We start from the raw sequence: 57,128 nt of genomic DNA, 5'->3' as shown, positions 1-57,128 counted from the left end.
CGCCGGGATGATCCCGACGAGACGCCCTAGTCGTCCGTCTCCTTGCGCAGGCGGGTGACGCCCGCGATGCGGTACGCGTCCGGTTCCTCCAGTGTCTCGCGTTCCAGGAGCGCCGCGGCCAGGTCGTCCAACTGGTCCCGGTGGTCGCGGAGTTTGCGGCGGGCTTCGTCGTAGCACTCGTCCACGATGCGTCGCATCTCGCCGTCGATGGCGTCGAGGGTCTGCGGCGCGGCGGCGAGGCCGTACGCCTGCTGGCCGTCGTTGGGGAGGGCGGAGAGGCGGCCGACCTCGGGGCTCATGCCCCAGCGGGCGACCATGCCGCGCGCGATGTTGGTGACCTGCTCCAGGTCGCTCTCCGAACCGGTGGTGATGACGCCGTAGACGACGTGTTCGGCGGCCATCCCGCCCAGGGCGCCGATGATCCGGCCGCGGAGATATTCCTCGGTGTACGCGTACTTGTCCGCGTCCGGTGTGGACAGGGTGACCCCCAGCGCCCGCCCGCGCGGGACGATGGTGATCTTGCGGACCGGGTCGGCACCCGGCTGGAGCATGCCGAGCAGGGCGTGTCCGCTCTCGTGGTAGGCGGTGCGCCGCCGCTCCTCCTCGGGCATCACCAGCGGGCGTTCCGCGCCGAGTTGGACCTTCTCCAGGGCGTCGGAGAGGTCGGACTGGGTGACCTGCGACTGGTGGCGCTTGACGGCGAGGAGGGCGGCCTCGTTGGCGAGGTTGGCGAGTTCGGCGCCGGTCATGCCGGGGGTGGTCCGCGCGAGCCGGGCGAGGTCGACGTCGTCGGCGAGCGGGATCTCCCTGGTGTGGATCCGCAGGATCGCCTCCCGGCCGCCCCGGTCCGGTGGGGAGACGGTGACGACCCGGTCGAAGCGGCCGGGCCGGGTCAGCGCCGGGTCGAGCACGTCGGCGCGGTTGGTCGCGGCGATCACGACCACGCCCTCGGAGCCCGAGAAGCCGTCCATCTCGGTCAGGATCTGGTTGAGGGTCTGCTCCCGCTCGTCATGGCCGCCCATCCCGGCCCCGCCGCCGCGGGCCCGCCCGATGGTGTCGATCTCGTCGATGAAGATGATCGACGGCGCCACCTTGCGGGCCTCCGCGAACAGCTCACGTACCCGTGACGCGCCGACGCCCACGATCATCTCGATGAACCCCGAGGCCGACGCCGAGAAGAACGGCACCCCCGCCTCCCCCGCCACCGCCCGTGCCAGCAGCGTCTTGCCGGTGCCCGGCGGACCCGACAGCAGCACTCCGCGCGGCATCTTCGCGCCCATCCGGCGGTAGGCGTCCGGGTTCTTCAGGAAGTCCACGACGTCGTTCAGCTCGCCCTCGACCTCGTCGATGCCCGCCACGTCCTCGAACGTCGTCCGCTTCTCCCCCGGCACCAGTTCGACCGGCTTGGGCGGCTCCTTGCGCCCGAACATCCCGCCCGCCCCGCCGAGCCCCTGCCGCATCCGCCGTGCGATGAAGATCCACAGGGCGACCAGCAGCAGCATCGGCGCCAGCGAGATCAGCAGGTTCGACAGCAGGCTGCGCTGCTGGACCACCGGTTCCGCCGTGACGGTGACATCGTGCTGGGTCAGCTCGGCCCACAGCGGGTCGTCGGCGAACTGCGGGCGCTGTGTCTTGAACTTCGTGTACGTCCCGCCGCCCCCGGGCCTGTCCTGCGCCGTCTTCAGCTTGCCCTGGATGGCGTCGCCCTTGGAGTACAGGGTGCTGACGTTCCCGGCGTTCACCTGCTTGCTGAACTCGGTGTACGAGATCGTCGGCTCGTTGCCGCCGCCGAACACGGACAGCAGCAGGTTGGCGACCAGGAACACCACCAGCGCGGCGAGGATCAGCCCCCACCACCCGCCCCGCATCCTCCGCCCGCCGGGCGACGGCTTCGGCGGCTCCTGCGGGGCACCCTCGGTACGCCAGGGCTGCTCGGGCGACTCACGGGGCGGCGCGGGGTTGGTCATATCGGGACGTTACGACAGGAAAGGGGCCGGGGCATCGCGTACGGAAGCCCCGGCCGCCGCCCTCGCACACCGCAGGGGGCGCCCTCCCGAGGAAGGACGCCCCCTGCCGACGCGCTACGCCCGGCCGCTCAGCCCATGAACTTCTTGAACTCGTCCGGCAGCTCGAAGTCCTGGCCCGCCTGCTGGCCCGGCAGCCCGAAGGCGCCGCCCGACTGCGCGGCGGCCTCACGGCGGGCCGCGGCCTCCTGCTCCTGCTGCTTGCGCTTCATCGGGTTGCCCGAGCGCTGCTTGCCCTTGGCCTGCTTCTGCTTCTTCTTCGTGCGGCCCGGGCCGCCGCCCATGCCCGGCACGCCCGGCATCCCCGGCATCCCGCCGCCCTGAGCCATGCGGCTCATCATCTTGCGGGCCTCGAAGAACCGCTCGACCAGGTTCTTGACCGCGCTGACCTCGACGCCCGAGCCCTTGGCGATACGGGCCCGGCGCGAGCCGTTGATGAGGGTCGGGTCCTGGCGCTCGCCCGGCGTCATCGACTTGATGATGGCGGCGGTGCGATCGACGTCCCGCTCGTCCAGGTTGTTGATCTGGTCCTTGATCTGACCCATGCCCGGGAGCATGCCGAGCAGCTTGGAGATGGAGCCCATCTTCCTGACCTGCTCCATCTGGGCCAGGAAGTCGTCGAGGGTGAAGTCCTGGCCCTTCCTGGAGGCCAGCTTCTCGGCCATCTTCTGGGCTTCGGCCTGGTCGAACGTCTTCTCCGCCTGCTCGATCAGGGTGAGCAGGTCACCCATGTCGAGGATGCGGGAGGCCATCCGGTCCGGGTGGAAGGCGTCGAAGTCGTCCAGCTTCTCGCCGTTCGACGCGAACATGATCGGCTTGCCGGTGATCTGCCGGATCGACAGCGCCGCGCCGCCGCGGGCGTCGCCGTCGAGCTTGGAGAGCACCACACCGTCGAAGCCGACGCCGTCGCGGAACGCCTCGGCGGTGTTGACGGCGTCCTGGCCGATCATGGCGTCGACCACGAACAGGATCTCGTCCGGGGAGACGGCGTCGCGGATGTCCGCGGCCTGCCGCATCATCTCCTGGTCGATACCGAGACGGCCGGCGGTGTCCACGATGACGATGTCGTGGACGCGGGTCTTCGCGTGCTCGATGGAGTCCTTGGCGACCTTGACCGGGTCACCGACGCCGTTGCCCGGCTCCGGCGCGTACACGGCGACACCGGCGCGCTCGGCGACGACGCTGAGCTGGTTGACCGCGTTGGGGCGCTGGAGGTCACAGGCGACCAGCAGCGGGGAGTGGCCCTGCTCCTTCAGCCAGCGGCCCAGCTTGCCCGCGAGCGTCGTCTTACCGGCGCCCTGGAGACCGGCCAGCATGATGACGGTGGGCGGGTTCTTGGCGAAGCGCAGCCGCCGGGTCTCACCGCCGAGGATGGTGACCAGTTCCTCGTTGACGATCTTGAGGACCTGCTGCGCCGGGTTCAGCGCCTTGGAGACATCGGCTCCGGTCGCCCGCTCCTTGACGTTCTTGATGAACGTGCGGACTACCGGGAGCGCCACGTCGGCTTCGAGCAGCGCGATCCGGATTTCCCGGGCCGTGGCGTCGATGTCCGCCTCGGACAACCTGCCTTTGCCGCGGAGATTTTTGAATGTCGCGCTGAGGCGGTCGGAGAGGGTATCGAACACGGCGGCGTCGGTCCTCGGAGTCGGGGGCAGTGTGAGCGTCTTCAAGAGTATCCCGGGTCCACCCGTGACAGGTCCGGTCACCCTCACCGGGCGCAGCCCCCGACCGGCGTCACCCCCGCAAGGTCTCCTCCAGCACCCGGGCCACGCCCGCCGCCTCCTCCCCCGACAGGGGCAGCCCCGTGCCGGAGGTGACGTAGAAGGCGTCCACGGCGTTGGAGCCCAGGGTCGAGACATGGGCGCTGCGCATCCGCACGCCTTCCTTCTCCAGGACCGTGCCGATACGGAACAGCAGGCCCGGGGCGTCCTGGGCGCGGACCTCGATGACCGTGGCGTGGTGCGAGGCGGTCGCGGCGACCGTGACTCTGGGCGGCGGGGCCATCACACCCCGGCGGCGGGGGTAGGCCGCGTCCCGTTCGGCGAGGCGGGAGGCGATGTCCAGGGAGCCGTCCAGCGCGCGGACCAGATCGGCGCGGAGCCGGGCCGCCTGCGGGAGGGAGCCGTACTGGGCGGCGACGCGCCAGTTCAGTACGAGGACGGAGCCGTCGACGCCCTCGGGGAGGTCGAGGGTGCGCAGCTCCGCGGTGCGTACGGTCAGCCGGTGCACGGCGAGGACCCCGGCGACGGCGGGGAGCACCCCGGGCCGGTCGGGGACGGCAATGACGAGTTCGACGCCCAGCGGTTCGGGGTCGGCGGTCGCCGCGTCCTCGGACGGCGGCTCGGTCTGGGCCCGCAGGGCCAGGACGGGTCCGCCGGTCGCCACCGACTCGATCGCGAGCCGCTCCTGCTCGGCGGTGGGCGCGTCGGCCTCCGGGTCTTCGGGGGTGGATCCGGCGAGGACGGCGGAGACCCGTTTGACCAGGTCGGAGACGAGGGACCCGCGCCAGGAGGACCAGGCGGCGGGGCCGGTGGCCTGGGCGTCGGCCTCGGTGAGGGCGTGCAGCAGTTCCAGGGTGCTCTGGGTGCCGACGGATTCGGCGACGGTGCGGACGGTGGCCGGGTCGTCCAGGTCGCGCCGGGTGGCGGTCTCGATGAGCAGGAGATGGTGCCGGACCAGGGTGGCGAGCACGGCGACGTCCTCGCGGTCGAAGCCGATGCGCGCGGCGACGTCCTTGGCGATGATCTCGCCGGCCACGGAGTGGTCGCCGGGCCAGCCCTTGCCGATGTCGTGCAGCAGGGCGGCGACGAGCAGCAGGTCGGGGCGGCTGACGCGGCGGGCGAAGGCGGAGGCGCGGACGGCGGTCTCGATGAGGTGCCGGTCCACGGTCCACAGGTGCACGGCGTTGCGCTGCGGCCGGCACCGCACCCGCTCCCAGTCGGGCAGGAGGCGGGTGATGAGTCCTTCGGCCTCCAGTGCCTCCCAGACCTCGACGGTGGGGCGGCCGGAGCCGAGCAGGGTGACGAGCTGTTCGCGGGCCTCGGCGGGCCAGGGCGTGGGCAGCGGGCGGCCGACGCCCGCCATCCGCCGTACGGCGTGCAGGGAGAGCGGCAGTCCGGCCTGGGCGGCGGCAGCGGCGGCGCGCAGCGGGAGGACGGGGTCGCGTTCGGGGCGGGCGGCGCGGGCGAGCCCCACCTCGCCGTCCTGTTCGACGACGCCCTCGGCCAGCGGGGAGCGCTCGGCGGCGGGTTTGGGGCCGCCGCCGAGCAGGGCGCGCAGCCGGGGCCGTACGGATCGTGAGCGCAGTACCCGGCGTACCTCCCGCCAGGTGACGTCCCCGGCGTAGGAGATGACGCGCGCGGCCTCGTAGACCTGCCGGAGCAGGGTGTCGGCGTCGAGCAGGCCGAGTTCGGCGGCGACCTGGTCCTGTTCCTGGAGGGCGAGGCGGTCGGTGGCGCGGCCGGTGGAGAGGTGGAGGGCGTCGCGGACGTCGAGGAGGCGGCGCCGGGCGTCGGCGAGTCCCTCGCGGGGGGCGTCGGCGAGCCAGGAGGCGGCTACGGCGCGCAGGGCGGTGGCGTCGCGCAGGCCCCCGCGTGCCTCCTTGAGGTCGGGCTCCAGCAGGTACTGCAGCTCGCCCTGGCGTGCGGCGCGTTCGGCGCAGAGTTCCTGGAGCTGGGGCAGCCGGGCGGGGGCCTGGTTGCGCCAGTCGGCGAGGACGGTGGTGCGCAGGGCGGCGGTGAGGCCGAGGTCGCCGGCGACATGGCGGGCGTCGAGGAGGCCGAGCTGGACCTTGAGGTCCTCGGCGGCGGTCCTGCGGGCCTCGGCGGGGGTGCGGACGGAGTGGTCGAGGGCGATGCCGAGGTCCCAGACGGGGTACCAGAGGCGGTCGGCGAGGGTGGCGACGGCGGTGGGGTCGGTGCCGTCGTGCAGCAGGACCAGGTCGAGGTCGCTGCGGGGGGAGAGTTCGCCGCGGCCGTAGCCGCCGACGGCGATGAGGGCCACTCCGCGCAGGGGTCCGGTGGCGCTGCCGAGGAGCCCGGCGAGCCACTGGTCGGTCAGGGCGGAGAGGGCGGAACGGCGCGGCGGCCCGGACCGCGCCCCCTCGGTGAGAAGGCGCAGCCGGGCCGCCGCGTAGCCGCTGGGGTCCTCTGCTTCCTGGTGTACGTCCGTGCTCGTCACCCGGCGACTCCTGTTCTGTCTGTCAGCGCGCGCCCCGTCCGGTGCGAGGCGCGCGGCCGGTCAGAGGGCGTCCGGTCCGCGTTCGCCGGTGCGGACCCGGACGGCGGTCTCGACCGGGAGCGACCAGACCTTGCCGTCTCCGATCTTGCCGGTGCGGGCGGCCTTGACGATGACCTCGATGAGCTGTTCGGCGTCGTCGTCCTCGGCCAGCACCTCGATACGGATCTTGGGGACGAGGTCGACGGTGTACTCGGCGCCGCGGTAGACCTCGGTGTGGCCGCGCTGGCGGCCGTAGCCGCTGGCCTCGGTGACGGTCAGGCCGTGCACGCCGAACGCCTGGAGGGCCTCCTTGATCTCGTCCAGCCGGTGCGGCTTGACGACTGCGGTGATGAGCTTCATGCGTCCACCTTCTTGGCTGTGGGCTGCGCCACCGGGACGGGCGCGGAGGCGGTGCGGGCGGAGCCGCCGCCGGCGCCGCTGAAGTCGTAGGCGGTCTCGGCGTGTTCGGCCTGGTCGATGCCCGCGACCTCGTCATCCTCGCTGACCCGCATGCCGATCGTCTTGTCCAGGACGAGGGCGAGGAGGGCGGAGGCGACCAGGGAGTAGGCGAGGACCGCGAAGACTCCGGCGCACTGCTTCCAGAACTGGTCGAGGCCGCCGCCGTAGAACAGGCCGGCGACGTCGGACTGGCCCTCGCCGCTGGCGAGGAGGCCGACGAGCAGGGAGCCGACGATCCCGCCGACGAGGTGGACGCCGACGACGTCGAGGGAGTCGTCGTAGCCGAAGCGGTACTTCAGGCCGACGGCCATGGCGCACAGGAGTCCGGCGACCGCGCCGACCGCGATGGCGCCGAGCGGGTCGACGGCGCCGCCGGCCGGGGTGATGGCGACCAGGCCGGCGACCGCGCCGGAGGCGGCGCCGAGGGTGGTGCAGGCGCCGTGGCGGACCTTCTCGTAGAGCAGCCAGGCGAGCATGGCGGCGGCGGTGGCGATCTGGGTGTTGAGGAACATCAGCGCGCCGACGCCGTCGTCGTTGCCGAGCCAGGATCCGGCGTTGAAGCCGAACCAGCCGAACCACAGGAGGGCGGCGCCGAGCATCACCAGCGGGAGGCTGTGCGGGCGCATCGGGTCCTTCTTGAAGCCGATGCGCTTGCCGATGACGAGGATGACGCCGAGGGCGGCGGCACCGGCGTTGATGTGGACGGCGGTGCCGCCCGCGAAGTCGATCACGCCGAGTTCGAAGGCCCAGCCGCCGGTGCCCCACACCCAGTGGGCGACCGGGAAGTACACGATCGTGGCCCACAGCGCGATGAACAGCGCCCAGGCGCCGAACTTCACCCGGTCGGCGAGGGCGCCGCTGATCAGGGCGGGGGTGATGATCGCGAACATCAGCTGGAAGACGGCGAAGACGTAGACGGGGACGGTGTAGCCGTCCCACAGGTCGCCGATGCCGACGCCGGTGAGGCCGACGTACTGCGAGGACCAGCCGACGACCCCGCCGGAGTCCGTGCCGAAGGCGATGGAGAAGCCGTAGAGCACCCACAGGACGGTGACGATCCCGAGGCTGACGAAGCTCATCATCAGCATGTTGAGGGTGCTCTTGACGCGGACCATGCCTCCGTAGAAGAAGGCCAGACCCGGTGTCATGAGCATCACCAGGGCGGAACAGATGAGCATGAAGCCTGTGTTGGCGGACGACAGTGTGGGTGCGTCCGCCGCAAGCGTGATGGCTGATGCCATCGGCGTCTCCTCGTCGTTGGATACGGCCCCGTGCGGGCGAAGCCTGAGCCGGATGTAAGGGGTGGCCAGGTGGGGGGGGTGGCCGGGTGGGGGTGGGCCGACCGATGGGCCAAGAGATTGGCGCAGCGCGGTTTCGGTCGAGGCGCCTCGTTGTTTCGCGGCGGTGACGAAGGCGGCGGGCGTGTTACGCGTCGATGAATTGCCTTCTGCGCGCGGAACCGATCGTTATCGTGGCGCAACCTTGCGCGGGCGCAGGGAACCGGCCGCGGGCGGCCCTCCGGTGACCTGGCATGGGGGAGCCGAGTCGGGCGGTTCGGGAGGGCCGGCCGCGGCCGGGGTCTGGGGGGTGCGGGTGGGGCCGGGGGGTGGGGCGAGGGCGGGCGGGGGCGGGGCGGTGGCGGGCGGGGGTCAGACGGCTTCGGCGGCCTCGGGCAGCTCGACGGCGAGCTTGCCGGTGAGGTCGACGACCTCGGCGAGATCACCGAAGTCACGGGCGGCGGTGTCGACGGTCTTGCGGATCCTGGTGTTGACGCGCTCGGAGCGCACCTTCTTGGCGACCTGCATGGCCTGCTCGGCGTAGACCGCGCTCTGCTCGGGCTGGCGGCGCAGCAGATGGACGCTGGCCATGCCGATGAGGTTCAGCGCGTACGACCGCTGGTGCTCGTCGTCGTCGGCGAAGAGGTCGACGGCGCGGCGCATCAGGGGTTCGGCGAGGGAGGCGTAGGCGGGGCTGCGGCCGGCGACATAGGCGAGGTCGCGGTACGAGTGGGAGTTCTCGCCGTACAGCTCCGCCTCGGAGAAGAAGCGGATCCAGTCGGGCTCGGGCTCGCTCGCCTCGGCGGCGTCGCCGAAGGTGTCCTCGGCCATCCGCACCGCGCGCTTGCACTTGCCGGGCTGGCCCATGTTGGCGTAGGCGCGGGCCTCCATCGCATACAGCATGGCCTGGGTGCGCGGGCCCGCGCAGTCGCGGCTGCCGTACTGGGCGAGGTGGATCAGTTCCAGGGCGTCGTCGGGCCGTCCGAGGTGGATCATCTGGCGGCTCATGCTGGAGAGGACGTACGAGCCGAGGGGGCGGTCGCCGGCCTCCTTCGCGGCGTGCAGCGCGAGGACGAAGTACTTCTGGGCGGTGGGCTGGAGACCGACGTCGTAGCTCATCCAGCCGGCCAGTTCGGCGAGTTCGGCGGCGACCTTGAAGAGGCGTTTGGTGGTGGCCTCCGGCTGGGGTTCCTGGAGCAGGTCGGTGACCTCGTGGAGCTGGCCGACGACGGCCTTGCGGCGCAGTCCGCCGCCGCACTGGGCGTCCCAGCGGCGGAACATCACCGTGGTGGACTCCAGTAACTCCAGTTCGGGCTGGGAGAGTCTGTTGCGGGTGCGGTCGGCGGCGGCCGGCTCGGGGGGCTTCGGGGCGGCGGGCGAGGGGACCAGCCAGCGCTGCATGGGCTCGATGAGGGTGGGTCCGGCGGACAGCGCGAGCGAGGTGCCGAGGAAGCCGCGCCGGGCGAGCATCAGATCGCTGCGGGAGAACTCGCCGAGCGAGGCGATGGTCTGCGGGGCCGTCCAGGGCAGGTCGACCCCGGCGACGGACGGGGCCTGGCGGGCGGTGCGCAGTCCGAGGTCCTCGATGGAGACGACACAGCCGAAGCGCTCGGAGAACAGCTCGGACAGGATCCTCGGGATGGGCTCGCGGGGGTTCTCGCCGTCCAGCCAGCGGCGCACGCGCGAGGTGTCGGTGGAGATGTGGTTGGCCCCGAGCTGCCGGGCCCGGCGGTTGACCTGCCGCGCCAGCTCGCCCTTGGACCAGCCGCTGCGCACGAACCACGAGCCGAGCAGTTCGTTGGGACGCTTCTCGGCGTTCGTCCCGCCTGCGCCGTTGCCGCCCACTTGGAACGCCCCCATCCCTCCGAACGCCTGCCACCTTCTGCGACAAGCCCTATCAGAATGCCCGTCAACACGGCTGCCCGTCCGGTACTTGTCACCCTTCGAACGGGGAAGCGGCTTGCCTCCGGCATACCCACGCACGCATGTGCCACCGATGACCGTGCACTCAAAGTAATCCTACGATCACTCGCCCGCCATGGCGATCCTGGAAACGCCACCATTCGCCACCCCTTCGAATGAACTCACCTTCCCCTCCACACGATTCACTTGACATACGCAGGCGCGAATCGGTGGAGCGATGCACTCAGGGGCGTGCGCTTTCCCGCGCACCACCTCCCGCACCTCAACCCGCTGTCTGGATCGGACCACAGCGGGAAGCGGAACCTTGAGCGGTCACGTTCCGCGTTCGTCTCGTAACCACCCGTGTGTGGGCACCGTTGGAGGGGGCATGGGCTTCACGATCGGCACCGGCAGAGGCATCCGCGACCTCCGCTCCGGCAGGGGGATGCGCGACCTCCGCGGCGGGTCGCGCCGCCGCGGCCGGGCGTCCGACTGCACCGCCGTCGCCGAGTACACCGGGCTGTGGGGCTGGGCCGTGGTGCCGGGCGCGCGGGCCGCCGGGGGCGCGTGTTCCTGCGGCCGGGCGGACTGCCCCGCGCCGGGCGCGCATCCGCTGCCCCTCGCGCCCGAGGTGCCCGCCGGCGCCACCCTGGACCAGGTGACCTCGGCGTGGGGGCGCTTCCCCGGCGCCGCGGTGATGCTGCCGGCCGGACGGGCGTTCGACATCCTGGAGGTGGCGGAGGACGCGGGGCGCCGGGCGCTGGTCCGGCTGGAGCGGATGGGCCTGCCGCTCGGCCCGGTCGCCGTCACCCCCGAGGGCCGCGCCCACTTCTTCGTCGCCCCGGGCGCCGCCGCCGAACTGCCCGCGCTGCTGTACCGCATGGGCTGGGACGACCCCGCCCTCGACCTGCGCGCCCTCGGCCACGGTACGTATGTCACCGCCCCGCCCTCCGACCGCGGGGGGCTCGGCCCGGTCCAGTGGCTGCGCGCCCCCGAACTGGACACGGCTACCCGGCCGCCGCAGGCCCGGCTGCTGCTGGGGACGCTGGCCTATGTGACGCACCGCTCCCGGCGGTAGCCGACGGCACCGGCACACCGACGGCCCCCGTCCCCGTACGCGGAAGCGCCCGTCCCCCAGGATCCGGGGGCGGGCGCTTCCGCGTACGGCAGGGCCGGTGGGCGGGCTCAGTCCCCGATGAGGGCGTCCACGAACGCCTCCGGCTCGAACGGGGCCAGATCGTCCGGGCCCTCGCCCAGACCGACCAGCTTCACCGGGACGTCCAGCTCGCGCTGGACGGCGATGACGATGCCGCCCTTGGCGGTGCCGTCCAGCTTGGTCAGGACGATGCCGGTGATGTTCACGACCTCGGCGAAGACCCGGGCCTGCACCAGCCCGTTCTGTCCGGTGGTGGCGTCGAGCACCAGCAGCACCTCGTCCAGCGGCGCTTGCTTCTCCACGACCCGCTTGACCTTGCCCAGCTCGTCCATCAGACCGGTCTTGGTGTGCAGCCGGCCCGCGGTGTCGATGAGGACGACGTCGGAGCCCATCTCCTTGCCCTCCTTCACCGCGTCGAAGGCAACGGAGGCGGGGTCGCCGCCCTCCGGCCCGCGCACCGTGTAGGCGCCGACCCGCTCACCCCAGGTCTGGAGCTGATCGGCGGCGGCGGCGCGGAAGGTGTCGGCGGCGCCCAGCACGACGGTCCGGCCGTCGGCGACCAGGACCCGGGCGAGCTTGCCGGTGGTGGTGGTCTTGCCGGTGCCGTTGACACCCACGACCATCACGACACCCGGTCCGCCGCCCGCCGGCTCGGTCTGCACCGTGCGGTCCAGATCGGCGCCGACCAGCGTCAGCAGTTCCTCGCGCAGCAGGGCGCGCAGTTCCACGGGGGTGCGGGTGCCGAGCACCTTCACCCGCTCGCGCAGCCGGTCGACCAGTTCCTGGGTGGGCTGCACACCGACGTCGGCGGTGAGCAGGGTGTCCTCGATCTCCTCCCAGGTCTCGTCGTCGAGGTGCTCGCGCGAGAGCAGGGCGAGCAGGCCCTTGCCGAGCGCGTTCTGGGAGCGGGAGAGCCGGGCGCGCAGCCGCACCAGACGGCCCGCGGTGGGTTCCGGTACCTCGATCTCGACGGCCGGAAGCTCTTCGACGGGCGGTTCCTCGACGGTGGTCGGGGCCGGCCCGGCCGATCCGTCGGGGAGATCCACCTCCTCGATCGTGCGGCGGGCCTCGTCCCGCGGTGTCTCGGCCTCGTCGCCGACGTGCGGCTCGGCCGGAGGGGCGGTGAGGTCGGGCGTGGTGGGCGGCGGCGGGGGCAGCGACTTCTTGCGCCGGCTGCCGACGACGAGCCCGCCGAGCGCACCGAGGACGACCACGGCGATGACTACAGCAAGGATGACGGTTTCCATAACGCGTCCAGTATCAGCCATGGGCCCCCGCCCGGCCCCCTTCGGACGGGCCGCCGACGGCTGTCGTGCCGGGATCGGCCGGACACCGGCCGGATCCGACGGGGCGCGGCGACGGGGATCCGGCGACGGAGCCGAGGGGCTGAGGCGGCCGGGGGGGGCCGGGGGGGGCCGAGGGGCCCGAGGGGCCCGGGGGGGGCCGAGGGGGGCCGAGGGGACCGGGGGGGCCGAGGGGACCGGGGGGGGGCCGAGGGGACCCGGGGGGGCCGAGGGGGCCCAGGAGACCCAGGGGGCCCAGGAGACCCAGGAGACCCAGGGGACCCAGGAGACCCAGGGGGCCCAGGGGCCCGGTGCGTCGATGACCTTAGGCCCATTTCAGGCGATAGTCGGACTAACGTACGATGGCTGCCCATGAGCACCACCGCCCCACCCGATGGCGCCCCCCACTCGCTCCTCGCGTCCGTCGAGACCCCCCACTCCCCCTCGCCCGACCCCTCCGCCGGTCATGGCCTCGAAACCCGGGGCATCGAGCCGATCCCCGACGCCGAGCGCACCGGCCGCCCCCGCGATCTGTTTCCCACCTGGGTCGCCGCCAACATCAGCGTGCTGCTGCTCACCATGGGCGCGAGCCTCTCGGTGACCTACGGCCTCAACTTCTGGCAGGCCCTGGTGGTCGGCATCGCGGCGCCGATCGTGTCGTACGGCCTGGTCGGGCTGATCGGGATCGCCGGCAAGCGCGGCGGGGCGCCCGGGATGACGCTGTCGCGGGCGGTGTTCGGGCAGCGCGGGAATCTGCTGCCGGGCTCGCTGATCTGGGTGGCGCGCTGGGGCTGGGAGACGATCAACGCGGTGACCGGCGCGTACGCGCTGCTCACGGTGCTGGACATCCTCTTCGGGGTGCGGCGCAGCACCGCGCTGGTGGTGGTCACGCTGCTGGCCTTCGTGATCGCGACCTTCGCCATCTCCGGCCTGGGCATCAACGCCGTACGGGTCTGCAACAAGTGGGCGACGTATTTCTTCGGCGCCTTCTCCGTGCTGGTGCTCGGCTATCTGGTCGCCGAGACGGACTGGAACACGGTCTTCGGACAGGGCGCGGGGTCCACGGCCGCGATGATCACGGGCGTGGGCCTGATCGCGGCGGGCGGCATCAGCTGGGTGCCCTCCTCCCCCGACTTCACCCGCTATCTGCCGCGTACGGCGTCGTCGTCGGCGGTCGTGCGCAACTCGATCGGCGGCGCGGGGGTCGTCGTCCTCCCCATGGTCCTGATGGGCGCCGTGATGGCGTCGGGGACGCCGGATCTGGCGTCGGCGGCGGACCCGGTGTCGTTCCTCGGGGAGATCCTGCCGCTGTGGCTGGCGGTGCCGTATCTGCTGATCGCGCTGGTCGGGATGCTGCTCATCAACTCCATGTCGATGTACTCGGCCGGCTTCACCGCCCAGACCCTCGGCTTCCGGGTCCCGCGGCACTGGGCGGTCTCGGTGAACGCGGTGATCTCGCTGGTCCTCGGCGGGGTGCTGATGCTGGCGGCGACCAGCTTCATGGGCTCCTTCATCGCCTTCCTGTCCCTGCTGGCGGTGGCCTTCTCGGCCTGGGTCGGTGTGTTCGGCGTGGACATGCTGCGCCGCCGGTCCTACGACGCCGAGGCGCTGCTCGACACCGGCCGGACCAGCGCGTACTGGTACCGGGGCGGCTTCGGTCCGGCGGCGGTCGCCGCGTGGGCGCTGGGGCTGGTGACCGGCCTGCTGTTCACCCGGTCCGACTGGTTCAGCGGCCCGTTCGCCGACGGCAACCCGGTCGGCGAGTACGGGCTCGGCTGGACCGCCACCATCGTGGTCTCGGGGCTGCTCTACGCGCTGCTGCCGAAGCCGCCGGTACAGGAGCGGCGGGCCGGGTCCGAGGAGGCCACGGCTCTGGCGAACTGACGGTCCGTCAGCTAACGTCGCCCTCGCCAGAGCCCGCCACAGCTCACCGGAGAGCCCTTCCCAGGCGCAGGGGGATTCCCATGCCCGTCACGGTCGTACGGTTCAACCTCGTCGCGCCCGGCGCGGGCCCCGCCGAACTCGGTGCCCGCTACCGGGCGGCCCTGGAGATGGCCGCGTACGCCGACACCCACGGCGTGACGACAGTCCAGACCGAGGAGCACCACGGGGCCGTCAACAACTGGCTGCCCTCGCCGTTCACCTTCGCGGGCGCGGTGCTCGGAGCGACCCGGCGGATCTCGGTCACCGTCTCGGCGGCCATCGGCCCGCTGCACGACCCGCTGCGGCTCGCCGAGGACATCGCCGTCCTCGACCTGGTCAGCGGCGGACGGCTGGTGACGGTCGCCGGGCTCGGGTACCGGCCCGAGGAGTACGCGCAGTTCGGGGTGGCGTGGGCGCGGCGCGGACGGCTCCAGGACGAGGTGCTGGAGACGCTGCTGAAGGCGTGGACCGGGGAGGAGTTCACGTACCGGGGGCGTACGGTCCGGGTCACCCCGCGTCCGTTCACCGAGCCGCATCCGCCGCTGCTGGTCGGCGGCTCGTCCCGGGCCGCCGCGCGCCGGGCCGCCCGCCTCGGACTGCCGTTCTTCCCGAGCGCGCACCTGCCCGGGCTGGAGGCGTACTACAAGGAGCGGCTGGCCGAGTACGGCACCGAGGGCTGGACGCTGATGCCGGGCGCCGAGACCCCGCTCCTGCACGTGGCCGAGGACCCGGACGAGGCGTGGGCGCGCTATGGCGAGCACTTCCTCCACGAGGCCCGGACGTACGCCGCCTGGCAGTCGGACGGGGTGCGCTCGGCGGTGCGGTCGACGGCCGGGACGGTCGGGGAACTGCGCGCCGAGGGGGTGTACCGGATCGTGACGCCGGACGAGTGCGTGGCGCAGGGGCTCGACAGCCTGGTGCTGCACCCGCTCGTGGGCGGGATGCCGGTGGAGGAGGGCTGGCGGGGACTGCGGCTGTTCTGCGAGGGGGTGCTGCCGCGGTTGCGGACCTGATCCGGGGGCCCGGCCCGGCCCGGACCCGGCCGGGGGGTGGCTCAGCCCATCTCCTCCAGCGCCTTGCCCTTCGTCTCCTTCACGAAGAGCAGGACGAACGGGATGGAGAGCAGGGCGAAGCAGGCGTAGATGATGTACGTCGCGGAGAGGTTCCAGTCGGCCAGGGACGGGAAGCTCGCGGTGATGGCCCAGTTGGCGAGCCACTGGGCGGAGGCGGCCACGCCCAGCGCGGCGGCGCGGAGCTTGTTGGGGAACATCTCGCCGAGGAAGACCCAGACGACGACACCCCAGGACAGGGCGAAGAAGAGCACGAAGAAGTGGGCGGCGACCAGGGCGATCCAGCCCTGGGTGGCGGGGAGCTTGCCGTCGACCAGGGGGTAGGAGAACGCCCACGCCTCCAGGGAGAGGCCGATGACCATGCCGACCGAGCCGATGAGCGCGAGCGGTTTACGGCCGATGCGGTCGACGAAGATCATGGCGATCACGGTGCCGATGATGTTCACGATCGACGTGGTGAAGGAGTAGAGGAAGGACTCCGTCGGGTCGACCCCGACCGACTGCCACAGCGTCGCGGAGTAGTAGAAGGCCACGTTGATGCCGACGAACTGCTGGAACACCGACAGGCCGATGCCGATCCAGACGATCCGCTGGAAGAGGAAGGAGCCGCCGAGCAGGTCCTTGAAGGTGGACTTGTGCTCGCGTCGCATCGCCGTCTCGATCTCCGCGACCCGGGCGTCGAGGTCGGCGTGTTCGCCCTCCACCTCGGCGAGGACCTGGCGGGCGCGGGCGCGTTTGCCGACCGAGAGCAGATAGCGCGGGGACTCGGGGATGGTGAAGGAGAGCATGCCGTACAGGACGGCCGGGATCACCATCACACCGAGCATCACCTGCCACACCTCCAGCCCGAGCAGCTTGCCGCGCTGGTCGCCGCCGGCGGCGTTGAGCAGCCCCCAGTTGACGAGCTGGGAGACCGCGATGCCTACGACGATGGCGGCCTGCTGGAAGGAGCCGAGCCGGCCGCGGTAGGCGGGCGGGGAGACCTCGGCGATGTAGGCGGGGCCGATCACCGAGGCCATGCCGATGGCGAAGCCGCCCACGATCCGCCAGAACGCGAGGTCGTACAGGGCGAAGGGCAGCGCGGACCCGATGGCGCTGATGGTGAAGAGCACGGAGGCGATCTGCATACAGCGGATACGGCCGATGCGGTCGGCGATCCGGCCGGCGGTCGCGGCGCCGATCGCACAGCCGATCAGGGCGATCGCGATGACCTGCGCCAGGGCCGCGGAGCCGATGTTGTACCGGTCCCGGATCGCCTCCACGGCTCCGTTGATCACGGAGCTGTCGTAGCCGAAGAGGAAGCCGCCCATCGCCGCCGCCGCGGTGATGAAGATGACATGCCCGAGGTGATCGGGGTGAGCCGATCCGGCTCCTGGCTGCGATGCCTTCGCTTCGCTGGTCACGTATCACTCCTCGGCGGCCCGGTGGTGCCAGTGGTGGTTCCAGTGGCGCACAGGTCCACGCCGCTCACCACCTGAAGGCGTCCGGGTACCCTCGGTCGCCGGTTTCATGGCGGCGAGGCCGTGAGCGGTCCGGATCGGGGCCCGGAAGCGGGAAGGCGGCGGGTCCCGGAAGCGGGAAGGCGGCGGGTCCCGGAAGCGGGAAGACGGCGGGTCCCGGAAGCGGGAAAAGCGGCGGGTCCCGGAAGCCGGGAAGACGGCGGGTCCCGGAAGCCGGGAAGACGGCGGGTGTCTAGCGCAGTCGCTGGCTGATGACCTTCGAGACGCCGTCGCCCTGCATGGAGACGCCGTACAGCGCGTCGGCGACCTCCATGGTCCGCTTCTGGTGGGTGATGACGATCAGCTGGGAGGCTTCCTGCAACTCCTGCATGATCCGGATGAGGCGCTGGAGGTTGGTGTCGTCGAGAGCGGCCTCGACCTCGTCCATGACGTAGAACGGGCTGGGCCGGGCCTTGAAGATCGACACGAGCATCGCGACCGCGGTCAGTGAGCGTTCGCCGCCGGACAGCAGGGAGAGCCGCTTGACCTTCTTGCCGGGCGGGCGGGCCTCGACGTCGATGCCGGTGGTGAGCATGTTGTCGGGATCGGTCAGGACCAGCCGGCCCTCGCCGCCGGGGAAGAGCCGGCTGAAGACACCCTCGAACTGGCGGGCCGTGTCCCGGTACGCCTCGGTGAAGACCTGCTCGACCCGTTCGTCCACCTCCTTGACCACCTGGAGGAGGTCGGCGCGTGTCTTCTTGAGGTCTTCGAGCTGCTCGCTGAGGAACTTATGGCGTTCCTCCAGTGCGGCGAACTCCTCCAGGGCGAGCGGGTTCACCTTGCCGAGCTGCTGGTAGGCGCGCTCGGCCGCCTTGAGCCGCTTCTCCTGGTCGCCCCGGACGAAGGGCCTGGGCCGGTTGCGGGGATGCTCGGGGTCCTCGGGGAGCACCTCGCCCTCGGCGGGCGGGGAGGGCGGTACGAGCTGGTGGGGGCCGTACTCCTCGGCGAGGCCGGCCGGCTCGACGCCCAGTTCCTCCAGCGCCTTGGTCTCCAGTTGCTCGATCCGCAGCCGCTTCTCGGCGCCGAGCACCTCGCCCCGGTGCACCGAGTCGGTCAGCTTGTCCAGCTCGGCCTTGAGGTCCCGGCCCTCGCCCCGGGCGGCGGTCAGCTCCTGCTCGCGGAGGGCCTTGGCGGCCTCGGCGGCGGCCCGCTCCTGCTCCGCGCGGGCGAGGGAGACCTCGACGTGGGCGAGCAGCTGGCGGGCGCCGGAGGCCACGGCGTCGGCGACCCGGGCCTCGTGGCGCAGCCGGGCGCGGCGCTGTTCGGCCCGGGCGCGGGCCTCGCGTTCGGCGCGGGCGGCGCGGTCGAGCGAGTCGGCGCGTCCGGCCAGCCCCTTCACCCGTTCCTCGTGCGTACGGACCTGGAGGCGGGCCTCCATCTCGGTCTGCCGGGCGTTGGCGCCGTCGGCGGCGAGGCGGTCGCGGGCGGAGGTGTCGGGCTCCTCCTCGAACGGCATCTCCTCGGCGACGGCGAGGCGTTCGGCGAGTTCCTCGACCTCCTGGAGGGCCTTGTCGAGGGCGTCCTGGGCGCGGGCGGCGGCGGCCGTGCTGCGTTCGGCCTCGCCCGCCGCGCCCCGGGCCTGGCCGGCGAGCCGGCCGAGCTGCTGGGCCACGGACGACTTCTCCCGGTCGGCGGCCCGGCGCCGCTCGCCCAGTTCCTCGACCAGGCGGGCGGCCTGTGCGCGTCCTTCGGTGGCGGTGGTCTGGGCGTCGGTGAGTTCCTCGCAGCGGACGGCCAGCTCGGCGAGTTCGGCGGTGGCCTCGTCCACGGACGCCTGGACCTCCAGCAGGCTGGGGGCGCCGGCGGAGCCGCCGTGGGCGAAGTGGGCGCCGAGGAGGTCGCCTTCGGCGGTGACGGCGGTGAGGTCGGGGCGGCGGTAGACGAGGGCCTCGGCGTCTTCGAGGGTGTCGACCACGACGATGCCGTGCAGGAGGCGGTGGACGGCGGGCATGAGGTCGGAGGGGGCTCGGACCAGCGCGGCGGCGGGTGTCGGTTCGGGGGGTGAGGTGGGGTGAGGGGTGGAGCGGGGAGTGGGGTGAGGGGTGGGGTGGGGTCCCGGGTGTGGTTCCGGGTGGGGTTCGGGTGCGGTGTCGTCGGGGCTGGGGTGGGTGGGGGTCGGTGCTCCGGACAGGAGCAGGGCGGCGCGGCCTCCGTCCTGTTTGCGGAGGAGGCGGATGGCGTCGGCGGCCGAGGACGGGGTCGCCACGGCGATGGCGTCGGCGGCGGTGCCGAAGGCGGCGGCCAGGGGGATCTCGTAGCCCGGGGTGACGGTGAGGAGTTCCGCCGCGGGGCCGAGGATGCCGGTGAGGCGGTCGCGGGCCTCCAGCAGAGTGCCGGTACCGTCCTTGCGGCGCAGGCCGAGGGCGAGGGCGTCCCGGCGGGCCCGGGTGGCGGCGCGGCTGCGTTCGGCGCCGGTGAGGGCCTCGCGGGCGGCGGTCAGGGCGGCCTCGGTCGCGGCGAGCCGCTCCTTCGCGGTGGCGTGGGCCTCGGCGAGTTCGGCGTCGCCCGCGTCGAGGCCGTCGACCTCGGCCTGGAGCGCCTCGTACTCCTCCTGCGCGGTGACCGCGCGTTCCCGCGCCTCGTCGCGGGCGGCGGCGAGGCGGTCGATCTCGGCCTGGGCGGAAGCGGCGCGGGAGCGGGCCGCGTTGACCTGGCCGCCGAGCCGGGCGAGGCCCTCGCGGCGGTCGGCGATGGCGCGGGCGGCGTCCTTGAGGCGCCGTTCCTCCGCCGTCAGCTCGCGCTCCAGTTCGGCGCGGTGGGTGACGGTGTCGTCCAGGGCGCGCTGGGCCGCTTCGAGGGCGGCCTCCAGTTCGGCCTCCTGCTCGCGGACCCGGGCGGCCTCGCGCTCCATGTCCTCGGGGTCCCGGCCGCGCCGCTCCTCGGGCGGGGCGGAGGTGGCGCTCTTGACGCGGGCCTCGGCGAGGGAGACGGTGCCGCGGACCCGTTCGGCGAGCTGGGAGAGTTCGTACCAGGTCTGCTGGGCGCGCTGGAGGCGCGGGGTGAGGCGGCGGACCTCGTCCTCCAGGTGGGCCTCGCGCTGGAGGGCCTTCTTCAGCTCCTGCTCGGCGGCGTCCTTGCGGTCCTTGAGGGCGGCCTCGTCGGCGACCTCGGCCCTGAGCGCCTCGCGCAGGGTCACCAGATCGTGGGCGAGCAGCCGGAGCCGGGCGTCGCGCAGGTCGGCCTGGATGACGGCGGCGCGGCGGGCGACGGCGGCCTGCCGGCCGAGGGGCTTGAGCTGGCGGCGCAGTTCGTCGGTGAGGTCCTGCACACGCGCCAGGTTGGCCTGCATCGCGTCGAGCTTGCGCAGCGCCTTCTCTTTGCGTTTGCGGTGCTTGAGGACTCCGGCCGCCTCCTCGATGAAGGCGCGGCGGCCCATCGGGTCGGCGTGGAGGACGGAGTCGAGCTGACCCTGGCCGACGATGACATGCATTTCGCGGCCGATACCGGAGTCGGAGAGGAGTTCCTGGATGTCCAGGAGCCGGCAGGTGTCACCGTTGATCTGATATTCGCTGCCGCCGTTGCGGAACATGATCCGCGTGATGGTGACCTCGGCGTATTCGATGGGGAGGGCGCCGTCGGAATTGTCGATGGTCAGCGACACCTCGGCCCGGCCGAGCGGCGGGCGGCCGGTGGTGCCGGCGAAGATGACGTCCTCCATCTTGCCGCCGCGCAGGGACTTGGCGCCCTGCTCCCCCATGACCCAGCTCAGGGCGTCCACGACATTGGACTTGCCCGAGCCGTTCGGTCCGACGACGCAGGTGATGCCCGGCTCGAACCGGAGCGTGGTCGCCGAGGCGAACGACTTGAAGCCGCGGAGGGTCAGGGCCTTGAGGTGCACGCCGCTGGACTCTACCTTCCGGGGTTGTCTCACTCCACGAACCCACGGTTTCGCCATTGAACGCGCAGGGCACACCAGACGTTAAGAGACTGAAAGGATGCGCGGGGGAAAGAAAGAAGGGACGCCGAAGCGTCCCTTGCGACTTCTGGACAACTGAGCGGTTGTAGCGGTGATACGGGCAGCCCAGCCAACCACTGCGTGTGTCGTGTTGTGGTGCGATGCAGCGATCAGGTGAGCGCAGGCTCCGCCTGGTGTGCGTCGATGCTCTCCATGATCCTGTCGTGGTGAGAAGCGGCAGCGGCCAGCGTGTCGTTCTCCGCCTGGATCCGTACGAGCTCGGATTCCAGGTCCTGCACACGCTGCTGGAGCCGTCGCATCTCGGCGAGGAGTCGAGGGTCGGAGCCGCCGACGTAACCGAGAAGCGCCTTTGCCATTGGAATGGTCCTCCACACTGAGTGACCGACCGAATCGGTGTGGGTCGTGAGGGAATCGCACCCGCGGTGCTTGGCACTTTCTCCTGCGTGCTGTGCCGTTCTGCCATGCCAAACAGCTGAGGTGCGCGGGGCTTTCAGCGTCTCACCAAAAAGTTTGACGGTCAACACGATCACGCCCCGTATTGGCGGGCGACCCGGGGGCACGCGGCCGGGAACGGCGGCGTCGCGACTCCATCAGGCGCTCAGGGCGTGGCGATCATCTTTGCGCGCGGAGCCGGTCACGGCAAGGGCTTCTCGGCAATCACCAGGCATTTCCTCCCCCGGCGGCCGTTCCCGGGGCGCCCCGGGGAGGTCGTGCGGGTCCGCGGGGTCCGGCGTGATCAGCGGATCGCGAAGCCGTCGTAGCCACCGCGCGGTGTGTCCCAGATCTCTGTCACCCCGTCCACGCGGCCGGGCGTGTCGCCGGCCCGCAGCCAGTCGAGCAGCCCTTCGCACCCCGGGCGCGGCCCTTCGGCGACCACCTGCACCCGGCCGTCCCCCAAATTGAGAGCAAAACCACTCAGGCTCCCGATCTCCAGCGCCTTGGCCCGGGTGAACCAGCGGAAACCCACACCTTGGACCTGTCCCCGCACCCAGACGACCAGCCGCACACTCTCGTTCATGGGGGCAACCTAACCGGGCGAAGTCGCTCGGGGCACTTCCTCTCCCCGCACCATGCGGTACCGTCCCGACCCAGTGATTCTCATATGAAAATCACTCGATCGAGTGAATCGCGTTGATCACGAAGGACGAGTCGGCCGGAAAGCCGATGTCCCGGGGCGGACGACGCGCAGGACCAGTCGGCGTGAAGGACGGGTCGACCGCACGCACGAGGGAAGGCCAGCACATGGGACGCCACCGACGCTCCGCCGCCGGACGCGCCGCCGGGGGCCGCGCCACGGAGGGCACCGCACCGGGCACCCCACCCGGTTCCGGCCCGGGTACCGGCGCCCCCGGCCCGTCGGGGTCCGGCAAGGGCGGGCGCCCGGCCCGCGGGATCGCGCCCTACCTCAACCCGGAGGCGTACGCCGAGACCACGGCACGTAGCGAGGCGTACCTCTACGCCACCGACGACGCCCCCTCCCGTGCCGCCGAGCCCGGCACCGGCACCGGCCGCGCCTCCGGTGCGGGCGGGCACCGCGGTGCCGGGAAGCGCGTCTCCCGACCGGTGCGCACCGGGCTGCTCGGCGTCTCCGCCGCGGTCGCCCTCGGCGCGGTCGCGGTCGCCACCGGCGTGGTGCCCGGCGCCGGGAAGTACACGCTCGGCGGCGACACCGGCAACCGGATCGAGGCCGCCGAGACCCCCACCGGCTCGCCCAGCGCCCAGGGCGGCACCTCCGGCAGCGCCCACGGCCGCGGCCCCGGCTCCACCGGCCGCGACGACGGCCGCGCCGCGGCTCCCGCCCCCTCCCCCGGCTCCCCCTCGGCCGGGCCCGGCACCACGCCGGAGACGACCCCGGGCGGGGCTCCGGGGAAGACACCTGGCAAGACCCCGGGGAAGTCGCCGGGCAAACCGTCGGGAAGCACTCCGGGGAACCCTCCCGGGAGCACCACGGGCAGCACTCCGGGGAACCCTCCGGGGAAGAGGTCGCCGGAGCCGAAGGCTCCCGGGCAGCAGGCGCCCGGGACGCGGACGCCGTCCACCACCCCGTCGAAGAAGCCGGGCACCGCTCCGTCGCCCTCGCGTACGGCGACCAAGGCGCCGCCGCGGCCCTCCGCCCCGGGGGGCGTCTCCCGCGAGGCCGCCGCTGCCGCCGAGGTGCTGCGTCTGGTCAACGTGGAGCGGGCCAAGGCCGGCTGCACCCCGGTCGCCGCGAACAGCGCGCTGTCCGGCCTCGCCCAGTCCTTCAGCGAGTCGATGGCCGCCCGCGGCTTCTTCGACCACACCGACCCGGACGGCGCCACCCCCTGGGACCGCGCCGAGAAGGCCGGGATCAGCGGCCTGGGCGGCGAGAACATAGCCCGCGGGCAGGGCGACGCCGCCGCCGTCATGGATGCCTGGATGAACAGCGCCGGTCATCGCGCCAACATCCTGAACTGCGACTTCACCACCCTGGGCGTCGGCGTCCAGTTCGGCTCGGGCGGCCCGTGGTGGACGCAGAACTTCGGGTACTGAACTTCGGGTACTGAACTTCGGGTACCAGGGCCTGGCGCGTGGGTCCTGTGGCGGGGTTACGGCCTGGCGCGTGGGGGCCGCTGGCAGTTCGGGCAGTAGTAGCTCGACCGGTTCATCCACGCGCGGCGGCGCATCGGTGTCCCGCACCGCCTGCACGGCAGCCCTTCGCGGCCGTACGCGTCGAGCGAGCGGTCGAAGTAGCCGGACTCCCCGTTGACGTTGACGTAGAGGCTGTCGAAGCTGGTGCCGCCGACGGCCAGGGCCTCGTTCATCACGTCCCGGACGTGGCCGAGGAGTTCGGTGGTGCGCGGGCGGGTGAAGCCGGCCGTCGGGCGCTCGTAGTGGAGGCGGGAGCGCCACAGGGCCTCGTCCGCGTAGATGTTGCCGACGCCGCTGATCAGCGACTGGTCCAGCAGGGCCCGCTTGACGGTGGTGCGCTTACGGCGCAGCGCCTGGTGGAACGCCTCGTCGTCGAAGAGCGGGTCGAGGGGATCGCGGGCGATGTGCGCGATGACGTCGGGCAGCCCGTGCGGGCCGGTGTCGTGCAGGGAGAGCCCGCCGAAGGTCCGCTGGTCCACGAAGCGCAGCTCGGTGTCGACGGCGTCGGCGAACCGCACCCTGATCCGCAGATGCTTCTCGTCGGGCGTCGCGTGCGGCTGGACCAGCAGTTGCCCGCTCATCCCGAGGTGGGCGAGGACCGCCTGGTGGGTGTCCTCCAGCGGCAGCCACAGATACTTGCCGCGCCGGGCGGGGACGCCGAGGCGCTGCCCCTTGAGGCGGTGCGCGAAGTCGTCGGGCCCGGCCGGATGGCGTCGTACGGCACGCGGGTGGCGCACCTCGGTGTCGGCGACGGTGCGATGGGCGACCCAGCGCTCCAGACCACGTCGTACGACCTCGACCTCGGGCAGCTCGGGCATCGGATCCCCTCGGTGGGACGGCTCGGGCCGGCCGGCCCGGGATCTGACGGACCGAGCGCCCGCTCCGGTGACGGGGCGGGCGCTCGGCGGTGCGACATCGTCGCGGAAGGATCGGACGGTGCCCGACGGGGGAGAACTGAGGCGGCTCAGCCGGAGGCGGGCGGTTCGGCGGCACCGTCGGACGGGTCAGACCCGACCGTCATATCTGTCGCCTCTGTCACACCGGACACGGCGGGCACATCTGGCATGCCAGGCATGCCTGTCGTGCCTGTCACGTCGGTCGCGTCCGCCGCCTCGGAAGCCTGCTCGGCCTCCACGGCCCGCTTGGCGTCCGCCGCCTGCTGCACCCGCTCCGCCGCTTGCTCGGCCTGCGCCGCCGCGTGCTCGGCCTGCGCCGCCTTGGCGCGCTCGTCCGCGGCGGCCCGGATGGCCCGCCAGGCGGACTCGGCGGCCTGCTGCTCCGCCTCCTTCTTGCTGCGGCCGGTGCCGGTGCCGTACGAGACGCCTCCGACGCGGGCGGCAGCAGTGAAGGTCTTCTCGTGGTCGGGGCCGGTCTCCGTGACCAGGTACTCGGGGACACCGAGCCCTTCGGTCGCGGTCAGCTCCTGGAGGGATGTCTTCCAGTCCAGGCCGGCTCCGAGGTTGGAGGACTTCTCGATCAGCGGGTCGAAGAGCCGGTGCACCAGCTCGGCCGCCGAGTCGAGGCCCTGGTCGAGATAGACCGCGCCGATCACCGCTTCCAGGGTGTCGGCGAGGATGGATGCCTTGTCCCGTCCGCCCGTGCCCTCTTCACCGCGGCCGAGCCGGATGAAGGCGCCCAGGTCGAGACCGCGACCGACTCCCGCCAGCGCACGCGAGTTGACCACCGCGGCCCGCAACTTGGCCAGTTGGCCCTCGGGCAGGTCGGGGTGGGTGCGGTACAGCGTGTCCGTGACGACGAGGCCGAGCACGGAGTCCCCGAGGAACTCCAGGCGCTCGTTCGTCGGCAGACCGCCGTTCTCGTACGCGTAGGAGCGGTGGGTCAGCGCGCGCACCAGAAGGGCGGACTCCAGCTGATAGCCGAGCCGCCCTTCCAGAAGTGCGTGGGACGAGGCCGTGTTGTCCGCCGATTTCCGGGCCTGTGGGTCCGGGTGGGCGTCTTCCGCCTTCTTTGGCGTGGACACAGTGCCTGTCACCAGCCGCTCAGACCTCGAGAACCTGGCGCTTGTTGTAGGTGCCGCACGAAGGGCACGCGATGTGCTGCTGCTTGGGCTCGTGGCAGCGCTCACACGCAACCAGGGTGGGGACCGCAGCCTTCCACTGCGACCGGCGGTGGCGCGTGTTGCTGCGCGACATCTTCCGCTTCGGAACAGCCACGGCTACTACTCCTGCTTCTCGTCGACGCGTGCTGATCGAGGCGCGTCGCCGCTCATCTTGTCCTGATCGCCGGCTTCGAGTGAATCGGCGAGTCCCTGCAATGCCGCCCAACGGATGTCGGCGGCGTCGTGGTGGTGGTCCGGGTCGTCCGCCAGCCGCGCCCCGCACTCGGAGCACAGGCCCGGGCAGTCGTCCTGGCACACCGGCTGCATCGGCAGTGCGAGCACCACCGCATCACGCAGCACGGTCTCAAGGTCGAACAGTCCGTCCTCAAGACGAAGCCGGTCCTCGTCGGCCTCGGCGTCGTCGCCCGGTTCCGCGATCACACGGCCCCGGTCGTCGGCGTCAGGGTACGAGAACAGCTCCTGGAAGTCCGCGACGAGCTCCTGCTCCAGCGGCTCCAGACACCTTACGCACTCCCCCTCGGCCCGCGCACGGGCGGTGCCCGTGACGAGCACCCCTTCCATGACGGACTCCAGACGGAGCTCGAGCTCCACCGGGGCGCCTTCCGGCACTCCGATGACACCCTTGAGACCGAGGTCCTTCGGGGCGTCGACCGTACGGGTCAGGCGCTGTAGCGCACCGGGCCGCCGGCCCAGCTCGTGCGTGTCGAACACGAGGGGGTTGCGGTGGTCGAGGCGGGCGTTCAGGGCCATTCCTGCTTTCGATCTGCTGAGCTGTTCCGGGGACGCCGCCCGTCGGTGGTGCGGGCAGCGCTGATCGCGGGCTTACACGCGACCGAAGAGCCAGGATACTGGACCTTTCCCGCATGGCCCAATCCGGTCCCCCGGCTCGGGGGCCGGACCCGGGGTCGGACCCCCGGTTCCGGTTGCGGTCACAGGCCGCGGCCCTGCTCGTACGCCCGTAGCTGCTCGGCACTGATCATGCTGGTGTCGAAGAGGCTGGTCTCGTCCAGCGCGTAGCCCTGCGGGGGCTGTTGCTGGGGCTGCTGCGGGGTCTGTTGCTGGGCCTGGGCGTGGTTGTTCGGGTCGTAGGCGGGCTGGGCCGGCTGCTGCGGGTCGTAGCCCGGGTAGGCCGCCGCGTAGGGGTCGGCCTGCTGGTAGCCGTAGGGATCCTGCTGGGGGTCGTAGCCCTGCTGCGGGTAGCCGCCGTACGGGTCGGGCTGCTGGGCGTACGCGGCGTAGGCCGGCTCGGCCGCGGGGGGCGGGAGCGGCGGCTGGGGCGCGACGGGCGGCTCGGCGGGTGGCGGGGTGGTCCGGGCGGCGGGGCGTCCGGCCGGGGCGTCGGCGATGGCCGCGAGACCGGCGAGGTAGTCGGCGTCGCTGGAGTGCTGGACGGTCGTGAGGTCGTCGGCGAGGGCGCCGAGGTCGTCGGAGGCGATCCGGCCGTGCAGTTTCTGCCGGCCGCGGCCGACGGCCTCCAGGGTCTTGGCGAGGACCGCCTCGAAGGCGCCGAGCTTGATGTCGACGTACTGGTCGGCGGTGCGGCGCAGGGTCTCCGGGTCGTGGCTGCGCTCGGGGGCGTCCTCGTCCTGGTAGCCCTGTTCGTCCAGGCCGGGGCCGGTGCCGAGGAGTTTCTCCCGGCCGCGGCCGACGGAGCCGAGGGTCTTGGTGAGGACGACCTCGAAGTTGGCGAGCTTGGAGTCCACGTAGTCGTCGGCCTCCGCGCGGACCTCCTCGGCCTCCTGGCGGGCTTCGGCGAGGATCCGGTCGGCCTCCGCCTGGGAGCGGCGGGCGACCTCGGTGTCGGAGATCAGCGAGCCGCGCTCGGCGTGGGCGCCCTGGATGATCCGCTCGGCCTCCTGGCGGGCCTGCTCGACCATCTGCTCCCGGCCGCCGATCAGCTCGCGGGCCTCGGCGAGGGAGCCCGGCAGCGCCCCGCGCACCTCCTCCAGCAGGGAGAGCACCTCCGCGCGGTTGACCACGCACGAGGCGGACATGGGCATCGACCGGGCACCGGAGACCGCGGCGACGATCTCGTCGAGCTTCTTCTGCACGTCCACCGTGTGCTCGCCACTCTCTACTGCTGCGTTGAAGACGGACGGAACGACTGTACGGCCAGGCGGCTGCCGGGGGACACCGGTTGCGGAGTTGCCCGACACACGAGCGCCCGCGCGTGCCCCCTCCGGGGCGGGTACCGGAGGGGTAGTACGGGGCGGCCCCCGACGGATCCCCGGCACCTGGCCGGCCCGGGGCGGGGCCAGGCGGGGCCGGGGCGGGGCCAGGCGGGCCCGGGGGCAGGTCCGGCGCAGAGCCCGGCGGAGCCCGGACAAGTCCAGGACGGGTTCCCAGCGGGTCCGGGTGGTACCCCCGGCAAGTCCGGACAGGTCCGAGGCGGGCCCCGGCGGGTCCAGACGGATTCTGGAAGGGTTCGCGGCGGGCCCCCGGGCGGGTCCAGGCGAACCCGAAGCAGGTCCCCGGCGGGCCCGGACGGGTTCTAGGCGGGCCATGGCGGATCCCGGACAGGTCCGAGGCGTGCCCCAGCGGGTCCCGGACGGGGTAGGGGCGGATCCCGGCGGATCCTGGACAGGTCCAGGCGGGTCCGGGCGGCTCGCGGACAGATCCAGGACGAGTCCCGGCGGGGCCCGGGGCGGGCGCAGAGCAGGCCCCGGCGGGCCGGGCGGGTCTAGGCGGACCCAGGGCAGGTCCGGGGCAGGCCCCCGGTGGATCCGGACAGGTCCAGGACGTGTCCCGAAACGGGCCCGGGGGGACCCAGCAGGCGAGTCACGGCGCTCGGGGCGCCCCTCGGGCGGATCCCCGACGGGTCTGGGACGGGCCCGACGGATCGCCGGCCTCCGGGGACCGAAGGCGCAGCCGGGGCAGGTACCCGGCAGGCCCGGACGAGTCCGAGGCGGGTACCCGCCGGATCCCGGACAGGCCACCGGCAGGTACGGGGTAGATCCCAGAGAGGCCCAGGACGCCCCCGGCGGGACCGGGGGCTGGGGGGCCGGGGGTCCGGGGCGGGGACCCTGGTGAATCCGGGCGAATCCCTGGCGGATCCAGGACGGGTCCCCGGCGAATCCAGGCGAGGTCCGAGGCGGGTTCGAGGCGGGTTCGAGGCGGGTTCGAGGCGGATCCCCGGACGGATCCACGACAGCGCCCGCGCTCCGGGCGGGCCCGGCGAATCCTCGGATCCCCGGCGGGTCCAGGCGGACCCGGAGCAGCCCCGGCGGACCCCGAGCAGGCGGGCGGGCCCCGGCGGATCCCCGGCCATCCGGGACCCAGGGCGGGCCTCGGCGGCTCCAAGGCGAGCCCGGCGGGGCGGGCTCGACGCCGCGGGCTCGACGGGTGCGGGTGGTTCCGGGCGGGTCCGGGCGACGCCGAGCTGGCCGGTCAGTCCCTGCGCAGGCGCTCGGAGAGGGCTTCGAGGACCAGTGGTGGGACCAGGTGCGAGACGTCCCCGCCCCAGGTCGCCACTTCCTTGACCAGGGAGGAGGAGAGGAAGGAGTAGGTGGGGTTGGTCGGCACGAAGAGGGTCTCTACGCCGGAGAGGCCGTTGTTCATCTGGGCCATCTGGAGTTCGTAGTCGAAGTCGCTGACCGCGCGCAGGCCCTTCACGATGGCCGGGATGTCGCGCTGCTTGCAGAAGTCGACCAGCAGGCCGTGGAAAGCCTCCACGCGTACGTTCGCGTACTCGCTGGTGACCTGGCGGATCAGGTCGATCCGCTCGTCGATCTCGAACAGGCCCCTCTTCGACTTGTTGATCATCACCGCGACGTAGACCTCGTCATAGAGACGGGACGCGCGGGCGATGATGTCGAGGTGCCCGTTGGTGATGGGGTCGAACGACCCGGGACAGACGGCGCGGCGCACTTGTGATCCCTCGCTCTCCGGTCCGGTCATCGTGCGTCTTCGCACTGAGAAGCGGCGCGTTCGCACATAGGAGCGGCGCGACCGTACCAAAAGGTTCCTTCGCCGTAGCGACGGGACCGAAGGGCTTCAAAACCGTCCGGCCACCGGAAATCCCCGCCTCTGGTGCTGCGCTCAACGGTGACGAGGGCATCCCGTGCGAGCCACCCCTCGGCACGGAGTGTGAGCAGGATCTCCCGAAGATCGTGATCTGTGACCACGTAGGGCGGGTCGAGGAACACGATGTCGTACGGCTCCGCCGGGGCCGACCGGATGATCTGCTCCGCCTTGCCGGTCCTGACCTCGGCGCCGGGCAGGGCGAGAGCGCGGACGTTCTCCCGGATCGTGCGGGCGGCGCGGGCGTCGGCCTCCACGAGCAGGGTGTGGGACGCCCCTCGGGACAGGGCCTCCAGGCCGACGGCGCCGGACCCGGCGTAGAGGTCCAGGACCCGTTCGCCGTCCAGGGGGCCGCCCTGGAGGGACCGCCAGGTGGAGAGCAGGCCCTCGCGCGCGCGGTCGGACGTGGGGCGGGTGCCGGTGCCCGGCGGCACGGCCAGGCGGCGTCCGCCGGCGGCGCCGGCGATCACGCGGGTCATGTGGGGGTCCTCGGTGAGGTCGGAGGCGGGGCGGACGGGGTGCGGTGCGGGGCGGACGGGGTGCGGTGCGGTCGAGGGTGCTCGGGTCCGTGGGTAGGTGCCGTCGGGACCGCTCGGTCCGTGGGAGGCTGCTTCAGGTCCAGTGTGGCCGGTCGCGTGGATCCCCGCGCCTCTGGGGTGGGTGTCCAGGTCCTCCTCAGCCCTTCTCCAGGTACTGCTCCCGCTCCTCGTCCAGCAGGGCGTCCAGGGCTGTTCTCAGGCCGGGGAGGGTCTTGAGGTCGGGGTCGGAGGCGACCAGGCGGGTGGCCTCCTCGCGGGCCTCGGCGATGATCTCCTCGTCCTCGATGACGGCGAGGACGCGCAGGCTGGAGCGGGCGCCCGACTGGGCCTGGCCGAGGACATCGCCCTCGCGGCGCTGTTCGAGGTCGATCCGGGAGAGCGCGAAGCCGTCGAGGGTCCCGGCCACGGCGTTGAGCCGCTGGCGGGCGGGGCTCGCCTCAGGCATCTCGGTGACCAGCAGGCAGAGTCCGGGCGCCGTACCCCGGCCGACCCGGCCGCGCAGCTGGTGGAGCTGGGAGACACCGAAGCGGTCGGCGTCCATGATCACCATGGCGGTGGCGTTGGGGACGTTGACACCGACCTCGATGACGGTGGTGGCGACCAGGACATCCGTCTCCCCGGCGGTGAAGCGGCGCATCACCGCGTCCTTGTCGTCGGGCTGCATCCGGCCGTGCAGCACCTCCACGCGGAGCCCCGAGAGCGGGCCCTTCGCCAGGTGGTCGGCGACATCGAGCACCGCGAGCGGGAGGCGTTTGTCGGCGTCGCCCTCCGGTGGCTTCTGGGCGTCCTCCTGGGGGCGGCTTTTCGTTCCGCCGCCCTTCCCCGCGCCGGGCTTCTTCTTCGGGTCGTCCTCCTCGTCGCCGATGCGGGGGCAGACGACGTACGCCTGATGGCCGTTGGACACCTCCTCGCGCACCCGCTCCCAGGCACGGGACAGGAAGTGGGGTTTGTCGGCGGCCGGGACGACATGGCTGGCGATGGGCGAGCGGCCGGCCGGGAGCTGGTCCAGGACGGAGGTCTCCAGGTCGCCGAAGACGGTCATCGCGACGGTGCGCGGGATGGGCGTGGCCGTCATGACCAGCAGATGCGGGGGCTGTTTGCCCTTGCCGCGCAGGGCGTCGCGCTGCTCGACGCCGAAGCGGTGCTGTTCGTCCACGACGACCAGGCCGAGGTCGTGGAAGCGCACCTTGTCCTCGATCAGCGCGTGGGTGCCGATGACGACGCCCGCCTCGCCGGTGGCCAGGTCGAGCAGGGCGGGCCGGCGGGCCGCGGCGCCCATGGACCCGGTGAGCAGCACCACCTTGGTGGCGTGTTCGGCCCCGCCGAGCATCCCGCCCTCGGCCAACTCGCCCATCATCTCCACGATCGAGCGGTAGTGCTGCTGGGCCAGTACCTCGGTGGGGGCGAGCAGGGCAGCCTGTCCGCCGGAGTCGACGACGGCGAGCATGGCGCGCAGGGCGACCATGGTGTTGTGCGTCACCGTGAAGTGGTCGGTGACGTAGGCGTGGTCGGGGTGGGCGACGCTGATGCACTGGGCGGGTTTGCGGCCCACGTACTCGACGGCCAGGATCCCGCGTCGGAAGGTGCCGTCCCCGGGCGGCGCCACCGGGTGCCCGGCCGGGTGGGCGAGGCGGAACGGGGGGTGTTCGTCGGGCAGCGCCGCCGCTACGTGGAACGCCTCCCCCTCGGGCTGCACGCGGGCCCATCCGCCCAGGGAGCGCACCAGCCAGGCGGTGTCCTCGGCGAGGGCCGGCGAGGTCGGGCGGAGCGAGACGCCGGATCCGTCGGCGGCCACGGTGCCGTCGGTGTCCATCAGCCCTTGCAGCAGGGCGAGTCGGTTCTTGATCGAGGTGTGCTTGAACGCCTCGGGCACGAACCCGCCGTGCGGTGTCACCTCCCACAGGTCCCTCTCCCGCAGGGTGCGGATCACCGGATCCACGGGGCCGGGAAGGTCTTCCGCGTGCCGGGCCAGGCGGTCGCGCACCGAGCCGTCGCCGCCGAGGAGGAGCCCCATCAGGTAGGGGTCGAGCGGCAGCCCGGAGTCCCCGCCGAGGTCGACCGGGGTGGCGGTGGGGAGGTACCACTTCGGGGTCCCGTCCGCCGCGTGGGTGTCCCGGCGGATCTCGCGGGTGGTCATGACCTTCGGGGCCTGGCCGAGCCGCCATCCGCGGCGGCTGCCGACGATCCAGAGGTGGTCGTCGTCGCACTCGACGCGGCTGCCGTCGGACAGGACCAGACGCCAGATCTCCCGCTCGCCCTGCGGGAAGACTCCGTCGATCGTCGCGGTCTCCCCGTTGGGCACGATCACCTCGTCGCCCGCCCGGAGGTCGCCCATGCGGTGGAAGCCGGTAGGGGTCAGCACGAGGGAGTCGAGCGGCTGGGCCTTGCCCGAGCCCACCTCGCCCTGGAGGAGCCGGTGCATGGGGTGGTCCGTGGCCAGGTCGGTGAAGATCTCGGCGGAGACCTTCCGCTGGCCCTCGGTGAGGGTGAAGGGGAGACGGGCGTCGAAGGTGGTGAGGAGCCCGTCGGGCGCGGGCCTGCGGGGAACGGCGGGCAGCTGGGCGTCGGTGTGGCGGCGGCGGGCGAGGGCGACCTGGAGGACGAACGCCTCGTCCCACTTCAGCCGGGCGCGGGCGTCGGCGACATCGGCCTGGGTGTGCGGGCGGTGGATCTTGAGGAGGGCCTCCGGGAGGGAGACCAGACCGCGGCCCTCGCGCAGGGAGTCGGGCAGCGGGTCGACGGCCTCCTGGGCGTGCGGCAGGACCGTCTGGAGGGCCTTGCCGATCTTCCAGGACTCCAGCTTGGCCGTGGCCGGGTAGATCGGGATGAGGGCGCCCGCCCAGGTCTCGACGGATTCCTCGGCGTCGCCGTAGAGCAGTTCGTAGGCCGGGTGGGCGAGTTGGAGACGGCGGTTGAAGACGGAGACCTTGCCCGCGAACATCGCGCGGGTGCCCGGCAGGAGGTCCTTGTGGGGTTTGTGGACGCCGTTGCCGAAGAAGACGAGCTGGAGCCGGCCGCTGCCGTCGGTGATGGTCACCTCCAGACGCTGGCCCTTGCCGCGCGGCGCCCGGGCGGAGGCGAAGGTGTGCAGCCGGGCGTCGGCGACCTGGGCGACCACGGTGACGTGCTCGTCCATGGGGAGGTCGGCGAGGTGGGTGAGCTGGCCGCGCTCCTCGTATCTGCGCGGATAGTGGTGCAGGAGGTCGCCCACCGAGTGCAGGCCGAGATGCTCGGCCATCACCTTCGCGGTGGCGGGGCCGAGCACCTTCTTCAGTGGTTCTTCCAACGCGGGCACGAGATCCATTGCACACCACGCCACTGACATTGCCGTATACATACCGGGAAACCCCTGGTCAGACGGCTCGTTCGGGCCCTAGGATGGCGCGCCCCGGCCTCCCCAGGGTCGGCTGCCCGCCCCTTCCGACGCTTCTCCGCACCGCCCGGCACGCCCCGTCACCCGGCACTTCCCGGCACTTCCCGGTACCTCTCCGCAGCTTCCTGTCCTTCCCGTCCGTTCCGCGGTCACCAGCTCAGCCGGGGCCGCCCGACCCCGCGCCGCCGCCCCACCCCCCACCGGCGCAGCGACGATGGATTCCCAGACCTCACAGTCATCCCAGGCTCCCCAGCCCTCCCCGTCCCCTCATACCTTCCAGGTCGACCTACGTGGTCTGGTGGACCTGCTCTCCCATCACCTCTACTCCAGTCCCAAGGTCTACCTGCGCGAGCTGTTGCAGAACGCGGTGGACGCGATCACCGCGAGACGGGCCGAACAGCCCGACGCGCCCGCCCGGGTACGGCTGTACGCCGAGGACGGCGCCCTGCGGGTGGAGGACTCCGGCGTCGGACTGACCGAGTCGGACGTGCACACGCTGCTCGCGACCATCGGGCGCAGCTCCAAGCGGGCCGAAGGGCTCCAGGAGGCGCGCTCCGACTTCCTCGGCCAGTTCGGTATCGGCCTGCTGGCCTGCTTCGTCGTCGCGGAGAAGATCCGCGTGGTCAGCCGCAGCGCCCGCAGGCCCGACGCGCCGCCCGTGGAGTGGACGGCCGCCGACGACGGCTCGTACACCGTACGGACGCTGCCGGACTCGGCCCGGCCCGAACCCGGCACCACCGTGCATCTGGTGGCCCGGGCGGGCGCGGCCGAGTGGCTGGCCGAGGGGCGGGTCCTGGAGCTGGCCCGGGACTTCGGCTCGCTGCTGCCCTACGACGTCCGGGTGGGCGCCGAGGAGGTCACCGACCTGCCCGCGCCCTGGGACCGGCCCTACCCGTCGCCCGCGACCCGGCGGGTGGCGCTCGCCCGGCACTGCCACGACCTGTTCGGGTTCTCACCGCTGGACTCGATCGACCTGAGCGTGCCGCTGGCCGGGATCCGCGGGGTGGCGTACGTCCTGCCGTCGGCGGTCAGCCCGGCCCAGCGCGCCCGGCACCGGGTGCACCTCAAGGGCATGCTGCTGACCGAGCGGGCCGAACAGCTCCTGCCCGACTGGGCGTTCTTCGTGCGCTGCGTCCTGGACACGGACAGTCTGCGGCCGACGGCGTCGCGCGAGTCGCTGTACGAGGACGAGACGCTGGCCGCCGTGCGCGAGGCGCTCGGTGAGCGGATCCGGTCCTGGCTGACCGGGCTCGCGGCCGGCGACCCGCAGCGGCTCGCCGCGTTCCTCGCGGTGCACCACCTGGGCGTGAAGTCGCTCGCGCGGCACGACAAGGAGATGCTGCGCACGATGCTGCCCTGGCTGCCGTTCGAGACGACGGACGGACAGCTGTCCCTGGAGGAGTTCGCGCAGCGGCACCCGGTGGTGCACTTCACCCGGACCGTGGAGGAGTTCCGGCAGGTCGCGCCGATCGCGTCGGCCCAGGGCATCGGGGTCGTCAACGGCGGCTACACCTACGACAGCGAGCTGGTGGAGGCGCTGCCCTCGGTGCGGCCGGGCACGTCGGTGTCCGAGCTGGACGCGGAGACGGTGACCGCCCATCTGGACGCGGTGGACCCGGCCGAGGAGCTGGCCCTGTCGGGGTTCCTGGCCGCCGCCCGGGCCGCGCTGGACCCGCTGGGCTGCGATGTCGTCCTGCGGGCGTTCCATCCGCTGTCGGTGCCCGCGCTGCATCTGGACGACCGGCAGGCCCGGCACGAGCAGGCCCGCGCGGACGCCGAGGAGCAGGCCGACGACCTGTGGGCGGGCATCCTCGGTTCCCTGCGCGGCAGCGCGCCCCGCGCGCGGCTGGTGCTCAACCATCTCAATCCGCTGGTCCGGCGGATCAGTGCGCTCCGGGAGCGGGAGCTGATCGGCACGGCCACGGAGTCGCTGTACGGGCAGGCCCTGCTGATGGCGCAGCGGCCCCTGCGCCCGGCCGACTCCGCGCTGCTGAACCGTGCCTTCATCGGCCTGCTGGAATGGGCCACGCACGGTGACCCCGGTGACGGCACCGGCTCCGCCCCCGACTCCGACTCCCCCGGGAACGGCCTCTGATGAGTGAGATCACCGACTTCGACGCGCTGCGCCAGGCGATGGCGGAGAACTCCGAGCGGCCGGAGGGGCCCGCCCGCAACGCCCGTGCAGAGCAGTTGCTCGCCGAGGCCGAGCGGCTGGACGTGCCGCTCGCCGTGATCGAGGCGCTCGGGCACCAGCTGACGGTGTACAACTACAGCTCGGAGAAGGACAAGATGTTCGTCCCGTTCGCGCGGCTGCTGCGGATGTGGGACGAACGGCCGGGGGACTTCGACGCGTACGAGGCGCACTCCCTGCACTGGGTCTTCAAGTGGATGTCGGCCGGGATGCTGGACCAGCCGCACGTCCCGCTCGCCTCGATCGAGAAGTGGCTCGGCGAGATGGAGCACCGCTACCGGCTCGCGGGGCACTCGGAGCGGGCGGTGCGCAGCGCGGAGTTCAGCGTCGCCGCGCATGTGGGGGACGTGCCCCGGGCCGAGCGGGCGTACGCGGCGTGGCTGGCGGCGGACCGGGACGACATGGCGGACTGCCACGCCTGCGAGCTGCACGGTCAGGGCTGGTGGCAGGCGGAGCGGGGCCGTGACGAGCGGGCGCTGGAGCTGTGGGAGCCGGTCCTCGACGGCACGTACACCTGCGCCCACGAGCCGCACACCGCACTCGCCTCCTCGCTGCTGCCGCTGCTGCGGCTGGGCCGCGGGGACGACGCCCGCGCGAACCATCTGCGGGGCTTTCGCCTGGTGCGGCCGATGGAGAGCATGCGGGGCGCGTACGCGGACCATGTGGAGTTCTGCGCGCTGAGCGGGAACGAGGCCCGCGCGCTGGAGCTGCTCGCCGAGCGTCCGGCGTACTTCACCGACACCGGGCATCCGCGCAGCCGCATGGAGTTCCTGAGCGTGGTGGCGCTGCTGATGGACCGGCTGACGGCGCTCGGCCTCGCCGGCCAGGAGGTGCCGGGGCCTGCGGGCCGCACCTGGACGGCGGAGGCACTGGGCGCGCACGCGCGCGCGGAGGCCCTGGCGCTGGCCGCGCGGTTCGACGCGCGCAACGAGACGTCCTACGTGAGTGAGCGGGCCCGCGCGCGGATGGCGCAGCGCCCGCTGGTGGAGCGGCTGCCGCTGGGTGTGCGTTCGGTGCGCCCGGTGTCCGTGCCGGGCGCGGTCCCGGTCCGGCCGGAGCCGGTGGCCGACGCCGTCGGGCCGGACCTGCCCGCGCTGCTGGCCGAGGCCCGCCGCCAGTCGGACACCCTCCAGCCGCATGCCGTGGAGGCGTGGGCGGCCGTCGCCCGGGCCGCCGAGGGGGTCGCGCTGGAGCCCCGGGACCGGGCGGAGATCGCCGACCACCGGGGGATGGGGCTGGGCCCCGAGGGCCTGGCGTACTTCGAGGAGGCCGCCGCGCACTACACCGAGGCGGGCGACCCCGGTGAGGCCCTCGCGGCCCGCGCGCGGGGAGCCTACGTCCGCGCCCTCGCCGGTGAGGTCGAGGAGGCCCTCGCCTCGGTGAGAGGGCCCTACGACGAGGTGCGGGCGCTGTACGCCGCCGACGGCACGGGCGTACGGCAGACCGCGTCGGTGGTGATGGCGCGGGCCCGGATCCTGATGCGGCGCGTGCACGAGCGCGAGGGCCCGGCCCCGCGGTCCGTGCTGGATGCCGCCGAGGCCGCCGCGCGCGAGGTGCTGGCGCTGGTGGCCGAGCGGGCCGGGGAGGACGTACGGCTCGCGGCGCGGACCGCCGAGGCGTGGGCGATCCTCGGCGAGCTGGCGGGGCACTCCGGGGACGCGGAGCGCTCGGCGGAGCTGTTCGGGCGGGCCGCGGCCGGGTTCGTGACGGCGGGGCTGCCGTGGTTCGCGGTGGAGTACGAGGCCCGGCTGGCGGGGCTCGCGCACCATCTCGGGGACAAGGCCGGGGCGGAGCGGGCGCTGCGGGCGGCCCTGGAGCACGGCGGGCCCCATCTGGAGCCGCCGGGGCGGGCCCGGCTCCATCTCCAGCTCGCCGAGGTGCTGGGCGGTCTCGGGCAGAGCGCCGGGGCCGCGGCGCACGCCCTGGAGGCGGCGCACTGGGCCGACGAGGCGGGCGAGGGGCAGGAGCTGGGTGCCTGGGCGCGGCAGTTGCTGGGCGGGTTCCTGCTCCAGCAGGGGCGGTTCGCCGAGGCCGCCGAGGTCCTGGAGTCCGCGCTGGCCGACCAGACCGCCGAGACGCACGGCGACGGGGCCGTCGTACAGACCCTGTGGTGGCTCGGGGACGCCCTCGGTGAGCTGGGTGAGCACCGGGCGGCGGCGGAACGGCGGCTCCAGGCGGCGGAGACCGCACGGCAGTGGCCGGAGCAGCAGGACCACGCCACGCTCGCCCATCTGGCGGCCGAGTCCCTCGGGGCGGCCGGGCTGCCGGCCGAGGCGGACCGGGCGTACGCGCGCGCGGGCGATCTCTGGCGCAGCCTGGGCGATGTCCACGGCCTCGTCCGGGCCCTGCGCGCCCGCGCGTGGCTGGCGCTGGACACGGAGTCCGGCGGCGACCGGGCGCGGACCCTGATGGCGGAGGCGGTGGAAGCCTGCGAGGACGCGCTGACGGCCACGCCGGACGAGGAGCAGCGGCAGCGGCTGACCTTCGAACTCGGCCACACCCACCGCCAGTTCGGCGACCTGCTGTCCCGGGGCGCGACACACCCCGACGCCCTGGCGGAGGACGAGGACGAGGCGGTGGGGGTGGGTGACCGCACCGCCGACTTCGAGGCGGCCGTGGCCCAACTGGGCCTCGCGTCGGCGGCCTTCACCGCCCTCGGCCCGGCGGCCCTGCACGCCCGTACCGGCGCGGAACTGGCCGCGGGCCGGCTGGAGGCCGAACTGGGCCACCCGGAGCGGTCGACGGCCCGCGCGCTCGCCGTGCTCGACGCCTACGAGGGCGCCGACGGCGAGGACGAGGCGGTGGGGGTGCGGCGGCGCGAGGCCGAGCAGTTGGTACGGGCCACGTCGGAACAGGAGCGCTGACGAAGGCGGGGGCCCCGCTCCGGGTCACTCCACCCCGATGAGCAGCAGGGCCCCCTGCCGACCACCCCGGTACACCACTGTGTCGACAGCGAGATACGACTCCCGCACCCGCGCCTCCAACCGGCCGGCGACCGCCTCCGGCGCCTGATCACCCAGCACGAGGGTGACCAGCTCACCACCGGCCGCGAGCATCCGGTCGAGGACGGTCTCGGCGGTGGCGGTGACCTCGGCGCCTATCACCGCCACGTCACCGTCGATGAGGCCGAGGACGTCCCCGGCCTGGCAGATGCCGGCCATGGTCCAGGACTGGCGTTCGGCGACGGTGACCTCGGCGTAGCGGGTCGCGCCGGCCGCCGACGTCATGGCGACGACGTCCTCGTCGAAGCGCCGGTCCGGCTCGTGCACGGCGAGTGCCGCGATGCCCTGGACGGCGGACCGGGTCGGGATCAGCGCCACCCGGACGCCCTCCACGCGGGCCTGCTCGGCCGCCGCTGCCGCCGTGTGCCGCAGTTCGGCGTCATTGGGGAGCAGCACCACTTCGCGCGCGTGCGCCCGCCGTACGGCCTCCACCAGTTCCCCGCTCGCGGGCGGCTCCCCGGGGCGGGCGAGGACGGTGGTGGCGCCCGCCTGCGCGTACAGCCCGGCCAGGCCCTCGCCGGGCACCACCGCCACCACGGCCCGCTGGGCCCGCTCGCGGGGGGTCCGCTCGGCCCGCGTGCTGTGCGCGTCCCCGGCGCCGAAGTGGGTGATCCGGATGCGGTACGGCCGCCCGGCCTCCACCCCGGCCTCCACGGCGGCGCCCGCGTCGTCCACGTGCACATGGACGTTCCACAGCCCGTCGCCGCCGACCACCACCAGGGAGTCCCCGAGCCCGTCCAGCCGGGTCCGCAGCCGGGCCACGGCCTCGTCACCGGCTTCCAGGAGGTAGATCACCTCGTACGCGGGGCCCTCCTCCCCCGTTCCGTCGGCGCAGTCCGCCGGGGTGTCCGGGGTGTCGGGGGACGGCGCCCGGGAACCGGCACCCGCCCCGGCCGCGGTCGTCGCCACCACCCGCTGCGGCTCCCCGGTGAGCGTCTCCACGAGCGCCCCCAGCACCGCCACCAGGCCCCGCCCCCCCGCGTCCACCACCCCCGCCCGGCCGAGCACGGCCAGTTGTCCGGGGGTCGCGGCGAGTGCCGTACGGGCTCCCTCGTAGGCGGCCCGCGCGACCGTCCCGCAGTCGTCGCCCGGCGCTTCCCCTGCCGCGTCGGCCGCGGCGGAGGCGACCGAGAGGACCGTGCCCTCCACCGGATGCGCCACGGCCTCCCGGGCGGCGTCCGCCGCGCGCCGCAGGGCCAGCCGCAGCTCCGGGCCACCGATGTGACCGTTCTCACCGGCGCCCGCGTCCCCCGGGCCCGTCCCGTCCCGCCCGGCGTCGGCCGCGAGCACCTGTGCCATGCCGCGCAGGAGCTGGGCGAGGATGGTCCCGGAGTTCCCGCGCGCACCGATCAGCGCGCCGTGCGCCATGGCCCGCACGGCGTCGGCCAGCGACGGCCCTCCGGGGTTCCCGGTGCTCCCGGTGTTCCCGGTGCTCCCGGTGGCCGTCGTGTCACCCGCGAGCGCCGTCCCCCGGCCGCTGGGCGAGGCCCCCTCATGACCTGCGGACACCGCCTCGTGGCCCGTGAACACGGCCTCGACGGCCGCCGCGGCCGACTCCACGGTCAGATACAGATTCGTCCCGGTGTCGCCGTCCGCCACCGGATACACATTGATGGCGTCGATCTCCTCGCGCGCACGGCCCAGCGCCTCCAGGGCGAGCCCGCACCAAGCACGCACCGCCGGCGCATCGAGGAATGTCTGCGGCACCTGTGCCTCCTAGGACCTGCGGACCTGCCCGGCCGATCGTGCGCGGTCGCGGGGTACGGGCCGCAGCGTAGTGCCGGGGCGGGTGTCCACCGGAAGAGGGCGGGAGCGGGCCCCTGAGCAGCCATGGTAATTTCGTTGTACCGACGCAGCCGTTGTATGCTGCTCCGGTTGCCCGATCCTGATCGGGCCATTCCCCCTGGCAACGCCACTCAGATCTCGGACGGTCCGTAAAAAGGCCCAGAGTCATGATCCCGGCCTGCCGGGTTCAACCGTAAGTGGATCTGAAGTCTTTGGAGTGACCCGTGGCTGCCAACTGCGACGTCTGCGGCAAGGGGCCGGGCTTCGGCAACAACATCTCGCACTCGCACCGCCGTACGTCCCGCCGCTGGAACCCGAACATCCAGCGTGTGCGTACCGTGGTCGGCGGGACGCCGAAGCGCGTGAACGCCTGCACCTCGTGCATCAAGGCCGGCAAGGTCTCGCGCTGACGCTCAGCTGAGCGCGCGGCCACGCTGGTTCCGCCGCATCGAGCCGACCCACTTCGGTGGGTCGGCTTTTTGCCATGCCCCCGTACGGCCGCGGCCGGATCACCGAACGACCGACCGGCGACCGACCGGGGATCGACCCGGTGACCGACCCGGCGACCGACCGGGGATCGACCCGGTGACCGACCGGGGATCGACCCGGTGACCGACCGGTGACCGACCGATGTCACTCGGTACCGCGCCGCAGTTCCCACCCGTGGTCCACCGGCCCGATCCCCGCGCCCAGCGCGAACCCGGCCGCGATCGCCCCGGTCACATACCGTTTCGCCGCCGTCACCGCCTCGGGCACCGGGTCCCCCAGCGCCAGCCGCGCGGCGACGGCGGAGGCGAGCGTGCAGCCGGTGCCGTGGGTGTGCCGGTTGTCATGGCGCGGGGCGCGCAGCCAGTGTTCCGACGTGCCGTCGGTGAGCAGGTCGACGGCGTCCCCCGCCAGATGACCGCCCTTGACCAGCACCCACCGCGGCCCGAACGCCAGCAGCGCGTCGGCCGCGGTCCGCAGATCGGCCTCCGCCTCGACGCGTACGCCGGTCAGCTGTGCCACCTCGTCCAGGTTCGGGGTGACGACGGTGGCGCGGGGCAGCAGCGCGCCGCGGACCGAGTCCAGCGCGGAGGCGGCGAGCAGGGAGTCGCCGTGCTTGGAGACGCCGACCGGGTCGACGACGGCGGGCGCGTCCGTGTCGGCGAGCAGTTCGGCGACCGTCTCGACCAGGGCGGCCGAGGCCAGCATCCCGGTCTTCACCGCCCGGACGCCGATGTCGTCCACGACACTGCGGTACTGGGCCCGGACCGCCTCGACCGGCAGTTCCCAAGCGCCCTGCACCCCCAGCGAGTTCTGCGCGGTGACGGCGGTGATCACGCTCATGCCGTGCACCCCGAGCGCGAGCATCGTCTTGAGGTCGGCCTGGATGCCGGCGCCGCCGCCGGAGTCGGAGCCGGCCACCGTCAGGACACAGGGAGGCGCGGAGGCCGTCGCGGAGGTGGCGGAAGTGTTCATGACTCGATGTCCCCGAAGTGGTCCCAGCCGCTCTTCTTCGTCCAGGGTGCCCCGTCCACGGTCACCTGGGGCAGCGCGGAGGGGTGGAGCACCTCGCCGATCACCTTCCAGCGGGCGGGCAGTTTCACGTCCGGGGGGAAGGTCGCGACGATCGCGTGGTCCTCTCCCCCGGTCAGCACCCACTGCAACGGGTCGACGCCGACCGCCTGACCGATGTCGTTCATCTGCGAGGGGATGTCGATCGCGCCGGAGCGGATGTCGATACGCACCTTGCTGGCCTCGGCGATGTGCCCGAGGTCGGCGATCAGCCCGTCGCTGACATCGCACATGGCGCTCGCCCCGAGCCCGGCGGCGGCCGGACCCGCGTGGTACGGCGGCTCGGGCCGCCGGTGCGCCTCCACGAACGCGCGCGGCGAGCGGAACCCGCGCGACAGCACCGCGTACCCGGCCGCGGACCAGCCCAGCCAGCCCGTCACCGCGACCAGGTCGCCGGGCCGGGCCCCGTCCCGGGTGACCGGCTCCTGGTTGCGCAGATCGCCGAGCGCGGTGATCGACACCATGATGGTGTCCCCGCGTACGACGTCGCCGCCTACCACCGCCGCGCCCGCGACCTGGCACTCGTCGCGCAACCCGTCCATCAGCTCGGTCGGCCAGGCGACCGGGAGTTCCGCGGGGACGACCAGGCCGAGCAGCAGGGCGGTCGGCACCGCGCCCATGGCGGCGATGTCCGCGAGGTTCTGCGCGGCGGCCTTGCGGCCCACGTCGTAGGCCGTGGACCAGTCACGGCGGAAGTGCCGGCCCTCCAGGAGTATGTCGGTGCTCGCCACCACCCGGCGGTCGGGCGCGGCGACCACCGCGGCGTCGTCGCCGGGGCCGACACGGACCGCCGGGGTGCTGGTGAGCCGGGAGGTCAGCTCCCTGATGAGCCCAAACTCACCCAGCTCACCCACAGTGCCCTTCATTGCCCTTACGCCCCTTCTGTTCCTGCGGTACTCGCAGCTGTCCCTGTCGTCAACGTCCGGCGGTGGTGCACCCCGGCGCGCGTGCGCCGGTCACCCCAGGTCTCCCCGTGGCGAGCGGCGACGCGATACCGTGGCGTTCCTTTTCCCCACATGATCCTCGTGGCCGCCCTGGAGGTTCCGTGGTACAGGCGTACATCCTGATCCAGACGGAGGTCGGCAAAGCGTCGACCGTCGCCGAGACCATCAGCAAGATCCCTGGAGTCGTCCAGGCCGAGGACGTGACGGGACCCTATGACGTCATCGTCCGCGCCCAGGCCGACACCGTCGATGACCTGGGCCGCATGGTGGTCGCGAAAGTCCAGCAAGTGGACGGCATCACGCGCACCCTGACCTGCCCGGTCGTACATCTGTAGCCCCCGTCTAGGCTTGGCCGGTGAGATTCTCCCGCCACCGGCTCGTCGGACTGCCCCCGCTCCTGCTCGCGCTCACCGTCGCGGGCTGCTCCTCAGCAGACGGCTCGGCCACCACCGCGGTTCCGTCGCCGGACGCCGCGGTGACCGAGTTGTGTCATGAGCTGGACGCTGCGCTGCCCACGGAGCTGGAGGGTCAGGACCGTACGGATCCCGAGCCCGGGTCGAAGCTGACCGCGGGGTGGGGGAGCCCGGCGATCATACTGCGGTGCGGTGTGGAACGACCCCCGAAGATGATCGATCCGAAGGTCGCCGAGGGACGGGACGACCGGGCCATCGCGGGCGGGGTGGACGGGGTCGAGTGGCTCCAGGAGAGGGCCGCCGAGGGGGCGTTCCGGTTCACCACCGCGAACCGCTCCGCGTATGTGGAGGTGACGGTGCCCTCGGGGCGGGACAGCACGGGGGTGCTGGTGGAACTGGCCCCGCCGATCAAGTCGGCGATCCCCCCGGGGATCGCCGGCTGAACAGCGAGCGGGCTCCGGAGGGATCCGTCGTGGCGGTGGGCTACCGCAGGCCCGTCGGGCGGTTGAGGGCCGCCTGGATGAGGCGGTCCACCAGTTCGCCGTAGCTCACTCCGCTCGCCTGCCACATCTGCGGATACATCGAGATCGGTGTGAAGCCGGGCATGGTGTTGATCTCGTTGATCACGAACGTGCCGGACTCCGTGAGGAAGAAGTCCGCGCGGACCAGGCCCTCGCAGGACGCGGCCTCGAAGGCGGCCACGGCCAGGCGCTGGACGTCGGCGGTCTCCTCGGCGGTGAGCGGGGCGGGGACCAGACCGGGGGTGGAGTCGATGTACTTGGCCTCGAAGTCGTAGTACGCGTGGGCCTGGGGCGGCGGGATCTCGGCGGGTACGGAGGCCCGCGGGCCGTCCTCGAACTCCAGCACCCCGCACTCGATCTCCCGGCCCCGCAGCGCGGCCTCGACCAGGATCTTCGGGTCGTGGCGCTGGGCCTCGGCGATGGCCTCGTCCAGGCCGGAGAGGTCGTCGACCTTGGTGATGCCGATGGAGGAGCCGGCCCGGGCCGGCTTCACGAACAGCGGCCAGCCGTGCTCGCCCGCGAAGTCCACGATCCGCTTGCGGGCGGCGGACTCCTCGCGCTGCCACTCCCGGGGGCGGATCACCAGGTAGGGGCCGACGTCGAGGCCGAAGGAGGTGAAGACCCGCTTCATGTACTCCTTGTCCTGGCCGACGGCCGAGGCGAGTACACCGGAGCCGACATAGGGGACACCGGAGAGTTCGAGCAGTCCCTGGAGCGTGCCGTCCTCGCCGTAGGGGCCGTGCAGCAGCGGGAAGACGATGTCGACCTCGCCCAGCGCCTTGGGCACCGCGCCGGGTTCGCTGTAGACGACTTCCCGGTCGGCGGGGTCGACGGGGAGCACCACGGCGCCGTCGGACGACTCGGTGAGTTCGTCGACGCTGGGGGTGCGGCGGTCGGCGATGGCCATGCGCTCGGGGTCGTCGGTGGTGAGCGCCCAGCGGCCGTCCTGGGTGATGCCGATCGGCAGCACCTCGTACTTGGTCCGGTCGATGGCGCGCAGGACGGCGCCGGCGGTGACCACGGAGATGCCGTGCTCGGAGCTGCGACCGCCGAACACGACGGCCACACGCGGCTTACGGGAGGGCTGCCCGGAAATCCGGGGGAGGTTCTCGCTGCTCATATCGGGTTGAGCGTACCCGGTGGCCCTTTTCCCTCCTAGCGCCTGCGCGGCGGTGGCGCGGCATCGTCACCGCCGCGGACCCACCGCCGGCGCCGGAGGTCGCTCAGTGTCGTTCGGGCTTCGCGCTGCGCGACATCAGTTCCTTGAGGGCGACCACCGGCGGCTTGCCCTCGTGGACGATGCCGACGACCGTCTCGGTGATGGGCATGTCCACTCCGTGCCGGCGGGCCAGATCCAGCACCGACTCGCAGGACTTGACGCCCTCGGCGGTCTGCTTGGTGACCGCGATGGTCTGCTCCAGGGTCATGCCCTTGCCGAGGTTGGTACCGAAGGTGTGGTTGCGGGAGAGCGGTGAGGAGCAGGTGGCCACCAGGTCGCCGAGGCCCGCGAGTCCGGAGAAGGTCAGCGGGTCGGCGCCCATGGCGTGGCCGAGGCGGGTGGTCTCGGCGAGGCCGCGGGTGATGAGCGAGCCCTTGGCGTTGTCGCCGAGGCCCATGCCGTCCGCGATGCCGACGGCGAGCCCGATGACGTTCTTGACCGCGCCGCCCAGTTCGCAGCCGAGGACATCGGTGTTGGTGTACGGGCGGAAGTAGGGGGTGTGGCAGGCGGCCTGGAGCCGCTGGGCCACGCCGTCGTCGGCACAGGCCACCACCGAGGCGGCGGGCATCCGCGCGGCGATCTCCCGGGCGAGGTTGGGACCGGAGACCACGGCGATCCGCTCGGGCCCGGCGCCCGTGACATCGGCGATGACCTCGCTCATCCGCATGGTCGTGCCGAGTTCGACGCCCTTCATCAGGGAGACCAGGACCGTGCCGGGCGCCAGCAGCGGCGTCCAGGCGGCGAGGTTCTCGCGCAGGGTCTGCGAGGGCACGGACAGTACGGTGAGGTCGGCGCCGTCGGCGGCCTCGGCGGGGTCGGTGGTGGCGCGCAGGTTCTGCGGCAGTTCGACGCCCGGGAAGTAGTCGGGGTTGGTCCGGGTGGAGTTGATGGCGTCCGCGACCTCCGCGCGGCGTGCCCACAGGGTGACGTCGCACCCCGCGTCGGCGAGCACGATGCCGAACGCCGTGCCCCATGAACCGGCGCTGAAGACCGCCGCCTTGACCGCCTTGCTCACTTGCTCTGACCCTCCGGTCGTTCGGTCTGCTGCTGGGTCCGCCGGCGCTGCTCGACGCGCTCGCGGCGCGGGTCGTAGGGCGCGGCGGGTGCCTGTTCGCCGCGGATCTGCTCCAGCAGGCGGGTGATGGCGGCCATGATCTCCTCGGTGGCCTCCTTGAGGACCTCCGCGGTCATCTCCTTGCCGTGGAAACGGGAGAGGTCCACCGGGGGGCCGGCCAGCACCCGGTGGGTCTTGCGCGGCAGGACGTCGGGCCGCCTGGCGTACGGGGGCAGCAACTCGTTGGCCCCCCACTGGGCGACCGGGACGACCGGGCACCTGGTCTTCAGCGCGACCCGGGCCGCGCCGGTCTTGCCGGTCATGGGCCAGCCGTCGGGGTCGCGGGTGATGGTCCCCTCGGGATAGAAGGCGACGCACTCACCGCGCTCCACGGCGTCGATGGCGGCGCGGAAGGCGCTGAGTGCGTCGGTGCTCTCCCGGTAGACGGGGATCTGGCCGGTGCCCCGCATGGCGGCGCCGACGAAGCCCTTCTTGAAAAGCCCGCTCTTCGCCAGGAATCGCGGAACCCGTCCGGTGTTGTACTGGAAGTGCGCGTACGCGAAGGGATCGACGTGGGAATTGTGGTTCACCACGGTGATAAATCCGCCCTCGGCCGGAATGTGCTCCATTCCGCGCCAGTCCCGCTTGAGCAGAACCAGCAGCGGAGGTTTGCAGAGCACCGCGGCGAAGCGGTACCAGAAGCCCTTTCTGCGGCGGGGCACGCGAACACCTTCCTCTTGGGCCTGGGGGGCCGCACAAGTGTCGCCCCAGGCCGCCTGTCTGTCGAGAACACCGTACGCCCGCCGGTCCCCGGCCAGCGCTCCCCCGAGAAGCCGCGCGCACCTCCGGCGGGAGAGCGGGCGGTGGGGCCGGGTGACAATGACCGCGACGAGAGAGGGACGGAAACGCAGGTGCAGTGGACCTTGGTGGTACCCCTGAAGCCCTTGGCGCGGGCCAAGAGCAGGCTCGCGGACACGGCGGCTGACACGCTGCGCCCGGGCTTGGCACTGGCCTTCGCCCAGGACACGGTGGGCGCGGCGCTGGCCTGCCCCGCGGTGCGGGATGTGGCAGTCGTCACGGACGACGCGCGGGCCGCCCGCGAACTGTCCCTACTCGGCGCGCGCATCCTTCCGGACGAACCGGGCGGCGGTCTGAACGCGGCCCTGGAGTACGGCGCGGCAATGGTACGGGCCATCCGCCCGAATAGCGCGGTGGCCGCCCTCAACGCCGATCTCCCGGCGCTGCGCCCGGCGGAATTGGCCCGGGTGCTGGAGGCGGCGGGGCAATTCCCGCGCGCTTTCCTGCCGGACGCGGCCGGTGTGGGCACCACCCTGCTGGCCGCCGGGTCCGCCGCGGAATTGCTCCCGGCATTCGGCCCGGATTCCCGTGCCCGGCACCGCGCCTCGGGTGCCGCGGAACTCCGGCCGGAGGCGGTGGATTCCGTACGGCAGGACGTGGACACCGGCGCCGATCTGCGGGCCGCGCTGGCCCTCGGGGTGGGGCCCCGGACGGCGGCGGTGGCCGCGCGCCTGCTGATCGCCGGGCAGTAGGCTGCGCCCATGCAGGCGACCGCATACACGTACGACGCCGACACCCGTACCGGCCAGGTGCTCCTGGACGACGGCACTCCCCTGTCCTTCGACGCCGCCGCCTTCGACGCGGGCGGGCTGCGTCTGCTGCGGCCGGGCCAACGGGTGCGCATCGAGGTGTCGGCGCTCGACGCGGGGGCGGGCGGGGACCGCAGGATCACCCTGGTGACGTTGCAGACCTTCTGAGCCGGGCCCTGCGGGCGGTGTTGGAGCCCTCTCCAACTCGTGGCCCCACGAGCCCACCGGACCTGCGAGAACACGCCGCGGGCCGGGCTCCCGTGGGAGCCCGGCCCGGCGTGTGAGTGCCCTGGGGGCCGCCTACTTGCGGGCGGTGGCCTTCTTGGCGGTGGTCTTGCGGGCCGTCGACTTCTTGGCGGGGGCCTTCTTGGCCGTCGCCTTCTTCGCCGGGGCCTTCTTGGCCGCCGCCTTCTTGGCGGTGGTCTTCTTCGCCGCCGTCTTCTTGGCGGTGGCCGTGGTCTTCTTGACCGCGGTCTTCTTCGCCGCCGTGGTCTTCTTGGCCGTCGCCTTCTTCGCGGTGGCCTTCTTGGCGACGGTCTTCTTCGCGACCGCCTTCGTGGCCGCCTTCTTGGCGGTGGTCTTCTTGGCCGCGGCCTTCTTCACCGTGGCGGAGGCGCCGCCGGTGAGGCTGCCCTTAGGGGCCTTCTTGACCGCGATGTCGCCCTTCGGGAGCTTCTTCGAGCCGCTCACCAGGTCCTTGAAGCCCTGGCCCGCGCGGAAGCGCGGCACGGAGGTCTTCTTGACCCGAACCCGCTCGCCCGTCTGGGGGTTGCGGGCGTACCGAGCGGGACGCTCGACCTTCTCGAACGAGCCGAAGCCGGTGACCGAGACCCGGTCGCCGCCCACGACCGCGCGGACGACGGCGTCCAGGACCGCGTCGACGGCATCGGCGGCCTGCTGGCGGCCACCCAACTTGTCGGCAATCGCTTCTACGAGCTGCGCCTTGTTCACGTCTTCCCCTTCGGAGACATCGCCAGAACGAATGTGTTCAAGCTTTTTCGCACGTTAGGCAGATATATACCGCAAATCAAACACGAAACGGGCTAATCACCCTTGTGCCGCAACGGACTCGACTTGCTCCGGCACGTTCAGCGTTCCTCGTCGGGGATTCGGCCCTCGTCGAGATCCGCGGTGAACGCCTCCAGGCGCCTTGCCGCATCGGCGAGATCGTGCTTGGCCGCGGCCGTAATGACCAGCAGCTTCCGGGTCAGCGCCATCCGTACGCCCTCCGGGACTTGCAGTGCGCGCACTTTTGCGTGCGCTTCCTTGAGCTGGTCCGCGACCGCCGCATAGAGCTGGAGTTGGCCGTCGTGTCCCATGCACAGATTGTGCCATCTGGGGCGAGTTGTCGCCTGCTCGGGGGGCAACTGCCCCCTCCAACGGCCCTTTCGGCGCCCGGCGGGGCCGCTCCCCCGCGCGCCGCCGGGCCCGCCAACCACCCCTCTGACGAGGGCAGTTGACAGACGCCGGCGCGGCCCATGCCGCCGTACGGGTGCAGAAACGGCTGTACCCCCGATCGGGCCGATCGGGGGTACAGCCGGGGTGTTGCGTGGCCGAAATTCGACCGTCGGGCGGGTCCGCCGGGGGGCGCCCCGACCGGCCGCCGGTCAGCCGGTGAGGGTGCGCGGCTTGTGCGCCGGCCGCCGAGCCTCGTAGGTGGCGATGTCCGCCTCGTTCTGGAGCGTGATGGAGATGTCGTCCAGACCGTTCAGCAGCCGCCAGCGGGAGTTCTCGTCCAGCTCGAAGGGGGCGGTGACGCCCTCGGCGCGCACTTCACGGGCCTGGAGGTCGACGGTCACCTCGGCCTCGGGGTCACGCTCGGTCAGCTCCCACAGCGCGTCCACGGTCTTCTGCTCCAGCACCACTGTGAGCAGGCCGTTCTTCAGCGAGTTACCACGGAAGATATCGGCGAAACGGGAGGAGATCACGGCCTTGAAGCCATAGTTCTGCAGGGCCCAGACCGCGTGCTCACGGGAGGAGCCGGTACCGAAGTCGGGCCCGGCGACCAGCACGCTGGCCCCCCGGCGCTCGGGCCGGTTCAGCACGAACTCCGGGTCCTTGCGCCAAGCCTCGAAGAGCCCGTCCTCGAACCCGTCCCGGGTCACCTTCTTGAGCCAGTGGGCCGGGATGATCTGGTCGGTGTCGACATTGCTGCGCCGCAGCGGGACCGCCCGGCCGGTGTGCGTGGTGAATGCTTCCATGGCTGTTCAGACTCCAGCGGGCGTGCGGTCGTCGGTCAGGTCGGCCGGGGAGGCCAGGTGCCCCAGCACCGCGGTCGCGGCGGCGACCTGCGGAGACACCAGATGGGTACGGCCGCCCTTGCCCTGGCGCCCCTCGAAGTTGCGGTTGGAGGTGGAGGCGGAGCGCTCCCCGGGGGCGAGCTGGTCGGGGTTCATGCCGAGGCACATCGAGCAGCCCGCGTGCCGCCACTCGGCGCCGGCCTCCTTGAAGACCACGTCCAGACCCTCGGAGACGGCCTGGAGACCCACCCGGGCCGAGCCCGGCACGACCAGCATCCGTACGCCGTCGGCGACTTTGCGGTCCTTGAGGATCGAGGCCGCGGCCCGCAGGTCCTCGATCCGTCCGTTGGTGCAGGAACCTACGAAGACGGTGTCCACGTCGATGGAGCGCAGCGGCTGTCCGGCCGCCAACCCCATGTATTCCAGGGCCTTTTCGGCGGCGAGCCGCTCCGAGGCGTCTTCGTACGAAGCCGGGTCGGGGACGGACGCCGAAAGCGGTGCGCCCTGCCCGGGGTTGGTGCCCCAGGTGACGAACGGCGACAGTGCGGCGGCGTCGATGACCACCTCGGCGTCGAACTCGGCGTCGTCGTCCGTGCGCAGCGTCTTCCAGTACGCGACCGCCTCGTCCCACTCCTGGCCCTCGGGGGCGTGCGCGCGGCCCTTGAGGTAGGCGAAGGTGGTCTCGTCGGGGGCGATCATGCCTGCCCGGGCGCCGGCCTCGATGGACATGTTGCAGATGGTCATCCGGGCCTCCATCGAGAGCTTCTCGATGGCCTCGCCGCGGTATTCCAGGATGTAGCCCTGGCCGCCGCCGGTGCCGATCCGCGCGATGATCGCCAGGATCAGGTCCTTGGCGGTGACGGCGTCGGGCAGCTCGCCGTCGACCGTGATCGCCATGGTCTTCGGACGGGCCAGGGGCAGCGTCTGGGTGGCCAGCACATGCTCGACCTGCGAGGTGCCGATGCCGAACGCCAGCGCGCCGAAGGCGCCGTGCGTGGAGGTGTGCGAGTCACCGCAGACCACCGTCGTGCCGGGCTGGGTCAGTCCCAGCTGCGGGCCCACGACATGGACGACGCCCTGCTCGACGTCGCCGAGCGGGTGCAGCCGCACCCCGAAGTCGGCGCAGTTCTTGCGCAGCGTCTCCAGCTGGACCCGGGAGACCGGGTCCGCGATGGGCTTGTCGATGTCGAGGGTCGGGGTGTTGTGGTCCTCGGTGGCGATGGTCAGGTCAAGGCGCCGCACGGGGCGGCCGTTCTTGCGGAGGCCGTCGAACGCCTGGGGGCTGGTCACCTCGTGCAGCAGGTGCAGATCGATGTAGAGAAGGTCGGGCTCGCCCTCCGCGCGCCGGACGACATGGTCGTCCCAGACCTTCTCCGCGAGTGTCCTACCCATCGCTTTCCCTCCGGCCGGCGCAGCGCCCCGGCCCAACTAGAGATCGTGAGGCGGCGACCCCCTCCCCATGGATCCCGTGGATCCGGGCGCCCGCCACCAGGCCCGTGAGTCCGCGGGCCCCTGTGCCTTGGTGAACCCAGGGTCGCGCTTTCCACGGAAAATTGAACTTGCGTTTCACAGAGTGAGACGGGAATATCGTTGCATGGACAACAGTAGCGGCGTCGGCGTTCTGGACAAGGCGGCCCTCGTCCTGAGCGCTCTGGAGTCCGGTCCGGCCACCCTCGCGGGTCTGGTCACGGCCACCGGACTGGCTCGACCCACGGCTCACCGCCTGGCCGTGGCCCTGGAACATCACCGCATGGTGGCACGCGACATGCAGGGCCGGTTCATTCTGGGCCCGCGCCTGGCCGAGCTGGCGGCGGCGGCGGGCGAGGACCGGTTGCTGGCCACGGCCGGCCCGGTCCTGACCCATCTGCGGGACATCACGGGTGAGAGTGCCCAGCTCTACCGGCGCCAGGGCGACATGCGTATCTGTGTCGCGGCGGCGGAGCGGCTGTCGGGGCTGCGGGACACGGTCCCGGTGGGCTCGACGCTCACGATGAAGGCCGGTTCCTCGGCGCAGATCCTGATGGCGTGGGAGGAGCCGGAGCGGCTGCACCGCGGTCTTCAGGGCGCCCGCTTCACGGCCACGGCCCTGTCGGGGGTCCGTCGGCGCGGCTGGGCGCAGTCCATCGGGGAGCGGGAGCCGGGGGTGGCCTCGGTCTCCGCGCCGGTGCGCGGCCCGTCCAACCGTGTGGTGGCCGCGGTCTCCGTCTCGGGTCCCATCGAGCGCCTCACGCGCCATCCGGGCCGGATGCACGCCCAGGCCGTGATCGATTCCGCGGCCCGCCTCTCCGAGGCCCTGCGCCGCACCGGCTGACCCCCCGAGGACCAGGGCAGCCCCAACGCCGCGGCTGCCCTCCCTCTACCCCAGCGGAAGCGCCCCCAAGGGGCACGGCAACCCACCTCAGCGGAAGCGCCCCAAAGGGGCGCGGGGAACTGCGCGATCATCCCCCACCGACCGGCACCCGCCGACGAGGCAGCCCCCACCCGCCCCGTAGGCGCACGGCACGAGACCCTCCGCACATGAAAAACGGCCCCCCACCCCAGCCACCCGGCCAAAGCGAAGAGCCATCGTCCCGTACCCCCGACCGGATTCGAACCGGCGCTACCGCCTTGAGAGGGCGGCGTGCTAGGCCGCTACACAACGGGGGCGAGGATCTTACGTTTCCGCAGATCCGAGCTGGTCTACCTGGACTCGAACCAAGACTAACTGAACCAGAATCAGTCGTGCTGCCAATTACACCATAGACCAATGTGGTTTAGACCAGTTTGTACCCCCGACCGGATTCGAACCGGCGCTACCGCCTTGAGAGGGCGGCGTGCTAGGCCGCTACACAACGGGGGCCCTAGCGATCCTGCATCGAAGTCAGCGGGTGCGACCCGGCTGTCCTCGCGGGAAGGATCTGTACCCCCGACCGGATTCGAACCGGCGCTACTGCCTTGAGAGGGCAGCGTGCTAGGCCGCTACACAACGGGGGCTTTTGCAGATGATCTCTGCGGCGCAGATAAGCTCTGCGAGCTGGCCTACCTGGACTCGAACCAAGACTAACTGAACCAGAATCAGTCGTGCTGCCAATTACACCATAGGCCACTGGAACGCAAGCCCCGGAGGGGATCTTGTTCTAGTTCGCTCCCCCGGTACCGGCCTCTCGGCCCGCTCTCCGGCGGCGCAGGAAGAACATTACCCGAAGGAGGACGGGGCTCCAAAACGGGTATCCGCGCCGAGCAGCACGGGGAGTTCGGCGAGGGAGGCGATCCGGTGGCCGCCCTCGGGCACCTCGCCGCCGGTCCCCGCCCCGGGCCGGTCGAGCCACACCGACAGCAGTCCGGCCGCGGACGCCCCGCGCCCGTCGATCTCCGGATGGTCACCGACGTAGGCCACTTCGCGCGGTGGCAGGCCGAGGGCCTCGCAGGCGGCGGCGAAGGCGGCGGCCTGCGGCTTGGAGACGCCCAGCTCGGCGGCGCACAGCACGCTCTCGAAGCGGTCGCGCACCCCGAGGACCCGCAGTTTGCGGTCCTGGACGCCGAGGCTGGAGTTGGAGAGCACCGCGTGCCGGTGGCTGGCGGCGAGGGTGTCCAGGACCGGCAGCACATCCGGGAAGAGCGCCCAGGCGGCCTCGTAGTGGGTGAGGTAGCGGTCGAACCAGGCGTCCGCCGCCGCGTCGGTCAGCTCACGGTCGAGGAACGCCCGTACGCGGTCGCGGCGCTGTTGCCGGAAGGTGGCCTCACCGGCCGCGAACCGGGCCCAGTGCTGTTCGGTGGTCGCGCGCCAGTGGGCGAGGGCCCGCTCGGCCCCGCCGTACGCGTCGAGCAGGCCCTCGGCCGCCAGATGGCCGCCCAGGCCCGCGCGGTCCGCCGACGTGTAGTCGAAGAGGGTGTCGTCCACGTCCCAGACCACGGCTCGGATGCTCATGGTCCGACGGTAACCCGGCGGCGCGCGGGCACGGGCGGGGTTCCCCGGGTCAGCCCCGGTCCCCCGCCGGGTCCGGGGCCACCAGGAAGTCGGTGAGGAAGCAGGTGACCTCGCCGGCCGTGGTGCGGCCGATCCAGGTGGGGTAGGCGCCGTCGCCCCAGCCGGAGGTGAAGGCGGCCACGGTGTGCCCGGTCCCGGGGGAGGTGACCAGGTGGGGTCCTTCCGCCCAGTCGCTGTTCTCGAAGGCGTCCCACAGCGGTCCCTCCTCGGCCTCGCCCTCGGGGAAGCCCGCTTCGGCGGCGAGGTCGTAGAAGCAGCCGGTGCCGGCGTCGACGCCGTAGCCGAAGAACTCGTCGTCGCCGAGGTCGGCCGGGTCCTGGTCGCCGACGGTGGCCAACTCCCAGGTCGTGGCGGGTTCGTCCCGGACGACCAGCCGGGCCGCGGTCACCCGCAGATGCGGTTCGCCGGACTCGGGCTCGTCGGGCGCGGTGAGGGTGGCGAGGGCGGCCTCGACGCGGTAGCGGCCGGGGGTGACGGTGACCGTGAACGGTTCGACCGCGCCGGTGCCGAGGCTGACGAACGGGTCGCAGGCGACGACCCGGCCGGTGGGCAGGTCCAGTTCCCCGCCGTCGACCACATGGATCACGCCCCTCTCCCCGGTGTCGTAGGTGAAGGTGCTGCCCGGGGTGAACAGCCAGGTGTAGTCGCGGGGGGACATGGGCATCGCGGGGGGCCTTTCCTGATCCTGTGTGCGGCGATCCGGAAGAGTAGTGGGTGGCGCCGGCAGCGACGCGACAGGGGCGGCGGCCCGGCCGGCCGCCGCCCCTGTGCGGGTGGTTCTCCTCCTGGCGGAGCCGTTCAGCCCGCCAGCCGGGCGAGGGCCGCGTCGATCCGGGTCAGGGTGGCCTCCTTGCCCAGGACCTCCAGGGACTCGAAGAGCGGCAGGCCGACGGTGCGGCCGGTGACGGCCACCCGGACCGGGGCCTGGGCCTTGCCGAGCTTGAGGCCATGGGCCTCGCCGGCCGCGAGGACGGCCTCCTTGAGGGACTCGGCGGAGGTCCAGTCGGCGGCCTCCAGCTTCTCGCGGGCCGTGCGCAGCAACGCGTCGGAGCCTTCCTTCATGGCCTTGGCCCAGCTCGCCTCGTCGTGGACGGGCTCGGCGAGGAAGAGGAAGTCGACGTTGTCGGTGATCTCCGAGAGGACCTTGAGACGGGTCTGGGCGTGCGGGGCGATCGCCTGCCACTTGGTCTCGTCGAACGCCTCGGGGGCCCAGGGCGCGGCGGGGGCCTGGAGCCAGGGGCGGCAGCGCTCGGTGAAGTCCTTCACATCGAGGAGCCGGATGTGGTCGGCGTTGATGGCCTCGCACTTCTTCAGGTCGAAGCGGGCCGGGTTGGGGTTCACGTCCTTGATGTCGAAGGCCGCGACCATCTCCGGCATGCCGAAGATGTCCTGGTCGGCGGAGAGCGACCAGCCCAGCAGGGAGAGGTAGTTGAGCAGTCCCTCGGGCAGGAAGCCGCGCTCGCGGTAGAGGTTGAGGGAGGACTGGGGGTCGCGCTTGGAGAGCTTCTTGTTGCCCTCGCCCATGACGTAGGGGAGGTGCCCGAAGGCGGGGACGTCCTTGGCGACGCCCAGCTCGATGAGCGCCTTGTAGAGGGCGATCTGGCGCGGGGTGGAGGAGAGCAGGTCCTCGCCGCGCAGGACGTGGGTGATCTCCATCAGGGCGTCGTCGACCGGGTTCACGAGCGTGTAGAGGGGGGCCCCGTTGGCTCGTACGATCCCGTAGTCCGGGACGTTCTCCGGGGTGAAGGTCAGTTCGCCGCGGACCAGGTCGGTGAAGGTGATGGTCTCGTCCGGCATCCGGAAGCGGACGATCGCGGTACGGCCCTGGGCGCGGTACTCCTCGACCTGGGCGGGGGTGAGGTCGCGGCAGTGGCCGTCGTAGCCGGAGGGCTTCCCGGCGGCGCGGGCGGCCTCGCGGCGGGAGTCCAGCTCCTCCTGGGAGCAGTAGCAGTGGTAGGCGTGGCCGGCGTCGAGCAGCCTGCGGGCCACGTCGGCGTAGAGGTCCATGCGCTGCGACTGGCGGTAGGGGGCGTGCGGGCCGCCGATCTCGGGGCCCTCGTCCCAGTCGAAGCCCAGCCAGCGCATCGCGTCGATGAGCTGGTCGTAGGACTCCTCGGAGTCGCGGGCCGCGTCGGTGTCCTCGATGCGGAAGACCAGGGTGCCCTGGTGGTGCCGGGCGAACGCCCAGTTGAACAGGGCGGTGCGGACCAGGCCCACATGGGGGTTACCGGTGGGCGAGGGGCAGAAACGGACGCGTACGGGGGAGCCGGGTGCGCTAGCCACGCTTGACAACCTTGTTGGTGAGAGTGCCGATGCCTTCGATGCTGACGGCGACCTCGTCGCCGACGGTGAGGGGGCCGACCCCTGCCGGGGTGCCGGTGAGGATGACGTCACCGGGGAGCAGGGTCATGGCCTCGGTGATGTTGACGATCAGGTCCGCGATGGAGTGGGTCATCTCGCTGGTGCGGCCGAGCTGGCGCTGGGCGCCGTTGACCGTGAGCTGGATGGTCAGGTCGGACGCGGTGGCGAGGTCCAGGTCGGTCTCGACCCAGGGGCCGAGCGGGCAGGAGGTGTCGAAGCCCTTGGCCCGGGCCCACTGCTTCTCGCGCTTCTGGACGTCCCGCGCGGTGACGTCGTTGGCGCAGGTGTAGCCGAGGATGACGTCCTGGACGCGGTCGCGCGGGACCTCGCGGCAGAGGCGGCCGATGACGACGGCCAGCTCGGCCTCGTGGTGCAGGTCCTCGGTGAAGGAGGGGTACTGGATCTCGTCGCCGGGGCCGATGACGGCGGTGGAGGGCTTGAGGAAGGCGAACGGGGCGTCGGGCACCTCGTTGCCGAGTTCCCGCGCGTGCTCGGCGTAGTTGCGGCCGAAGGCGATGACCTTGCTGGGCAGGACCGGCGGCAGCAGCCGTACCTTGCTCAGCGGCACCTTGGTGCCGGACAGCTCGAAGTCCGTGAACGGGATGCCCTTGATGATGTCGAGGACGAGCTGGTCGGGCCGGTCGCCCTCGACCGCGCCGAAAGCGACGTTCCCGTCGATGGAGAATCTGGCGATGCGCACGGGATCCTCGCGCCCCTCACTGAGCCGGGTGGAGTCTGACGCTCCAGGCTATCCCGGCAGAGGCGGGCGTTCCGCCCGGGATATCCGGACGGGGGTCGGGCGGGGTCCGGGCGGGGGCGGGCATTCGGCCCGGATGCCCGGGCGGGGGCCGGGCAGGGGCGGGCGTTCCGCCGGATGACGGGACGGGGGCCGGGCACAAGCGGGCCTTCCGCCCGGCA

The 57,128-nt window shown here is 72.5% G+C and carries 44 protein-coding genes, 5 tRNA genes and 1 pseudogene; 12 read left to right on the top strand and 38 right to left on the bottom strand.

Annotation, left to right across the window (positions count from 1 at the left end):
- Positions 1-26 precede the first annotated feature (26 nt).
- The 6 genes from ftsH to ACIQNG_RS24120 form a co-directional block, all read right to left on the bottom strand.
- The gene (gene ftsH / locus ACIQNG_RS24145) at positions 27-1,967 is read right to left on the bottom strand and encodes an ATP-dependent zinc metalloprotease FtsH (RefSeq protein ID WP_401487677.1); all 1,941 of its coding nucleotides are present in this window, start codon (positions 1,965-1,967) and stop codon (positions 27-29) included.
- 128 nt (positions 1,968-2,095) lie between these two features.
- Positions 2,096-3,649 carry a signal recognition particle protein gene (ffh, locus tag ACIQNG_RS24140; RefSeq protein ID WP_401432495.1) on the bottom strand — a complete coding sequence of 518 codons (1,554 nt, stop codon included), beginning with the start codon at positions 3,647-3,649 and terminating at the stop codon, positions 2,096-2,098.
- A 109-nt stretch (positions 3,650-3,758) separates the two neighbouring features.
- The gene (locus tag ACIQNG_RS24135; RefSeq protein WP_401487674.1) at positions 3,759-6,203 is read right to left on the bottom strand and encodes a [protein-PII] uridylyltransferase; all 2,445 of its coding nucleotides are present in this window, start codon (positions 6,201-6,203) and stop codon (positions 3,759-3,761) included.
- 60 nt (positions 6,204-6,263) lie between these two features.
- The gene (locus ACIQNG_RS24130; RefSeq protein ID WP_030990174.1) at positions 6,264-6,602 is read right to left on the bottom strand and encodes a P-II family nitrogen regulator; all 339 of its coding nucleotides are present in this window, start codon (positions 6,600-6,602) and stop codon (positions 6,264-6,266) included.
- Complete coding sequence (locus ACIQNG_RS24125; protein WP_401432489.1) at positions 6,599-7,942, bottom strand: ammonium transporter; 1,344 nt, start codon at positions 7,940-7,942, stop codon at positions 6,599-6,601. The genes ACIQNG_RS24130 and ACIQNG_RS24125 overlap by 4 nt, the downstream gene beginning before the upstream one ends.
- A gap of 408 nt (positions 7,943-8,350) precedes the next feature.
- The gene (locus ACIQNG_RS24120; protein WP_401487790.1) at positions 8,351-9,823 is read right to left on the bottom strand and encodes a hypothetical protein; all 1,473 of its coding nucleotides are present in this window, start codon (positions 9,821-9,823) and stop codon (positions 8,351-8,353) included.
- A 445-nt stretch (positions 9,824-10,268) separates the two neighbouring features.
- Between ACIQNG_RS24120 and ACIQNG_RS24115 the strand changes: the two genes are divergently transcribed.
- Entirely contained in the window at positions 10,269-10,958 is a 690-nt protein-coding gene (locus tag ACIQNG_RS24115; protein ID WP_401432486.1) for a bifunctional DNA primase/polymerase, read from the top strand.
- A gap of 107 nt (positions 10,959-11,065) precedes the next feature.
- Here the strand turns inward: ACIQNG_RS24115 and ftsY are convergent, their stop codons facing one another.
- Positions 11,066-12,283, bottom strand: a complete 1,218-nt coding sequence (gene ftsY, locus ACIQNG_RS24110) for a signal recognition particle-docking protein FtsY (RefSeq protein WP_401432483.1) — start codon at positions 12,281-12,283, stop codon at positions 11,066-11,068.
- Between the two features lie 408 nt (positions 12,284-12,691).
- On the opposite strand from ftsY, the gene ACIQNG_RS24105 reads away from it, so the two are divergent.
- Positions 12,692-14,203 (top strand): cytosine permease, encoded by a 1,512-nt coding sequence (locus tag ACIQNG_RS24105; protein WP_401487671.1) that lies wholly within the window; start codon positions 12,692-12,694, stop codon positions 14,201-14,203.
- An 80-nt stretch (positions 14,204-14,283) separates the two neighbouring features.
- The gene (locus ACIQNG_RS24100) at positions 14,284-15,255 is read left to right on the top strand and encodes an LLM class flavin-dependent oxidoreductase (protein WP_401487669.1); all 972 of its coding nucleotides are present in this window, start codon (positions 14,284-14,286) and stop codon (positions 15,253-15,255) included.
- A 41-nt stretch (positions 15,256-15,296) separates the two neighbouring features.
- Here the strand turns inward: ACIQNG_RS24100 and ACIQNG_RS24095 are convergent, their stop codons facing one another.
- The 4 genes from ACIQNG_RS24095 to ACIQNG_RS24080 all read right to left on the bottom strand — a co-directional run bounded on the left by ACIQNG_RS24095 (position 15,297) and on the right by ACIQNG_RS24080 (position 21,745).
- A complete protein-coding gene (locus ACIQNG_RS24095; protein WP_401432475.1) occupies positions 15,297-16,715 on the bottom strand; it encodes a sugar porter family MFS transporter in 1,419 nt (472 codons plus the stop codon).
- 289 nt (positions 16,716-17,004) lie between these two features.
- On the bottom strand, positions 17,005-20,649 hold the full coding sequence (locus ACIQNG_RS24090) for an AAA family ATPase (RefSeq protein ID WP_401487667.1): 3,645 nt from the start codon (positions 20,647-20,649) through the stop codon (positions 17,005-17,007).
- A gap of 227 nt (positions 20,650-20,876) precedes the next feature.
- A complete protein-coding gene (locus ACIQNG_RS24085) occupies positions 20,877-21,083 on the bottom strand; it encodes a hypothetical protein (RefSeq protein ID WP_401432470.1) in 207 nt (68 codons plus the stop codon).
- Positions 21,084-21,463: 380 nt separating this feature from the next.
- On the bottom strand, positions 21,464-21,745 hold the full coding sequence (locus ACIQNG_RS24080; protein WP_401432467.1) for an acylphosphatase: 282 nt from the start codon (positions 21,743-21,745) through the stop codon (positions 21,464-21,466).
- Positions 21,746-21,969: 224 nt separating this feature from the next.
- Here ACIQNG_RS24080 and ACIQNG_RS24075 point away from each other — a divergent pair, with 224 nt between their 5' ends.
- Complete coding sequence (locus ACIQNG_RS24075; RefSeq protein ID WP_401487664.1) at positions 21,970-23,238, top strand: CAP domain-containing protein; 1,269 nt, start codon at positions 21,970-21,972, stop codon at positions 23,236-23,238.
- A 56-nt stretch (positions 23,239-23,294) separates the two neighbouring features.
- Here the strand turns inward: ACIQNG_RS24075 and mutM are convergent, their stop codons facing one another.
- The 8 genes and pseudogenes from mutM to ACIQNG_RS24035 form a co-directional block, all read right to left on the bottom strand.
- On the bottom strand, positions 23,295-24,155 hold the full coding sequence (gene mutM, locus ACIQNG_RS24070) for a bifunctional DNA-formamidopyrimidine glycosylase/DNA-(apurinic or apyrimidinic site) lyase (RefSeq protein WP_401487663.1): 861 nt from the start codon (positions 24,153-24,155) through the stop codon (positions 23,295-23,297).
- A 353-nt stretch (positions 24,156-24,508) separates the two neighbouring features.
- Positions 24,509-25,318: pseudogene (rnc, locus tag ACIQNG_RS24065) on the bottom strand (ribonuclease III); the annotation flags it as partial.
- Positions 25,319-25,337: 19 nt separating this feature from the next.
- The gene (gene rpmF / locus ACIQNG_RS24060) at positions 25,338-25,511 is read right to left on the bottom strand and encodes a 50S ribosomal protein L32 (RefSeq protein WP_003951102.1); all 174 of its coding nucleotides are present in this window, start codon (positions 25,509-25,511) and stop codon (positions 25,338-25,340) included.
- A gap of 5 nt (positions 25,512-25,516) precedes the next feature.
- Positions 25,517-26,167, bottom strand: a complete 651-nt coding sequence (locus tag ACIQNG_RS24055) for a YceD family protein (RefSeq protein ID WP_401432459.1) — start codon at positions 26,165-26,167, stop codon at positions 25,517-25,519.
- Positions 26,168-26,346: 179 nt separating this feature from the next.
- Entirely contained in the window at positions 26,347-27,474 is a 1,128-nt protein-coding gene (locus ACIQNG_RS24050; RefSeq protein ID WP_401487662.1) for an ATP synthase F0 subunit B, read from the bottom strand.
- A gap of 1,330 nt (positions 27,475-28,804) precedes the next feature.
- Positions 28,805-29,284, bottom strand: coding sequence for a pantetheine-phosphate adenylyltransferase (gene coaD / locus ACIQNG_RS24045; RefSeq protein ID WP_401432837.1), 480 nt, complete (start codon positions 29,282-29,284; stop codon positions 28,805-28,807).
- Between the two features lie 26 nt (positions 29,285-29,310).
- Entirely contained in the window at positions 29,311-29,916 is a 606-nt protein-coding gene (gene rsmD, locus ACIQNG_RS24040) for a 16S rRNA (guanine(966)-N(2))-methyltransferase RsmD (protein WP_401487660.1), read from the bottom strand.
- A gap of 196 nt (positions 29,917-30,112) precedes the next feature.
- Positions 30,113-33,280 carry a helicase-related protein gene (locus ACIQNG_RS24035; protein WP_401487658.1) on the bottom strand — a complete coding sequence of 1,056 codons (3,168 nt, stop codon included), beginning with the start codon at positions 33,278-33,280 and terminating at the stop codon, positions 30,113-30,115.
- Between the two features lie 283 nt (positions 33,281-33,563).
- Between ACIQNG_RS24035 and ACIQNG_RS24030 the strand changes: the two genes are divergently transcribed.
- Both ACIQNG_RS24030 and ACIQNG_RS24025 read left to right on the top strand, forming a co-directional pair.
- The gene (locus ACIQNG_RS24030) at positions 33,564-35,444 is read left to right on the top strand and encodes an HSP90 family protein (RefSeq protein WP_401432448.1); all 1,881 of its coding nucleotides are present in this window, start codon (positions 33,564-33,566) and stop codon (positions 35,442-35,444) included.
- On the top strand, positions 35,444-38,404 hold the full coding sequence (locus tag ACIQNG_RS24025; RefSeq protein ID WP_401487655.1) for a tetratricopeptide repeat protein: 2,961 nt from the start codon (positions 35,444-35,446) through the stop codon (positions 38,402-38,404). Before ACIQNG_RS24030 ends, ACIQNG_RS24025 begins: the two co-directional genes overlap by 1 nt.
- 24 nt (positions 38,405-38,428) lie before the next feature.
- On the opposite strand, the gene ACIQNG_RS24020 is transcribed toward ACIQNG_RS24025, so the two are convergent.
- Positions 38,429-40,249 carry a DAK2 domain-containing protein gene (locus ACIQNG_RS24020; RefSeq protein WP_401487653.1) on the bottom strand — a complete coding sequence of 607 codons (1,821 nt, stop codon included), beginning with the start codon at positions 40,247-40,249 and terminating at the stop codon, positions 38,429-38,431.
- Between the two features lie 302 nt (positions 40,250-40,551).
- Here ACIQNG_RS24020 and rpmB point away from each other — a divergent pair, with 302 nt between their 5' ends.
- Positions 40,552-40,737, top strand: coding sequence for a 50S ribosomal protein L28 (gene rpmB, locus ACIQNG_RS24015; RefSeq protein ID WP_003993230.1), 186 nt, complete (start codon positions 40,552-40,554; stop codon positions 40,735-40,737).
- 223 nt (positions 40,738-40,960) lie between these two features.
- Here rpmB and thiD read toward each other — a convergent pair whose 3' ends face one another.
- Complete coding sequence (gene thiD, locus ACIQNG_RS24010; protein WP_401487652.1) at positions 40,961-41,788, bottom strand: bifunctional hydroxymethylpyrimidine kinase/phosphomethylpyrimidine kinase; 828 nt, start codon at positions 41,786-41,788, stop codon at positions 40,961-40,963.
- Complete coding sequence (locus ACIQNG_RS24005) at positions 41,785-42,750, bottom strand: thiamine-phosphate kinase (RefSeq protein ID WP_401432438.1); 966 nt, start codon at positions 42,748-42,750, stop codon at positions 41,785-41,787. The genes thiD and ACIQNG_RS24005 overlap by 4 nt, the downstream gene beginning before the upstream one ends.
- Positions 42,751-42,929: 179 nt before the next feature.
- Between ACIQNG_RS24005 and ACIQNG_RS24000 the strand changes: the two genes are divergently transcribed.
- Both ACIQNG_RS24000 and ACIQNG_RS23995 read left to right on the top strand, forming a co-directional pair.
- Entirely contained in the window at positions 42,930-43,163 is a 234-nt protein-coding gene (locus tag ACIQNG_RS24000; protein ID WP_037677600.1) for an Lrp/AsnC family transcriptional regulator, read from the top strand.
- Between the two features lie 20 nt (positions 43,164-43,183).
- Positions 43,184-43,684, top strand: coding sequence for a DUF3515 domain-containing protein (locus ACIQNG_RS23995; RefSeq protein WP_401487649.1), 501 nt, complete (start codon positions 43,184-43,186; stop codon positions 43,682-43,684).
- Positions 43,685-43,724: 40 nt separating this feature from the next.
- Here ACIQNG_RS23995 and ACIQNG_RS23990 read toward each other — a convergent pair whose 3' ends face one another.
- From ACIQNG_RS23990 to ACIQNG_RS23980, 3 genes are all read right to left on the bottom strand, one after another.
- The gene (locus ACIQNG_RS23990) at positions 43,725-44,882 is read right to left on the bottom strand and encodes a D-alanine--D-alanine ligase family protein (RefSeq protein ID WP_401487647.1); all 1,158 of its coding nucleotides are present in this window, start codon (positions 44,880-44,882) and stop codon (positions 43,725-43,727) included.
- A gap of 103 nt (positions 44,883-44,985) precedes the next feature.
- A complete protein-coding gene (locus tag ACIQNG_RS23985; RefSeq protein ID WP_401432429.1) occupies positions 44,986-45,996 on the bottom strand; it encodes an NAD(P)H-dependent glycerol-3-phosphate dehydrogenase in 1,011 nt (336 codons plus the stop codon).
- Positions 45,993-46,757 (bottom strand): lysophospholipid acyltransferase family protein, encoded by a 765-nt coding sequence (locus tag ACIQNG_RS23980; RefSeq protein ID WP_401432426.1) that lies wholly within the window; start codon positions 46,755-46,757, stop codon positions 45,993-45,995. Before ACIQNG_RS23980 ends, ACIQNG_RS23985 begins: the two co-directional genes overlap by 4 nt.
- Before the next feature lie 189 nt (positions 46,758-46,946).
- Here ACIQNG_RS23980 and cofC point away from each other — a divergent pair, with 189 nt between their 5' ends.
- Together cofC and ACIQNG_RS23970 are read left to right on the top strand one after the other, a co-directional pair.
- Complete coding sequence (gene cofC, locus ACIQNG_RS23975; RefSeq protein ID WP_401432423.1) at positions 46,947-47,585, top strand: 2-phospho-L-lactate guanylyltransferase; 639 nt, start codon at positions 46,947-46,949, stop codon at positions 47,583-47,585.
- 9 nt (positions 47,586-47,594) lie between these two features.
- The gene (locus tag ACIQNG_RS23970; protein ID WP_401432420.1) at positions 47,595-47,810 is read left to right on the top strand and encodes a hypothetical protein; all 216 of its coding nucleotides are present in this window, start codon (positions 47,595-47,597) and stop codon (positions 47,808-47,810) included.
- 132 nt (positions 47,811-47,942) lie between these two features.
- Here the strand turns inward: ACIQNG_RS23970 and ACIQNG_RS23965 are convergent, their stop codons facing one another.
- From ACIQNG_RS23965 to leuC, 4 genes are all read right to left on the bottom strand, one after another.
- Positions 47,943-48,593, bottom strand: a complete 651-nt coding sequence (locus ACIQNG_RS23965) for an HU family DNA-binding protein (protein ID WP_401432418.1) — start codon at positions 48,591-48,593, stop codon at positions 47,943-47,945.
- Between the two features lie 137 nt (positions 48,594-48,730).
- Entirely contained in the window at positions 48,731-48,961 is a 231-nt protein-coding gene (locus ACIQNG_RS23960) for a hypothetical protein (RefSeq protein WP_401432416.1), read from the bottom strand.
- Positions 48,962-49,249: 288 nt separating this feature from the next.
- Positions 49,250-49,843 carry a 3-isopropylmalate dehydratase small subunit gene (gene leuD, locus ACIQNG_RS23955; RefSeq protein WP_401487644.1) on the bottom strand — a complete coding sequence of 198 codons (594 nt, stop codon included), beginning with the start codon at positions 49,841-49,843 and terminating at the stop codon, positions 49,250-49,252.
- A 6-nt stretch (positions 49,844-49,849) separates the two neighbouring features.
- Positions 49,850-51,274 carry a 3-isopropylmalate dehydratase large subunit gene (gene leuC, locus ACIQNG_RS23950; RefSeq protein ID WP_401487642.1) on the bottom strand — a complete coding sequence of 475 codons (1,425 nt, stop codon included), beginning with the start codon at positions 51,272-51,274 and terminating at the stop codon, positions 49,850-49,852.
- Between the two features lie 202 nt (positions 51,275-51,476).
- Here leuC and ndgR point away from each other — a divergent pair, with 202 nt between their 5' ends.
- Positions 51,477-52,193 carry an IclR family transcriptional regulator NdgR gene (gene ndgR, locus ACIQNG_RS23945; RefSeq protein ID WP_401432409.1) on the top strand — a complete coding sequence of 239 codons (717 nt, stop codon included), beginning with the start codon at positions 51,477-51,479 and terminating at the stop codon, positions 52,191-52,193.
- 262 nt (positions 52,194-52,455) lie between these two features.
- Here ndgR and ACIQNG_RS23940 read toward each other — a convergent pair.
- From ACIQNG_RS23940 to ACIQNG_RS23900, 9 genes are all read right to left on the bottom strand, one after another.
- Positions 52,456-52,528 (bottom strand) — tRNA-Glu (locus ACIQNG_RS23940).
- A 28-nt stretch (positions 52,529-52,556) separates the two neighbouring features.
- A tRNA-Gln gene (locus tag ACIQNG_RS23935) sits at positions 52,557-52,628 on the bottom strand.
- Between the two features lie 20 nt (positions 52,629-52,648).
- Positions 52,649-52,721, bottom strand: a tRNA-Glu gene (locus tag ACIQNG_RS23930).
- Between the two features lie 61 nt (positions 52,722-52,782).
- Positions 52,783-52,855 (bottom strand) — tRNA-Glu (locus ACIQNG_RS23925).
- A 40-nt stretch (positions 52,856-52,895) separates the two neighbouring features.
- Positions 52,896-52,967, bottom strand: a tRNA-Gln gene (locus tag ACIQNG_RS23920).
- A gap of 90 nt (positions 52,968-53,057) precedes the next feature.
- A complete protein-coding gene (locus tag ACIQNG_RS23915) occupies positions 53,058-53,789 on the bottom strand; it encodes an HAD family hydrolase (protein WP_401487639.1) in 732 nt (243 codons plus the stop codon).
- 49 nt (positions 53,790-53,838) lie between these two features.
- A complete protein-coding gene (locus ACIQNG_RS23910) occupies positions 53,839-54,513 on the bottom strand; it encodes a DUF4241 domain-containing protein (RefSeq protein ID WP_401432403.1) in 675 nt (224 codons plus the stop codon).
- A 134-nt stretch (positions 54,514-54,647) separates the two neighbouring features.
- Entirely contained in the window at positions 54,648-56,132 is a 1,485-nt protein-coding gene (gene gltX / locus ACIQNG_RS23905; protein WP_401487637.1) for a glutamate--tRNA ligase, read from the bottom strand.
- Complete coding sequence (locus ACIQNG_RS23900) at positions 56,125-56,910, bottom strand: fumarylacetoacetate hydrolase family protein (RefSeq protein ID WP_401432398.1); 786 nt, start codon at positions 56,908-56,910, stop codon at positions 56,125-56,127. Before ACIQNG_RS23900 ends, gltX begins: the two co-directional genes overlap by 8 nt.
- Positions 56,911-57,128 lie beyond the last annotated feature (218 nt).

Origin of the sequence: Streptomyces sp. NPDC091377, assembly GCF_044757045.1 — a bacterium.
Taxonomy (GTDB): domain Bacteria; phylum Actinomycetota; class Actinomycetes; order Streptomycetales; family Streptomycetaceae; genus Streptomyces.
The sequence above is the reverse complement of the archived record's forward strand: the minus strand, read 5'-3'. Positions and strand labels throughout refer to the sequence as shown.

Bases quoted from the DNA above. Each gene is read 5' to 3' on its own strand.
- ACIQNG_RS24075 (WP_401487664.1), top strand. From the start codon at position 21,970: ATGGGACGCCACCGACGCTCCGCCGCCGGACGCGCCGCCGGGGGCCGC.
- ACIQNG_RS24130 (WP_030990174.1), bottom strand. From the start codon at position 6,602: ATGAAGCTCATCACCGCAGTCGTCAAGCCGCACCGGCTGGACGAGATC.
- ACIQNG_RS23915 (WP_401487639.1), bottom strand. From the start codon at position 53,789: ATGAGCATCCGAGCCGTGGTCTGGGACGTGGACGACACCCTCTTCGAC.
- ftsH (WP_401487677.1), bottom strand. From the start codon at position 1,967: ATGACCAACCCCGCGCCGCCCCGTGAGTCGCCCGAGCAGCCCTGGCGT.
- ACIQNG_RS23970 (WP_401432420.1), top strand. From the start codon at position 47,595: ATGCAGGCGACCGCATACACGTACGACGCCGACACCCGTACCGGCCAG.
- ACIQNG_RS24115 (WP_401432486.1), top strand. From the start codon at position 10,269: ATGGGCTTCACGATCGGCACCGGCAGAGGCATCCGCGACCTCCGCTCC.
- ACIQNG_RS24030 (WP_401432448.1), top strand. From the start codon at position 33,564: ATGGATTCCCAGACCTCACAGTCATCCCAGGCTCCCCAGCCCTCCCCG.
- leuD (WP_401487644.1), bottom strand. From the start codon at position 49,843: ATGGAAGCATTCACCACGCACACCGGCCGGGCGGTCCCGCTGCGGCGC.
- ACIQNG_RS24055 (WP_401432459.1), bottom strand. From the start codon at position 26,167: ATGGCCCTGAACGCCCGCCTCGACCACCGCAACCCCCTCGTGTTCGAC.
- ACIQNG_RS24005 (WP_401432438.1), bottom strand. From the start codon at position 42,750: ATGAAGGGCACTGTGGGTGAGCTGGGTGAGTTTGGGCTCATCAGGGAG.
- ACIQNG_RS24100 (WP_401487669.1), top strand. From the start codon at position 14,284: ATGCCCGTCACGGTCGTACGGTTCAACCTCGTCGCGCCCGGCGCGGGC.
- ndgR (WP_401432409.1), top strand. From the start codon at position 51,477: ATGGACAACAGTAGCGGCGTCGGCGTTCTGGACAAGGCGGCCCTCGTC.
- leuC (WP_401487642.1), bottom strand. From the start codon at position 51,274: ATGGGTAGGACACTCGCGGAGAAGGTCTGGGACGACCATGTCGTCCGG.
- mutM (WP_401487663.1), bottom strand. From the start codon at position 24,155: ATGCCCGAGCTGCCCGAGGTCGAGGTCGTACGACGTGGTCTGGAGCGC.
- ACIQNG_RS23990 (WP_401487647.1), bottom strand. From the start codon at position 44,882: ATGAGCAGCGAGAACCTCCCCCGGATTTCCGGGCAGCCCTCCCGTAAG.
- ACIQNG_RS24080 (WP_401432467.1), bottom strand. From the start codon at position 21,745: ATGAACGAGAGTGTGCGGCTGGTCGTCTGGGTGCGGGGACAGGTCCAA.
- ACIQNG_RS23960 (WP_401432416.1), bottom strand. From the start codon at position 48,961: ATGGGACACGACGGCCAACTCCAGCTCTATGCGGCGGTCGCGGACCAG.
- ACIQNG_RS24125 (WP_401432489.1), bottom strand. From the start codon at position 7,942: ATGGCATCAGCCATCACGCTTGCGGCGGACGCACCCACACTGTCGTCC.
- ftsY (WP_401432483.1), bottom strand. From the start codon at position 12,283: ATGGAAACCGTCATCCTTGCTGTAGTCATCGCCGTGGTCGTCCTCGGT.
- thiD (WP_401487652.1), bottom strand. From the start codon at position 41,788: ATGAACACTTCCGCCACCTCCGCGACGGCCTCCGCGCCTCCCTGTGTC.
- rsmD (WP_401487660.1), bottom strand. From the start codon at position 29,916: ATGACCCGCGTGATCGCCGGCGCCGCCGGCGGACGCCGCCTGGCCGTG.
- ACIQNG_RS24105 (WP_401487671.1), top strand. From the start codon at position 12,692: ATGAGCACCACCGCCCCACCCGATGGCGCCCCCCACTCGCTCCTCGCG.
- ACIQNG_RS24035 (WP_401487658.1), bottom strand. From the start codon at position 33,280: ATGGATCTCGTGCCCGCGTTGGAAGAACCACTGAAGAAGGTGCTCGGC.
- ACIQNG_RS24085 (WP_401432470.1), bottom strand. From the start codon at position 21,083: ATGGCAAAGGCGCTTCTCGGTTACGTCGGCGGCTCCGACCCTCGACTC.
- ACIQNG_RS24025 (WP_401487655.1), top strand. From the start codon at position 35,444: ATGAGTGAGATCACCGACTTCGACGCGCTGCGCCAGGCGATGGCGGAG.
- ACIQNG_RS23910 (WP_401432403.1), bottom strand. From the start codon at position 54,513: ATGCCCATGTCCCCCCGCGACTACACCTGGCTGTTCACCCCGGGCAGC.